General features: G+C 37.1%; 56 protein-coding genes (1 of these 56 running past the window's edge). 36 read left to right on the forward strand and 20 right to left on the reverse strand.

Annotated features, from left to right (window positions below; all coding sequences use genetic code 11):
• Window positions 1–25: 25 nt before the first annotated feature.
• Window positions 26–2,197 carry a prolyl oligopeptidase family protein gene (locus KO505_RS01495; RefSeq protein WP_216053673.1) on the reverse strand — a complete coding sequence of 724 codons (2,172 nt, stop codon included), beginning with the start codon at window positions 2,195–2,197 and terminating at the stop codon, window positions 26–28.
• A gap of 284 nt (window positions 2,198–2,481) precedes the next feature.
• Here KO505_RS01495 and KO505_RS01500 point away from each other — a divergent pair, with 284 nt between their 5' ends.
• Window positions 2,482–3,423, forward strand: a complete 942-nt coding sequence (locus tag KO505_RS01500) for a slipin family protein (protein ID WP_216053674.1) — start codon at window positions 2,482–2,484, stop codon at window positions 3,421–3,423.
• Between the two features lie 12 nt (window positions 3,424–3,435).
• Window positions 3,436–3,885: an NfeD family protein gene (locus tag KO505_RS01505; protein ID WP_216053675.1), complete on the forward strand. Its 450-nt coding sequence runs from the start codon at window positions 3,436–3,438 to the stop codon at window positions 3,883–3,885.
• Between the two features lie 93 nt (window positions 3,886–3,978).
• Here KO505_RS01505 and KO505_RS01510 read toward each other — a convergent pair whose 3' ends face one another.
• Genes KO505_RS01510 through KO505_RS01520 form a run of 3 tightly spaced genes read right to left on the reverse strand, consistent with a single transcriptional unit; the run spans window position 3,979 to window position 6,096 of the window.
• Complete coding sequence (locus tag KO505_RS01510; RefSeq protein ID WP_216053676.1) at window positions 3,979–4,824, reverse strand: mechanosensitive ion channel family protein; 846 nt, start codon at window positions 4,822–4,824, stop codon at window positions 3,979–3,981.
• Window positions 4,825–4,834: 10 nt separating this feature from the next.
• A complete protein-coding gene (locus tag KO505_RS01515) occupies window positions 4,835–5,623 on the reverse strand; it encodes a hypothetical protein (protein WP_216053677.1) in 789 nt (262 codons plus the stop codon).
• 14 nt (window positions 5,624–5,637) lie between these two features.
• Complete coding sequence (locus tag KO505_RS01520) at window positions 5,638–6,096, reverse strand: hypothetical protein (protein WP_216053678.1); 459 nt, start codon at window positions 6,094–6,096, stop codon at window positions 5,638–5,640.
• A gap of 196 nt (window positions 6,097–6,292) precedes the next feature.
• On the opposite strand from KO505_RS01520, the gene KO505_RS01525 reads away from it, so the two are divergent.
• Entirely contained in the window at window positions 6,293–7,357 is a 1,065-nt protein-coding gene (locus tag KO505_RS01525; protein ID WP_216053679.1) for a DUF21 domain-containing protein, read from the forward strand.
• Window positions 7,358–7,488: 131 nt separating this feature from the next.
• Here KO505_RS01525 and KO505_RS01530 read toward each other — a convergent pair whose 3' ends face one another.
• Together KO505_RS01530 and KO505_RS01535 are read right to left on the reverse strand one after the other, a co-directional pair.
• Window positions 7,489–9,225, reverse strand: a complete 1,737-nt coding sequence (locus tag KO505_RS01530) for a DUF885 family protein (RefSeq protein ID WP_216053680.1) — start codon at window positions 9,223–9,225, stop codon at window positions 7,489–7,491.
• A gap of 95 nt (window positions 9,226–9,320) precedes the next feature.
• Window positions 9,321–10,736: a hypothetical protein gene (locus KO505_RS01535; protein ID WP_216053681.1), complete on the reverse strand. Its 1,416-nt coding sequence runs from the start codon at window positions 10,734–10,736 to the stop codon at window positions 9,321–9,323.
• A gap of 210 nt (window positions 10,737–10,946) precedes the next feature.
• Between KO505_RS01535 and ndk the strand changes: the two genes are divergently transcribed.
• The 5 genes from ndk to ispG all read left to right on the forward strand — a co-directional run bounded on the left by ndk (window position 10,947) and on the right by ispG (window position 16,288).
• The gene (gene ndk, locus KO505_RS01540) at window positions 10,947–11,378 is read left to right on the forward strand and encodes a nucleoside-diphosphate kinase (RefSeq protein WP_216053682.1); all 432 of its coding nucleotides are present in this window, start codon (window positions 10,947–10,949) and stop codon (window positions 11,376–11,378) included.
• A gap of 227 nt (window positions 11,379–11,605) precedes the next feature.
• Window positions 11,606–12,748 carry a bifunctional tRNA (adenosine(37)-C2)-methyltransferase TrmG/ribosomal RNA large subunit methyltransferase RlmN gene (locus KO505_RS01545; RefSeq protein ID WP_216053683.1) on the forward strand — a complete coding sequence of 381 codons (1,143 nt, stop codon included), beginning with the start codon at window positions 11,606–11,608 and terminating at the stop codon, window positions 12,746–12,748.
• Window positions 12,749–12,786: 38 nt separating this feature from the next.
• The gene (gene pilW / locus KO505_RS01550) at window positions 12,787–14,202 is read left to right on the forward strand and encodes a type IV pilus biogenesis/stability protein PilW (protein ID WP_216053684.1); all 1,416 of its coding nucleotides are present in this window, start codon (window positions 12,787–12,789) and stop codon (window positions 14,200–14,202) included.
• A gap of 2 nt (window positions 14,203–14,204) precedes the next feature.
• Window positions 14,205–15,116: a RodZ domain-containing protein gene (locus KO505_RS01555; RefSeq protein WP_216053685.1), complete on the forward strand. Its 912-nt coding sequence runs from the start codon at window positions 14,205–14,207 to the stop codon at window positions 15,114–15,116.
• A gap of 68 nt (window positions 15,117–15,184) precedes the next feature.
• Window positions 15,185–16,288 (forward strand): flavodoxin-dependent (E)-4-hydroxy-3-methylbut-2-enyl-diphosphate synthase, encoded by a 1,104-nt coding sequence (gene ispG / locus KO505_RS01560; protein ID WP_216053686.1) that lies wholly within the window; start codon window positions 15,185–15,187, stop codon window positions 16,286–16,288.
• 45 nt (window positions 16,289–16,333) lie between these two features.
• Here the strand turns inward: ispG and KO505_RS01565 are convergent, their stop codons facing one another.
• On the reverse strand, window positions 16,334–16,936 hold the full coding sequence (locus tag KO505_RS01565) for a TetR/AcrR family transcriptional regulator (RefSeq protein ID WP_216053687.1): 603 nt from the start codon (window positions 16,934–16,936) through the stop codon (window positions 16,334–16,336).
• 101 nt (window positions 16,937–17,037) lie between these two features.
• On the opposite strand from KO505_RS01565, the gene KO505_RS01570 reads away from it, so the two are divergent.
• Complete coding sequence (locus tag KO505_RS01570; RefSeq protein WP_216053688.1) at window positions 17,038–17,865, forward strand: peroxiredoxin family protein; 828 nt, start codon at window positions 17,038–17,040, stop codon at window positions 17,863–17,865.
• On the opposite strand, the gene KO505_RS01575 is transcribed toward KO505_RS01570, so the two are convergent.
• Genes KO505_RS01575 through KO505_RS01585 form a run of 3 tightly spaced genes read right to left on the reverse strand, consistent with a single transcriptional unit; the run spans window position 17,851 to window position 19,658 of the window.
• On the reverse strand, window positions 17,851–18,672 hold the full coding sequence (locus KO505_RS01575) for a hypothetical protein (protein ID WP_216053689.1): 822 nt from the start codon (window positions 18,670–18,672) through the stop codon (window positions 17,851–17,853). The two genes, KO505_RS01570 and KO505_RS01575, sit on opposite strands and share 15 nt — an antisense overlap.
• Entirely contained in the window at window positions 18,665–19,255 is a 591-nt protein-coding gene (locus tag KO505_RS01580; protein WP_216053690.1) for an ATP-binding cassette domain-containing protein, read from the reverse strand. Before KO505_RS01580 ends, KO505_RS01575 begins: the two co-directional genes overlap by 8 nt.
• The gene (locus tag KO505_RS01585; RefSeq protein WP_216053691.1) at window positions 19,230–19,658 is read right to left on the reverse strand and encodes a methylglyoxal synthase; all 429 of its coding nucleotides are present in this window, start codon (window positions 19,656–19,658) and stop codon (window positions 19,230–19,232) included. Before KO505_RS01585 ends, KO505_RS01580 begins: the two co-directional genes overlap by 26 nt.
• 159 nt (window positions 19,659–19,817) lie before the next feature.
• Between KO505_RS01585 and KO505_RS01590 the strand changes: the two genes are divergently transcribed.
• The 6 genes from KO505_RS01590 (at window position 19,818) to KO505_RS01615 (ending at window position 26,424) form a co-directional block, all read left to right on the forward strand.
• Window positions 19,818–20,825, forward strand: coding sequence for a Fe(3+) ABC transporter substrate-binding protein (locus KO505_RS01590; RefSeq protein ID WP_216053692.1), 1,008 nt, complete (start codon window positions 19,818–19,820; stop codon window positions 20,823–20,825).
• A 135-nt stretch (window positions 20,826–20,960) separates the two neighbouring features.
• Window positions 20,961–22,589 carry an iron ABC transporter permease gene (locus tag KO505_RS01595; protein ID WP_216053889.1) on the forward strand — a complete coding sequence of 543 codons (1,629 nt, stop codon included), beginning with the start codon at window positions 20,961–20,963 and terminating at the stop codon, window positions 22,587–22,589.
• Between the two features lie 30 nt (window positions 22,590–22,619).
• Window positions 22,620–23,651, forward strand: coding sequence for an ABC transporter ATP-binding protein (locus KO505_RS01600; RefSeq protein ID WP_216053693.1), 1,032 nt, complete (start codon window positions 22,620–22,622; stop codon window positions 23,649–23,651).
• 202 nt (window positions 23,652–23,853) lie between these two features.
• Window positions 23,854–24,192, forward strand: a complete 339-nt coding sequence (gene glnK, locus KO505_RS01605; protein ID WP_216053694.1) for a P-II family nitrogen regulator — start codon at window positions 23,854–23,856, stop codon at window positions 24,190–24,192.
• 10 nt (window positions 24,193–24,202) lie between these two features.
• Complete coding sequence (locus KO505_RS01610) at window positions 24,203–25,471, forward strand: ammonium transporter (RefSeq protein ID WP_216053695.1); 1,269 nt, start codon at window positions 24,203–24,205, stop codon at window positions 25,469–25,471.
• 116 nt (window positions 25,472–25,587) lie between these two features.
• Window positions 25,588–26,424, forward strand: a complete 837-nt coding sequence (locus tag KO505_RS01615; RefSeq protein WP_216053696.1) for a Rossmann-like fold-containing protein — start codon at window positions 25,588–25,590, stop codon at window positions 26,422–26,424.
• A gap of 739 nt (window positions 26,425–27,163) precedes the next feature.
• Here KO505_RS01615 and KO505_RS01620 read toward each other — a convergent pair.
• A complete protein-coding gene (locus KO505_RS01620) occupies window positions 27,164–28,267 on the reverse strand; it encodes a WYL domain-containing protein (RefSeq protein WP_216053697.1) in 1,104 nt (367 codons plus the stop codon).
• Between the two features lie 85 nt (window positions 28,268–28,352).
• Here KO505_RS01620 and KO505_RS01625 point away from each other — a divergent pair, with 85 nt between their 5' ends.
• Window positions 28,353–28,649: a hypothetical protein gene (locus KO505_RS01625; protein ID WP_216053698.1), complete on the forward strand. Its 297-nt coding sequence runs from the start codon at window positions 28,353–28,355 to the stop codon at window positions 28,647–28,649.
• Window positions 28,649–29,104, forward strand: coding sequence for a hypothetical protein (locus tag KO505_RS01630; RefSeq protein ID WP_216053699.1), 456 nt, complete (start codon window positions 28,649–28,651; stop codon window positions 29,102–29,104). Before KO505_RS01625 ends, KO505_RS01630 begins: the two co-directional genes overlap by 1 nt.
• A 3-nt stretch (window positions 29,105–29,107) precedes the next feature.
• Here KO505_RS01630 and KO505_RS01635 read toward each other — a convergent pair whose 3' ends face one another.
• Both KO505_RS01635 and KO505_RS01640 read right to left on the reverse strand, forming a co-directional pair.
• On the reverse strand, window positions 29,108–29,491 hold the full coding sequence (locus KO505_RS01635; RefSeq protein WP_216053700.1) for a hypothetical protein: 384 nt from the start codon (window positions 29,489–29,491) through the stop codon (window positions 29,108–29,110).
• A gap of 46 nt (window positions 29,492–29,537) precedes the next feature.
• Window positions 29,538–29,894 (reverse strand): hypothetical protein, encoded by a 357-nt coding sequence (locus tag KO505_RS01640; RefSeq protein WP_216053701.1) that lies wholly within the window; start codon window positions 29,892–29,894, stop codon window positions 29,538–29,540.
• Between the two features lie 101 nt (window positions 29,895–29,995).
• On the opposite strand from KO505_RS01640, the gene KO505_RS01645 reads away from it, so the two are divergent.
• The 8 genes from KO505_RS01645 to KO505_RS01680 all read left to right on the forward strand — a co-directional run bounded on the left by KO505_RS01645 (window position 29,996) and on the right by KO505_RS01680 (window position 39,788).
• On the forward strand, window positions 29,996–30,214 hold the full coding sequence (locus KO505_RS01645; protein WP_216053702.1) for a hypothetical protein: 219 nt from the start codon (window positions 29,996–29,998) through the stop codon (window positions 30,212–30,214).
• Between the two features lie 136 nt (window positions 30,215–30,350).
• Window positions 30,351–32,324, forward strand: coding sequence for a DUF2779 domain-containing protein (locus tag KO505_RS01650; RefSeq protein WP_216053703.1), 1,974 nt, complete (start codon window positions 30,351–30,353; stop codon window positions 32,322–32,324).
• A 91-nt stretch (window positions 32,325–32,415) separates the two neighbouring features.
• The gene (locus tag KO505_RS01655) at window positions 32,416–33,462 is read left to right on the forward strand and encodes a hypothetical protein (RefSeq protein ID WP_216053704.1); all 1,047 of its coding nucleotides are present in this window, start codon (window positions 32,416–32,418) and stop codon (window positions 33,460–33,462) included.
• Window positions 33,463–33,749: 287 nt separating this feature from the next.
• Entirely contained in the window at window positions 33,750–35,282 is a 1,533-nt protein-coding gene (locus tag KO505_RS01660) for a hypothetical protein (RefSeq protein ID WP_216053705.1), read from the forward strand.
• Between the two features lie 849 nt (window positions 35,283–36,131).
• A complete protein-coding gene (locus KO505_RS01665) occupies window positions 36,132–36,509 on the forward strand; it encodes a YacL family protein (protein WP_216053706.1) in 378 nt (125 codons plus the stop codon).
• A gap of 15 nt (window positions 36,510–36,524) precedes the next feature.
• Window positions 36,525–38,312 carry an ATP-binding protein gene (locus tag KO505_RS01670; RefSeq protein ID WP_216053707.1) on the forward strand — a complete coding sequence of 596 codons (1,788 nt, stop codon included), beginning with the start codon at window positions 36,525–36,527 and terminating at the stop codon, window positions 38,310–38,312.
• Window positions 38,313–38,355: 43 nt separating this feature from the next.
• Window positions 38,356–39,126, forward strand: a complete 771-nt coding sequence (locus KO505_RS01675; protein ID WP_216053708.1) for a PAS domain-containing protein — start codon at window positions 38,356–38,358, stop codon at window positions 39,124–39,126.
• Window positions 39,127–39,134: 8 nt separating this feature from the next.
• Window positions 39,135–39,788 carry a response regulator transcription factor gene (locus tag KO505_RS01680; protein WP_216053709.1) on the forward strand — a complete coding sequence of 218 codons (654 nt, stop codon included), beginning with the start codon at window positions 39,135–39,137 and terminating at the stop codon, window positions 39,786–39,788.
• Window positions 39,789–39,883: 95 nt separating this feature from the next.
• On the opposite strand, the gene KO505_RS01685 is transcribed toward KO505_RS01680, so the two are convergent.
• From KO505_RS01685 to KO505_RS01705, 5 genes are all read right to left on the reverse strand, one after another.
• Complete coding sequence (locus KO505_RS01685; protein WP_216053710.1) at window positions 39,884–40,444, reverse strand: hypothetical protein; 561 nt, start codon at window positions 40,442–40,444, stop codon at window positions 39,884–39,886.
• 1 nt (window position 40,445) lies between these two features.
• Window positions 40,446–40,913, reverse strand: coding sequence for a hypothetical protein (locus tag KO505_RS01690; RefSeq protein ID WP_216053711.1), 468 nt, complete (start codon window positions 40,911–40,913; stop codon window positions 40,446–40,448).
• A 76-nt stretch (window positions 40,914–40,989) separates the two neighbouring features.
• Window positions 40,990–42,615 carry a methyl-accepting chemotaxis protein gene (locus KO505_RS01695; RefSeq protein WP_216053712.1) on the reverse strand — a complete coding sequence of 542 codons (1,626 nt, stop codon included), beginning with the start codon at window positions 42,613–42,615 and terminating at the stop codon, window positions 40,990–40,992.
• Window positions 42,616–42,775: 160 nt separating this feature from the next.
• Complete coding sequence (locus KO505_RS01700; RefSeq protein ID WP_216053713.1) at window positions 42,776–43,261, reverse strand: peptidylprolyl isomerase; 486 nt, start codon at window positions 43,259–43,261, stop codon at window positions 42,776–42,778.
• A 12-nt stretch (window positions 43,262–43,273) separates the two neighbouring features.
• Window positions 43,274–44,110: a folate-binding protein YgfZ gene (locus KO505_RS01705; protein WP_216053714.1), complete on the reverse strand. Its 837-nt coding sequence runs from the start codon at window positions 44,108–44,110 to the stop codon at window positions 43,274–43,276.
• A 158-nt stretch (window positions 44,111–44,268) separates the two neighbouring features.
• Between KO505_RS01705 and KO505_RS01710 the strand changes: the two genes are divergently transcribed.
• On the forward strand, window positions 44,269–44,577 hold the full coding sequence (locus tag KO505_RS01710; RefSeq protein WP_216053715.1) for a succinate dehydrogenase assembly factor 2: 309 nt from the start codon (window positions 44,269–44,271) through the stop codon (window positions 44,575–44,577).
• 76 nt (window positions 44,578–44,653) lie between these two features.
• On the opposite strand, the gene msrA is transcribed toward KO505_RS01710, so the two are convergent.
• Window positions 44,654–45,946, reverse strand: coding sequence for a peptide-methionine (S)-S-oxide reductase MsrA (gene msrA, locus KO505_RS01715; RefSeq protein ID WP_216053716.1), 1,293 nt, complete (start codon window positions 45,944–45,946; stop codon window positions 44,654–44,656).
• A gap of 186 nt (window positions 45,947–46,132) precedes the next feature.
• Here msrA and KO505_RS01720 point away from each other — a divergent pair, with 186 nt between their 5' ends.
• The 3 genes from KO505_RS01720 to KO505_RS01730 all read left to right on the forward strand — a co-directional run bounded on the left by KO505_RS01720 (window position 46,133) and on the right by KO505_RS01730 (window position 47,783).
• Entirely contained in the window at window positions 46,133–46,303 is a 171-nt protein-coding gene (locus tag KO505_RS01720) for an oxidoreductase-like domain-containing protein (protein WP_216053717.1), read from the forward strand.
• A gap of 27 nt (window positions 46,304–46,330) precedes the next feature.
• Window positions 46,331–46,915, forward strand: a complete 585-nt coding sequence (locus KO505_RS01725; RefSeq protein WP_252731586.1) for a trimeric intracellular cation channel family protein — start codon at window positions 46,331–46,333, stop codon at window positions 46,913–46,915.
• Between the two features lie 82 nt (window positions 46,916–46,997).
• The gene (locus KO505_RS01730) at window positions 46,998–47,783 is read left to right on the forward strand and encodes an ABC transporter substrate-binding protein (protein WP_216053719.1); all 786 of its coding nucleotides are present in this window, start codon (window positions 46,998–47,000) and stop codon (window positions 47,781–47,783) included.
• Between the two features lie 3 nt (window positions 47,784–47,786).
• Here the strand turns inward: KO505_RS01730 and KO505_RS01735 are convergent, their stop codons facing one another.
• Window positions 47,787–48,968 (reverse strand): GNAT family N-acetyltransferase, encoded by a 1,182-nt coding sequence (locus tag KO505_RS01735; protein ID WP_216053720.1) that lies wholly within the window; start codon window positions 48,966–48,968, stop codon window positions 47,787–47,789.
• A gap of 163 nt (window positions 48,969–49,131) precedes the next feature.
• Here KO505_RS01735 and KO505_RS01740 point away from each other — a divergent pair, with 163 nt between their 5' ends.
• The 7 genes from KO505_RS01740 to KO505_RS01770 all read left to right on the forward strand — a co-directional run.
• Complete coding sequence (locus KO505_RS01740; protein ID WP_216053721.1) at window positions 49,132–49,974, forward strand: hypothetical protein; 843 nt, start codon at window positions 49,132–49,134, stop codon at window positions 49,972–49,974.
• The gene (locus KO505_RS01745; RefSeq protein ID WP_216053722.1) at window positions 49,937–50,446 is read left to right on the forward strand and encodes a regulatory protein RecX; all 510 of its coding nucleotides are present in this window, start codon (window positions 49,937–49,939) and stop codon (window positions 50,444–50,446) included. The genes KO505_RS01740 and KO505_RS01745 overlap by 38 nt, the downstream gene beginning before the upstream one ends.
• Before the next feature lie 44 nt (window positions 50,447–50,490).
• Entirely contained in the window at window positions 50,491–53,115 is a 2,625-nt protein-coding gene (gene alaS / locus KO505_RS01750; RefSeq protein WP_216053723.1) for an alanine--tRNA ligase, read from the forward strand.
• Between the two features lie 118 nt (window positions 53,116–53,233).
• A complete protein-coding gene (locus KO505_RS01755; protein WP_216053724.1) occupies window positions 53,234–54,562 on the forward strand; it encodes a serine protease in 1,329 nt (442 codons plus the stop codon).
• Window positions 54,553–55,536, forward strand: a complete 984-nt coding sequence (locus KO505_RS01760; RefSeq protein WP_216053725.1) for an FHA domain-containing protein — start codon at window positions 54,553–54,555, stop codon at window positions 55,534–55,536. The genes KO505_RS01755 and KO505_RS01760 overlap by 10 nt, the downstream gene beginning before the upstream one ends.
• Entirely contained in the window at window positions 55,523–56,254 is a 732-nt protein-coding gene (locus KO505_RS01765; RefSeq protein WP_216053726.1) for a tRNA-uridine aminocarboxypropyltransferase, read from the forward strand. The genes KO505_RS01760 and KO505_RS01765 overlap by 14 nt, the downstream gene beginning before the upstream one ends.
• Before the next feature lie 186 nt (window positions 56,255–56,440).
• Window positions 56,441–57,671: the 5' portion of a M13 family metallopeptidase gene (locus KO505_RS01770; protein WP_216053727.1), read on the forward strand. It continues 836 nt past the right edge of the window; the window shows 1,231 of its 2,067 coding nt (coding positions 1–1,231); it begins with the start codon at window positions 56,441–56,443; its stop codon lies beyond the right edge, outside the window.

Below are 57,671 nucleotides of genomic sequence, written 5' to 3' on the forward strand. Positions count from 1 at the left end.
ACGTATTTTAGGACGAGACAGTGGGTTAAATATCTTTAACGCCCATGTTATATAGAGTAAAGCCATATATGTCGGCATATTGCTCTATTGTTTTGCTAATTGGCGTTCCTGCACCGTGACCTGCATCTGTTTCTATGCGGATCAGTGTTGGGTTTGAACCAGCTTGTTTCGCTTGTAACTCGGCGGCAAATTTAAATGAATGTGCTGGTACCACACGATCATCATGATCACCAGTGGTGACTAAGGTAGCTGGGTATTCCACGCCTGCTTTAACATTGTGGACAGGAGAGTAACCTAGTAGATAATTAAACATCTCTTTGTTATCTTCAGATGTACCATAATCGTAAGCCCAACCAGCACCAGATGTGAAGGTGTGGTATCTCAACATATCTAATACACCAACAGCCGGTAAAGCAACTTTGAACAGCTCAGGGCGTTGAGTCATCACAGCACCCACTAATAAACCACCATTAGACCCACCCATAACAGCCAGCTTTTCAGAAGAGGTTACTTTTTCTTTAATCAAGTATTCTGCGGCACCAATAAAGTCATCAAATACGTTTTGTTTTTTTAGCTGTGTACCTGCGTCATGCCATTTTTTACCATACTCACCGCCACCACGAAGGTTAGCAACAGCGTACACACCACCAAGTTCTAACCAAGCTGCACGAGTCGAGCTAAATTGAGGTTGTAAACTCACATTAAAACCACCGTAACCATAAAGAATGGTAGGGTTACTTCCGTCTAGCTTAATGCCTTTTTTGTGAGTAATGATCATAGGTACTTTGGTACCGTCTTTTGAGGTGTAGAATATTTGTTTAGACTCAAAATCATCGCTGTTGAATTTCACTTTTGATTTTAAGTGAACGCTCGATTCGCCAGAGCTAACATCTAAAGTTAAAATAGTGCTAGGGGTTTTTTGATTACTAAACGAGTAATAAACCTTATCTTGACTCTTCTTACCCCAGAAACCGCCAGCGGTGCCTACTTCTGGCAGCTCAATGTCTCGTACTTTGTTACCCGCTAAATCAAACTGTTGAACAAATGACGTTGCATGTCTCATGTATTTAGCAAATAAATAACCACCACCGGTAGATACAGATAAAACGTTCTCTGTTTCTGGTATCACATCCACCCAATTAGTCGGCGCTGGATTGGCGGCATCCATTTTAACAACACGTTTATTGGGTGCATCCATATTGGTGACTAATAATAATTCATCACCTTTACTGTCTAATAAATATGTATCTGAATTGGTATCGGTAACAACTGGGATTAATTTGGAATCAGCTTTGGTTAAATCTTTAATAAATAGTCGGTTGCCTGAAGTCGAAACGGCAGCTGAGACGATAAGATACTTTCCATCTTCAGTAGCGTTACCACCAACATAACGATGTTTCTCAGCTTCTGTACCACCAAAAATTAGGGTGTCTTGTGATTGAGGCGTGCCTAATTTATGGTAATAAAGTTTGTGTTGATCTGTTTTAGCAGACAACTCGCTGCCTTTAGGTTTGTCGTAACTAGAATAGTAAAACCCTTCATTACCAACCCAAGATAATCCACTGAATTTTATATCTATCAGTTCGTTTTCGACTTCTTTTTTTGTTTTCGTGTCGATGATCTTTGCTTTACGCCAATCACTTCCACCTTCAGAAATTAAATAAACAGCTAAAGAGCCATCTTTCGTGAACTCAATGCTTGAAAGAGATACGGTACCATCGTCGCTAAACGTATTAGGATCTAAGAATACTTCAGCTTCTTCACCCTCTTTTTGACGATATAATACATATTGATTTTGCAGACCGTCATTTTTATAGAAATAGCTATAGTCACCTTCGATAAACGGCATTCCAACTTTTTCGTAATCTAGTAATGCCGATAAACGTTGTTCAATTTTTTCACGATAAGGAATATTACTTAAATACGCTTGGGTAGTTTTGTTTTGTGCTTTAACCCAATCAGCCGTTTCTGCACTCATATCGTCTTCTAACCAACGGTATGGATCCGGTACTTTAGTACCAAAATATTCGTCGACAACATCACCTTTTTTAGTGACTGGGTACATAACTTTATCCATTTTTACTTCTGCTAATTGACTATTTTGTGCGGTACTTGAGGTGCTAGATTGTTGACCACAACCTGCTAAAAATAAGCCTGAAATGACAGCCAAACTTAAAGAGAGTTTTTTATTATTCATTTATTCTTTATCCAGTTAAATTGGTTCCAACCTTACGTTATTTAAATGTAAGGTCAATGTCTAGGGATAAAGGCAAATTAGGCGATAGGTTTCATGTAATTAGGGTCAACTATTAGCTACTTTTTGAAAATGTATTGCAAAGTACGTGACCAAAACTCTAAGTGTTTTAAACTGCTTTTATTGATTTGTACTTTATCTATCCAAAAACGAAATCGGTTTACATTCTCTTGTTTGTTTGCATTAATGAAGCGGTTGTTATTATCCAAGTCTTAAGGAATATAAAAATGGAAATATTACTGTCTACCGTACTTACGTTTGAGTTTGCGGTACTGTTATTAGTTGTTGTATTAGTCAAATCATCAATCAAGTTTGTACCGCAAAATCGAGCCTTCTTGGTTGAACGATTTGGTAAGTTTAATAAAACCATTGAAGCGGGATTAAACTTCATTGTGCCATTTATTGATAAAATTGGTTATGACCGCTCATTAAAAGAACAGGCCATTGATGTGCCAAGCCAGTCAGCCATCACTAAAGATAATATATCTTTAACCGTAGATGGTGTTTTATATTTTAGAGTACTTGACCCATATAAAGCGTCTTATGGTGTCGATGATTATATATTTGCCGTTGTGCAGTTGTCACAAACAACGATGCGTAGTGAAATTGGTAAAATGGAATTGGACAAGACCTTTGAAGAACGTGACAGTTTGAATGCTAATATCGTAGCCGCGATTAACGATGCTGCTGCACCTTGGGGCGTGCAGGTATTACGTTATGAAATAAAAGACATAGTGCCACCTTCTTCTGTAATGGAAGCAATGGAACGTCAAATGAAAGCCGAACGTGAAAAGCGTGCGCAAGTGTTAGAGTCTGAAGGCGATCGACAAGCGGCAATTAACGTAGCTGAAGGTCAAAAACAATCGCAAGTATTGGCAGCTGAAGGTGAAAAAGCAGAACAAATTTTAAGTGCGGAAGGTGAAGCTCAAGCTATTTTACAAGTTGCTAAAGCACAAGCGGAAGCCTTAGAGCTCATAGGTAATATTGCTAAAACGGAACAAGGCCAAAGCGCAATTCAATTAGACCTAGCGACAAAAGCGATTGCCGCTAAACAAGCTATAGCCAAAGAGTCTACCGTTGTTCTATTACCAGATGGTACATCAGAGGCGTCCAGTGTGGTTGCTCAAGCAATGACAATCATCAATACATTAAATACAAAACAAAGTTAATTGGGAGTCATTATGTGGTTATTTTCTGATGTGAGTCAGTCGTTAATGGCCGTAGGGTTATTGATGGCAGTGATTGATGTTTTAGTATTTGGTTTCGCTACTTTCTTTTTAACCTTAATTGGTTTGGCTATGTTGGTTTCTGGTGCCTTGATATATTTTGGTATTATTTCAGATAGTACTGCCACAGTGTTGATTTCAGTGGCCATATTAACCGCAATATTTAGTTTGTTATTATGGAAACCATTAAAACAATTACAATCACAAAGTGAGCATAAAAAAGTTACTTCAGACTTAGATGGTTATCAATTTACTCTAGAGCAGGACATAGATAATGGCGTTGTGGGTAAACATCATTATTCAGGTATTGATTGGAAAGTAGAGTCTGATCAACCCATATCAAAAGGAACTAAGGTCGAAGTTCTGGAGTTTAAAGTAGGGGTCTTGTTAGTTAAAGCCTGTTAACTCAGAATGAATTAAATGAAGATAAATAAGACCTAATCACAATGTGGATTAGGTCTTTTTTTAACTCAATTAAAGGTCAAGCCAATCAATTCTTTACCTATTGTTGTCGGTATCTATTTGTATTGGGAACGTTTTGGTTTCACTTCCAGCGTATAAACTGACATGTGGGAACGGAATCTCAATACCTTGTTCATCAAAGGTTTTCTTAATTTGTTGGTACATGGAGTTTTTGAGTTGTAAGAAATTTTCCCTTTTAGCCCAAACAGAAAATTGAATATCTACAGATGAGTCGCCGAATCCAGTTAAGATAAATAGAGGGGCTGGTTCGTCTAAACAAATCACGTTTTTAGCGGCAATGTCTAATAACACTTCCCTTACCCGTTCAATGTCTTCTTTATAAGCGATTCCTACTTTTAAATCGGCGCGCCTTATCGGAAATTTAGTTAGCGTGGTGACTGGTGTTTTGATCATGCTTTCGTTTGGAATACGAACAAATAGATTATCGTATGTACGTAGTTTGACTGACAATAAATCTATAGAGATCACTTCTCCGGTAATATCACTTACTTTGATAACATCCGATATTGAAAACGGTCTTTCTACCATCAAAAATAAACCACTTATTAAGTTAGATGCGGATGTTTGGGAGGCAAAACCTATTGCCACAGTAAACAGTCCTGCTGCTCCTAATAATATGCTTAAATCAAATCCTGCGTGTTTTAATGCAGATAAGGTAAACAAGGTTAAAATGGTGTAAAACACCGTTCTTTTTAACAAAAACTGGCCATGAGTCGTCATTTTATTTTCAACCACTTTGGCAACAATGCCACTGGTTAAACGACTCACAATATAACCAATGATCAGTAATAACAGTGCTTGTATTAAAGAGTATAAAAACGAGGTTTTTATTAACTCTATCAATTCAATAATGGATTCCATAAATATATTCTTATCCGAGTAAGTTGCTGATGTTGCGTATTAGTTTATTCGTTTCTGAGACAATACGAGGTGGGCTAATCAACTCATAGGATTGCACTTCTTTTGGGACTTTTTCATTAATGTGCATTTCAACATTGCGAGAGTGACTTTCGGTTTTAACCGTAATCCCGGATGTCCAGAATTGATTGTGGTCGTCGCAATATAAGTTTAATAAATTAACTGGCACATTAAGACGTTCTATCACCAAAGGTTTGTCTTGGTGATTAATTACAGTGATAGGGGTAATCGCTCGGTGAGAACGTTTTTCTAAGTGGGCAAGTTGTATTCTGGCCGATGTATACTTTGCATAACATAATTGACCATCAATGGTCGACGCGCCAAACCAAGAGTCAGAAGGTCGCCAGAAGGGTAAATCAATGAACTGCTGATTATTTGAAAGCGTTTTAGCGCTAAACCAAATAGGCGTGCTAATGAATAATTGTGTTTTTTCACCGGTTAATAAGGTTAACGGGGTGGCCGGACGCGTGACTACAGAACGGTCTGCCAACTTAGGTGAAATTCTAATTTTACCCTCAGAGTTATTTTCTAAATATCGACCAAACATCTTTTCGGAATTATCAGTGCTTTGTTCTATATCTACTAACTCAATGGGCAGATCAATTTCATCACTGGTTTCATAGTTCCAACAATTCCATTCATTAACCGAACGTTTGATTGTGATCGCTCGTTCTCCAATTTGCCAACGTTTGATTTGTTGATCGTCGAATGTAAAGTCGCCCCACCATTGATTGTTAGACATATGTTAATCTGATCCTAAAAGCTTAATTTAAAAAATAAGTCGCCAAAACCCCAAACAAAAGTACCGGTTATCAACAAAGAAACTTCCAGAATACCTAATTGTAATCGTACTTTATTTCTAAGTTGTTCCATTTTTTGTTCGTAATCTTCTTCAATCGACTCTATTTCTTTTTCAACGTATTCTTGCGGAGCATTAATTTTTCGTAATTTAAGTTTGGCGCGGGATAACGCTATTCTTCTTTGTACATCAAACCGTTTTGTTAATATGCGTTCTTCAATTATGCCACCCATTCCAGACCAGATCCCTAACATGACGACAACACAACCACTGCGGGTTAACCACTCAATATCACAATAATTGATGAGGGTTAAATATACGCCTAAGGCGAGAAATAAGATGCTGGCGAACCAAATGATCAAAGGTTGAAATTTACGTATTGTTCCAGTGTTGATAGTTACGGTTATGTCGTTCAATGTGATCTTCTTTCGATGGATAAAAAAGTAATGATATTGGCAACATAATACATGCCTTTTCACTCATAAAGTAAGTGAATTTGTTTGTTGTATTATTACCACAGCATAATTTGTTGAAACGACAAAAATATATTTAATGAAATTATAGGAAAATAGACTATATTCCCCGCTTAACTTCCTAACTAGGACATTACTCATGTCAACAGACATAATCATTTGGTGCGCTATTGCACTTTGTATATCACAATCGGCTATATTTTCAGGCTTGAACTTAGCGCTATTTTCAATCAGCCGGTTACACCTCGAAGTTGAAGTTAAAAAGGGCAACAAAGATGCAAAGAAGATCCTTAAGTTACGTGATGACTCAAATTTCTTATTAGCCACCATTTTATGGGGCAATGTTTGTATTAATGTGTTGTTAACTTTACTGTCAGACTCTGTGTTGGCTGGCGTAAGTGCCTTTTTATTCTCGACAATCGCGATAACCATAATTGGTGAAATAACCCCACAGGCTTATTTTTCACGTAATGCTTTAAAAATGGGCAGTATTTTGTCACCAATCGTACGTTTTTATCAGTTTCTATTTTATATAGTGGCGAAACCTACAGGCTTGGTACTTGATGCTTGGTTGGGTAAAGAAGGTATTACTTACTTTGAGGAAAGTGAATTACGTAACATAATTCGTTCTCATATCACTGCCGAAGAAGCCGACTTAAACCATGTTGAAGGCATTGGCGCGCTTAACTTTTTCTCAATGGATGAAATTAAAGTTATTGAAGAGGGGGAATTAATCGACCCTAAATCAATTCTAGCATTGCCAACTAAATTAGATTTACCCATTATCCCTGAAATGACCAATACAGCGGATGACCCGTTTTTAGTGTTATTAAATCAAACCGATTATAACTGGGTGATCTTAACCAACGAAGACGGTTGGCCATTGTTAGTGTTAGATGCTGATGGTTTTTCAAGAGCGGCATTATTTCAACCAAATGAGTTTGACCCTTATCATTATTGCCACCGTCCAGTGGTATTAACGGACGAATCCACATCGTTAAATGAAGCCATATTGGAAATGAAAGTGAATACTTCCACGGATAAGAATTTTGATGGCGTTATTGAGCATGATGTACTTTTAGTATGGGGTGAGCAGAAACGTATTATTACCGGTGCCGATATATTTGGTCGGTTATTAAAAGGCATGTTACCGCCAACAGAAACAATGAGTATAAATAACAAAGCCAGCGATACTAAGTCGTAATATCATAGGTTCGTTTGACTCTAAGTTAAATAAAAGTTGGAACAAAAAAAGCAACGTCATAACTGAGTTATGTTCGTTGCTTTTTATTATCTGGTGGTTAATTGTACTGCCTTGTTTGGGGCATGATTAGGTTAACTTTTTTGTTTAGCTATCCAGTCTTTAGTCAACTCTTCCAGTAACGCTAATGGTAGGCTGCCATTCTTTAATATTTGATCGTGGAAAGCCCTAACATCAAATTGCTCACCAAGTTCTTTTTCTGCTAACTGTCTTAGCTCTATCATTTTTATCTCACCAATCTTGTAAGACAAAGCTTGTGCTGGCCAGCTGATATAACGGTCAATTTGCCCTATAACATCAGGCATACTTAACGCGGTGTTCTCGGCTAAATAATCAATAGCTTGTTGGCGAGTCCAACCTTTAGCATGAATACCCGTATCAACCACTAAGCGACAGGCACGCCAAGTTTCATAAGTTAAACGGCCAAAGTCGCTGTATGGGTCTTGGTAAAAGCCCATTTCTTTGCCTAATTTCTCAGAATATAAACCCCATCCTTCGGTGAAGGCTGAATGAGATAATATTTTTCTAAATTCCGCCATATCCACTTCTCTAGCAATAGAACCTTGTAAGTGATGCCCTGGTTCTGCTTCATGGAACGTTAGCGCTTCTAGTGTATATAGCGGTTCTGCAGCAAGATTTTTGGTGGCTAAAAAGTAAGTGCCAGACGTTGTTCCTGTTCCATCTGAACCAACATAATACGCACCGCTTGCGCTGGATTTAATATCAAATGGCGTTCTTGGTAATAAAGAAAACCATTTAGGTAATTGAGCAGCCATCTTACGGCTGATATAGCTGGCTTTTTCTAACAGGTCACGTTCAGTCGTCGCGTAGAATTGAGGATCTGTTCTTAAAAACTCAATAAAGGCTTTGAAGTCACCTTTAAAGCCAACTTGCTTGATGATCTGCTGCATTTCTTGGCGTATGCGTTTCACTTCTTCTAAACCAATTTGATGAATTTCATCTGCCGTCATATCAGTGGTTGTAAAGTAGTTAATTAAGTACTCATAGAATTCTGCGCCGCCGTCAACACTGCTAATACCTGCTGTTTTTCTGCAATTGCTCATATAGTCTTGAGTGAAAAAGGAATAAAACTTTTTATATTCAGGGATAACAACGTCAGTAATCAGTTGTTTTGCTTTAGTTTGGTAAGTCAGTTTGTCTTGTTCATTAAAATTAGCTGGGATATTGGCAAGAGGTGCCCAAAAGTTACTGTCTTCAATATTATCGACGATATGTTTGCTTATTGACTTGTGATAGTTCTTAAAGGTTTCGCAATATTGGGTATACCCTTTCTCGATAGCGACAGTTAAATCATCTATATGCTGCTGATTATAACGAGGGAAATCCGCCAAACTAATTAAGTAGTTGTCATAGTCTTTGGTGGTTAAAAACGACATGTTCCCCGGCGCACCAGCAAAATAACTGTGGTATCCCGCGTAATAATTCATTGGGAAATAATGGTCTATATTCTGGTAGCTTTTAGCTTCTGTCTCACGTTCGTATTTAAATAAACGATAAGTTACTTGGTCAGCGTCACTCAATTTACTTAAGTCTATTTCGGCTAAGCGGTTTAACAAGGTTTGGTTATATTCAGCTCTTCTTGTTCTACCGGCTTCGGACATATCTGGCAGTTTGCCATTCATTCTGAATGTATCAGGGTCATTTCGGAAAAACACTTGTTCTTTTGTGGCATGTTGCCAATGTTCATCTAATAACTGTTGGAATAGAGTGGTTGTGCTGGCGACTGAATTGTCGGTACAGGCGTTGATAAACAACATGGTTGATATCAATAAAATGGATTTTAGCTTCATTGGAAACTCCTAAGTTTTGATACCAAGTAGTTTAATGAATTTAAGGGGAAACACCAGAGCGCAACTAGATTAGAAGCGCTCGTTAAATACGTGGTTTAATTTGACTTTATTTTATTATCTCGACGCCAAAACTTCTGATGATCGATATCTCTTTCCCAAGGTTCTGCCGGGTTCCAATAAAAGCCAGTTGGAAATTGTTTTTTATAATACGGCGCGGCAAAGTCAGATTTTTTACGAGCGATGTCGTTAGACACTATATATTCTTCACTTGCGGCTACTTGCGTATGATCGTCAAATTTTACTTGGCGTCGTGTTAATTGTTTCACGATAGCACTTGTTGGTTTTGGCGGGTTCAAACTGGAAATCACAGCTCGTTCTGGCAAGCCAGTCTCTTTAGAAATAAAGAAAATTCCGCAACCAAGTGGATATTGGCCAACCATATTTAAAAACACTTCACCGTAAGGTGCGTATACAACATTTTTATCAATACCACTTTTTAAAATGTCATAGGCTTTAAAACTTAATTTAAAATCATGTTGGGGTTTGGTTGATAACATAAATGAAGAGTAAATCATGGGAATACGCAACAAATTACCAATAGGGCTTTGTGATTTTGGATAATCATTCACGATGGTTTGGGTCAACTCAAACTTTTCCATTTCAAGTTCAAATTGTGTTTCGTCCATTTTTTCTTGTTGAGGTTTGCCAAAACCATAATGTAAATAATCGTTGGTGGCTGAATGAATAATATTGATTAAACTCTTACGGGCTTCCTCATCAAGCATCCTATAACGGTTACCTTTATAAATACGTTCAGCTTCAACAGAATAACTGCCAATGTTATGGATTAGTACAGCTATAATTATTGGGTTTAAAACTTCGTTAATATAATCACTTAACATCTCTTGTGGATATTCTAACTGCTCTGGGTGAGACTCACCTGGAACAAGCGGCGGAACCCGTTGTGTAATGTAATCTTCTTCAATGAGTTGCTGGCTAGTGAGTTGTTTTAACAACGAAATGGCTAAAGCCGCAATATAAATAGGTTTGTTTTTCTCATTGGTTGGGCAGCGACTGCTATCGGCAGGAAGGGGAGCACGTAACATCATAGTGGCAATAAACTGACTAGCATCACGTTCACTGATCATCATTTTTGCAATAGAATTTGCTATATCTGTTAACAAAGCTTGACGCTTTTCAAACCCTTCTAATACATCAGGCTCTACGTGATCAATTTCCGATTGCGCTCTTTGTTTGATTTTCTCTAATTCTTTAATGTAAGCATCGGTACTGTCTTGCCCTTTTATTTTTGGAAAAGAGCCATGCTTTTTTTTGTAACCATGAATTGTAGATAATTGATGTTTAATCTCAATAACACGTTGAGATTCTTTTGCGTAAACGCCGTATAAAGACTCATATTGTTCATAAAACAATACAGCATCATCTAGAACAACTTGGTATTTTGCTTTTAAGGTTTTGAGTAATTCAGTTACTAACTGTGGCTGAGCCATTAAATTAAGTCCATCGTGTATAAATTTTTGTATGTGTTGTCTAGAAACAAACAGAGAATTCCAGTTTAGGCAGGGAGCAAGGATAGCGCAATTAACATAACTTTGTTAATAGTGGTTATTCCCATATTTATTTTAAAATAATTAACGTATAATTCGCGCCCTAAATTTTAGAACCCTATAATTTTTAAACATTAAACCTTGGAGTTTAACATGGCTTTAGAACGTACTTTTTCAATCATCAAACCTGACGCAGTTGCTAAAAATGTAATTGGCGCTATCTACAACCGTTTTGAATCTGCAGGCTTACGCATTGTAGCTTCTAAAATGGTTCACCTTTCAAAAGAACAAGCTGAAGGTTTTTATGCAGAACACAGCGAACGTCCTTTCTTTGGTGCTTTAGTTTCTTTCATGACTTCTGGTCCAGTAATGGTTCAAGTTTTAGAAGGCGAAAACGCAGTATTAAAAAATCGTGAAATCATGGGCGCGACTAACCCTGCTGAAGCTTTAGCTGGTACTTTACGTGCTGATTACGCTGCTTCTATCGATGAAAATGCTTGTCACGGTTCTGATGCTCCTGAATCAGCAGCTCGTGAAATTGCTTATTTCTTCACAGCTGAAGAAGTTTGCCCACGTACTCGTTAATATAAACTTAACTAAATGTTGACCTGCATAACAGGGTGAACATTTATCGTTTATTTATAGATGACGTAAAAAGGACTTAGGTAATCTGAGTCCTTTTTGTTTTTCTAATCGCTTTGAGATATCGGCATTAGAGTTATTAGAAAAACAAAGTACGCGTGTAATAACGCATCCATTTCTTTAAGGGCAATCTTAAAGAGAACCAAGATATAAGTTACAAAGAGGCTTTTATGACTGTTGAAACATCTACTCCTGTTACCCCCAAAATCAACCTTTTAGATTTTGACCGCAAAGGGTTGCGTAAATTTTTTGCTGATGAATTTGGCGAAAAAGGTTTTCGAGCCGACCAAGCTGTTAAATGGATTTATCAAATGGGGAAAACCGATTTTGATGAGATGACCAACTTCTCAAAAGTCCTTAGAACCAAATTAAAAGAAAAATGTGTCATAAAAGCGCCAGAGATCAGCGTTCGTCAAGAGTCGACCGACGGGACCATCAAATATGCCTTATTACTTGAAGATGGCCAAGAAGTTGAAGCGGTTTGGATCCCAGAAGGGAATCGCGCCACCTTGTGTGTTTCTTCTCAAGTTGGTTGCGCATTAGAATGCCCATTTTGTTCAACGGGTGCTCAAGGTTTTAATCGCAACTTAAAAGTGGGCGAAATCATTGGCCAAGTTTGGCGTGTAGTACAAGACATTGGTTGGGATGGTTTATCAACCAACAGAGCCGTAACCAACGTCGTTATGATGGGCATGGGTGAACCATTATTAAATGTTAATAACGTTGTTCCAGCAATGGAACTAATGATGGATGACTTTGCGTTTGGTTTGTCTAAACGCCGCGTTACGCTAAGTACTTCTGGTGTTGTTCCAGCATTGGATTTATTAAAAGAAAAAATTGATGTTGCATTAGCGATTTCATTACATGCGCCTAATGATGAATTACGTGACATCTTAGTACCTGTGAATAAAAAATATAACATCGAATCATTTTTAGCAGCTTGTCGCCGTTACATTGATGGTTCTACAGCAAATCAAGATATTACCATTGAATACGTGATGTTAGACGGCATCAATGATTCCATGGATCATGCGCGAGAGCTGGCTCAAACATTACGTGGCACACCATCTAAAATTAACCTTATCCCATGGAACCCGTTCCCAGGGGCTCCGTATGGAAAATCATCAAACTCAAGAGTGGATAGGTTTGCCAAAGTCATGCAAGAAGAAGGGTATACTTGTATTGTTCGCCGAACTCGTGGCGATGATATTGATGCTGCGTGTGGGCAATTAGCTGGTGATGTTGTTGATCGTACAAAACGGATGTTAAAAAAACAGGTGAAAGGTGACTCAATTTCGGTCAAGATAGTTTAAATTTATTTAACTACTTTACCAAATTATTGAGATCGACTATGCGCTTTAGGATGTTGCGAACCGCCATTTATTGCTTGGGATTAGCATTATTAACAGGTTGTGTCACCGAACAATCTTACGTGGATTCAAACCAAAAAGTTCGTGCGTTGGCATTTGATAAAGAAGATGCGGCTAAATCCAGATTATTATTAGGCTTAGGGTATTTACGTAATAATAACTACCCTCAAGCTAAATTTAATCTAGATAAAGCGTTGGAATATGCACCTAACCGGGCGGACGTGCATTACAGCTTAGCTTACTATTATCAAGCGGTTGGTGAGGTTGAACGAGCCGAACAGTCTTATCAAAGTTCATTAAAGATAGAGCCCAATAACCCAGATACATTAAACAATTATGGTGTGTTTTTATGTGAATTGGGTGATCATCAACAAGCGACGATTCAATTCAAACGAGCGATCGCGACACCAAGTTATACTCAAGTTGCCGAAAGTTACGAAAACATGGCTTTGTGTGTTTTAAAGTCTGATGATTTTGATTCAGCAGTTAGTTATCTAACAACCTCTTATCAACATAACCCCAATCGTTCTGAAACCTTAATTAACCTGATCTCATTACAATATGCATTAGGCAATATGCCTGTCGCGTTTGATTTATATGAACATCATTTATCTCATTTTGATGATACATCTTCCAGTTTATTGCTTGGGGTATTATTAGAAAGCTCAGCCGGGCGTTATGATATTGCCGAACAGTTCCGTAAACGTTTAACCACTGAGTTTCCTTTAAGTCGTGAGAACTTATTATTAAACGCGGACTTATTAAGTGAATCTGTTTTTGAACAACGTAAACATAGATATTTGCAACTACAAAGACGAAATAACACAATCGGTGGGGTAATCGTTGCTAAAAGTAAAAAGTCATCAAGTCTAAAACCTAATACAAATGCTAGTGTTATGAATGTTAACAAGAAAAGCGAGCAAGAGTCGTCTCCAGCCTTAGTTGTTAACCCTAACAGCGTGCATTCCGTTGTGGGAATAGGCAAAGATTTATCGTTACCAGAGGAAACAATCATTTCACAACAAGGTGAAAACTCAGGAATTGAAATTATTGAACGTGTTCCAATCTTAGATATAAATGTCGATAATGTTGAAATTCCGCGGTATACAGTTCAGTATGGTGAAAATTTGTATCGAGTTTCTATTAAATTTAACGTTCAAATTTCAGCTTTGATGAAGTGGAATAAGTTAAAGAAACAGCAGATTAATGTTGGTGACAAGTTGTATGTTCGTAATCCGGATGTGTTTTATACCGTTAAAGAAACGAATAATCTGTCAACAATTGCAGATAAATTGAATGTTCCTTTGGATAAATTAATGCAGTGGAATAACGTGAAACAAGACGGTGTTGTCACCGCGGGAACTAAAATTTTAAAAGTGGAAGTGGAGCAGCTTTAGTAATGACTGAGCAAACGAACCAAGAACAAAAAGAAAAACAAAGTCCTGGACAAATTCTAGTTTCGGCTCGACAAGCTTTAAATATTGATTTGGCTGATTTAGCAGACCAAATCAAAGTGCCTCTACATGTACTAGAGGCTATTGAAAAAGATCGAATTCCTAAAAATTTACCTGAGACTTTTGTACGTGGATATATCCGTTCTTACGCTAAAAAAGTAAACGTAGCAGAAGAACTAGTACTACCTCAAGTTGAAACCATTGGTGTGGTTTATGATGAGCCTGATAAAGATATGCAGTCTTTTTCACGCCGAAATAAACGTAAAGCCGTAGAAAAAAGGTTATCGCTTATTTCTTGGGTATTTGGAGTTGTATTAATCATAGCTCTAATTATTTGGTGGATGCAGGATAATCAATATAGTGATTTTGCCCCGGTTGCTGGCTCCGATGATCATATTGTTGTTGCCGCACATGAAGTAAAAACAGAACTTGAAGCCACGGCCGTTGTTACCGATCAAGGTGAAGATGAAAGCAATTTAAATCAAACTATTCCCCCTGCAGAATTAGCTAAAGTAGCTGAGCAGAATGAACAACCCGCTATTCAACAACCGGTTGTCTTAACGGCATCACAAAAAGCAGCCGTGGCAGATAATGGTGAAATTGATGAAGAAGGTTTTATCAAAGTTGAAATGAAGTTTGAAAATGAATGCTGGGTTGAAGTTCACGATGTTAGTGGTGACCGAATTGCGATTGGTAATAAACCTGCGGGGTATTTGATGTCGTTAAATGCGCAAGGCCCATTAAATGTATTACTTGGAAACCCAGACGGCGTTTCAATTTGGGTAAATGGCAAACCGTTTAGTATTGCTGATTTACCTAAAAATAGAGTAGCCCGATTCGAGATAGAAGCTTTATAATAGCGTCATTAAGTTTTTAAAGATTAAAGGCTGATTATTCGGCCTTTTTTAATTGTAGAGAGAAATAGATGTTTGGTGAAAACCCGATAACCCGCCGTAAATCACGACAGATAATGGTTGGTAATGTACCAGTAGGTGGCGATGCGCCTATTTCAGTACAATCAATGACCAATACCAATACATTAGATGTAGAGGCAACCGTCAATCAAATTAAAGCACTGCAAAATGCAGGTGCTGATATAGTAAGAGTGTCTGTGCCGACTATGGATGCGGCTGAAGCATTTAAACAAATCAAACAGTTAGTTGATATTCCTTTGGTTGCGGATATTCATTTTGACTATCGAATCGCCTTAAAAGTGGCAGAGTATGGTGCGGACTGTTTGCGCATAAACCCGGGTAATATTGGTAGTGAAGAAAGGATCAAAGCGGTTATTGATGCTGCCAAAGAAAAAAATATCCCAATACGTATTGGCGTAAATGGTGGCTCGTTAGAAAAAGACATTCAAGAAAAGTATCATGAACCTTGTCCAGAGGCCCTGTTAGAGTCAGCAATGCGTCATGTTAATATTCTGCAGCGATATGACTTCCACAATTTTAAAGTCAGTGTAAAGGCGTCTGATGTACATTTAGCCGTTGGCGCTTACCGTTTATTAGCAAAAGAAATAGAACAACCTATTCATCTTGGTATTACAGAAGCTGGCGGTTTCCGTTCTGGCGCTGTTAAGTCCGCTGTGGGTTTAGGCATGTTATTGTCTGAAGGTATCGGTGATACTTTACGAATTTCACTTGCCGCCGATCCTGTAGAAGAAGTGAAAGTGGGTTTTGACATATTAAAATCCCTTAGTATTCGTTCTCGTGGAATTAACTTTATTGCTTGTCCAAGTTGTTCAAGGCAAGAGTTTGATGTTGTACAAACCATGAACCAGTTAGAAGAACGTTTAGAAGATGTTATTGAACCTATCACCGTATCCGTTATTGGCTGTGTTGTGAATGGACCTGGAGAGGCCTTAGTATCCGATTTAGGTTTAGCTGGGGCAAATAAACGCAGTGGTTTTTATATTAATGGCCAACGTCAGAAAAAACGCATTGATAACGACAGTGCAGCAGACCAAATGGAAGCTGAGATCCGTGAATATTTGGCCAATAAAATTGATGTTGCTCAAATAGACTAGTTCAGTTAAATCAATATCAAGAAAACCCTTAACCTTATAGCAATGTTAAGGGTTTTCTTTTTCTATTGTTTTTATTAATCCAACAAACATACTAATCGCATTTTTTAACGCTTGAGGTTGAGTTTGATTACGAGATTGCACTCGTAGGCCTTGAAAGAAGGTCATGAAAAAATCAGTCAACGCAGTGCAACTTACGTCTGACTTCAGTAAGTCATTTTCGATGTAATGATCAAATATCGGCAAAAAGGATTGTTGCACTTTGGCAAAACGTTTAGTGGCTTCATCGTGTAACAATGGGTCACTGCCAGCTAACTCCAAAATACTGTTGGTTAGAAAACAGCCATTGGCTAAGTGTTCGTTAGCGTCATTTAAGAATATTTGGGATAACAAGCTCTCTATGTTTTCAGATAAAGAATTCGCTAAGTCTATCGTTTTCATATGTTGACTAAGATCTTTCTCAATATAAAAATCAATAGCTCGCAAAAACAAAGTCTCTTTATTACCAAAAGCATGATAAATACTGGTCTTAGTTAAGCCTGTAATCGCAGAAAGTTGGTCTACTTTTGTTGATGAATAACCGTGTTTCCAAAAATGGTCAGCAACAATCTTTAACACTTCATCTTCATCAAATTGTCTTTTTTTACCCATGCTCGTTTCTATACATAATAACGTCTTGATATAAATTGTACTCATTGGTACATTAATGTCAATTGTACTAGTGAGTACAAGTTAAAAGTAGGCAACATTATATGAATTTTTCGGCTCTGTTTGTTTCTGTTTTGGGGTTAATTATATCACTGACTGGTATTGCAATGTATTTTTCCAAGTTAATGAAAAACAAAGTACCGGTTTTCCCAATTGGGTTAATCGTATCCTTATTATTGGGAATAACCTCAGCAAGTGTGGCTATTTATATAGCTATACCGGGCTCTGTTTTGAGTGTTATACCTGTTGTTTTGTTATCGAGTATTTCGATATTTATGGGCTGTTTTTTCTTGTGGGTTTTGTCGCAGAGAAAGACACCGGTTGGTAATATAAAAGTGCGTGTTGGTGACTCTTTAATTCCTTTTAGCATTAAGGCCGCAAATGGTCATAATTTCTCAACAAACGAATTAATGGGTAAACGAGTTTTACTAAAGTTCTATCGTGGTTCATGGTGCCCATACTGCAGTAAAGAGTTAACTATGTTTGATGAAATGAAGCCTGAGTTTGATAAGTATGGGGTTCAAATTGTCGCGCTTTCTGGTGACACAGTTGAACAATCTATATTTCATGCTAAAAGAGATAAGTTAAGCCATTTATTATTATCTGACCCAGAGCTAAATGTTGTGAAACAGTATGGCGTTGAGCATCACAAAGCATTTGGTGCAGATTCAGATAATATTATGACTTTGTTAGGTTTGCCTTTCCCTAAGCCACACCAACTTAAGTTTAAATCTATGTCAATTCCTACGTCCATTTTGGTTGACGAACATGGTGTAATTCAGTGGATAGATCAATCCGACGATTATCGACTTAGAGCCAATAAAGACCGTATTATGAAAGCAATGGCACAGCATTTATCAATGGTTGATTAACTGCAACGCTGCAATAGATATATTGAGTGTTAATACAGTAATAAAAATAACACACCAGTTGACTGTCGCGACAGCCTTAATCGTTTTCATATATTTGGGGCTTATCGTAGTTAAAAACATGGAATACTGGTTTAGATTTACTTTATGAGCACGCCATACTTGTGCTATCAGGTAGACATTCAGCAACAACCACAAACTAGCAATGGACAATATGACATCTGCTTTTTCTACATTAAACAAAAAAGTGCTAAATATAAGACTGCCTAAGATTAATAAAATGATAGAAGTTAGATTGCCGTTTAAAAATAGATGAACAATGATTTTTGTATTCGGCCAAGTTATGTTCAGCTCGGTTTTGGTGGCCAGTTTATATTTTAAATAGACAATAAAAATACATGCGTTATAAAGGTAAATCGCTGCGGTTAATAGTAGGTTAGAAACGGAAACGTCAGCTTTGATATAACCCGCCCAAATAAACAAATGCAATAAAAAACTAGATTGGAAAAAGGAAACTAACAGGTTTTTGTTAAAGTCTTTGCCGAATAAATACTTAAAAAACACCAATTCATTTTTTTGCCAAACGGACATAAATAAGTATCCCTCAAATACCCCGATAAGCGTGATGATCAGCCAACCTAAAATGTGAGAAAAGAAATGCTCAGTACCTTGGTAGATTAAATATCCAGGTAGTGGAGCTAACAATAAGAGTACAGGACTGAACAAAACTAAGCAGAAAAAAATGATGCGATATAACTGGTTTTGTTGTTTATGTATTGACTGTTTTTGACTGAATACTTGGTTAAACATTAATGGATTCGTCAAATTCTAATATATTTTCATGATCAACAAAGATGAGTATTCGGCTATCCGCTTCAATTATATTTTTAACGGTAACGTGACTGTCTTGATCTAAACTTGCAAAGGGTTCGTCAAGGATAAGAACGCCTGATTTTTGCGATAAGGCCCAAATAACAGAAAACTTCTTTTTAGTTCCGGTTGAGAGATTAACAAACTTTTTATACTCAAACTCTTTGAGATTTAACTGCTCAATGAGTTGGTGGTAATAATTTAGGTTAAAACTGCTATAACGCTCAAACAGCGAAGTGATTTCAGCAATAGTCAAAAATTCAGGTGGAATAATACTGTCGGAACTAAGTGAAACCAATTCTGATAAAGGCACTGCTGAATGTATTTGGCCTTCATCTGGCAACTCAAGTCCAGCTAACATCCTTAATAACGTGGACTTACCACTGCCATTAGCACCTGTGACTTTTGTAATACGAGCAGAAAACCTATGGTTGAATAGTTTAATAACCTCTTGCTGACCATAACGCTTAACTAAAGACGTGCATTCCAACATTGAGTTAAATACTTCTGTCAGCGTATTCACTAAAGTCAGTTGTGTGAACTTGAGGTTCTTCAAACAGAGGGCTTTCAATAACAAAGTCGGCGGTGGCTAAATTACAAGCAACAACACAGTTATACATTGTAGATAAGCGCAATAAGGCTTTAATATCCACATCGTGTGGTTGGGGGGTCATCGGATCGGTAAAGAAAAATAGGATGTCTAATTTCCCTTCGCAAATCATAGCGCCAAGTTGTTGATCACCCCCTAAAGGGCCGCTCTTTAATGGCGTTATATTTAACTCAGGGGACGCATTTTTGATTAACTTACCCGTGGTGCCTGTACCAAATAAATTGTGTTGGGAAAGCTTGGCTTGGTGTTTTTTAGCCCACTCTATAATCTCTGGCTTTTTTTTGTCGTGTGCGACAAGTGCAATATTTTTAACCACTAAATTGTCTCTAATTTTATTATTATGTCTAATGAGATGTAAAAATGACTGTTTTTTGGTTTTAAATCAAATTTAATTCTGTACTTTCTGACAGCCATTGTTAAAATTGTTGAGAATAATTCTCACTTGCAACTAGTCGCATATTGGATCTTAATACTCATGAAAAAATTTGTACTCGCACTTTTAACTTTAAGCACATTTAATGTTTTAGCCGCCGCAGACGAAACGGTTAACATCTATTCATTTAGACAGTCATTTTTAATAGACCCAATTTTAGAAAAGTTTACAGCTGAAACAGGCATTAAAACCAAAGTGGTATTTGCCAAGAAAGGGCTAATAGAACGAATTAAACGTGAAGGGAAATATAGCCCTGCAGATGTTGTGCTAACGTCTAACTTTAGTAAATTACTGCAATTACAAGATGAAGGATTAACATCTGAAATCGTCAGTGAAGAAATTGATAAAAATGTACCAGCACATTTCCGTGATGATAATGGGCAGTGGATAGCCCTCACGAAACGTGTTCGCAATATTTATGCATCAAAAGACAGAGTGGCTGACGCAAAAGCGTTAACGTACGAAGCGCTAGCGGCTCCTGAATTTAAAGGAAAAGTATGTACTCGTAGTGGTAAACATCCTTATAACTTAGGTTTAATTGCTTCTATGATTGCGCACAAAGGTGAAGCCGAAGCGCAAACTTGGTTACAAGGTGTGAAAGCTAACTTAGCTCGTAAACCTCAAGGTAACGACAGAGGCCAAGTTAAAGCCATTAAAGAAGGTTTATGTGATGTCTCTTTAGGTAACAGTTATTACTATGGCAAGATGTTAGACAATGCAGAGCAAAAACCATGGGCTGATGCGGTTAACATTGTTTACCCAAATCAAAATGACCGTGGCGCACATATTAATGTATCTGGTGCTGTAATTACCAAATACGCGCCTAATAAAGCCAATGCACTTAAGCTACTTACGTTTTTATCGTCAGAGAAAGCTCAACAGACTTATGCATCATTAAATATGGAATACCCAGTTAACCCACAAGTGAAACCTTCAGCAACGGTTCTAAGTTGGGGTGACTTTAAAGAAGATCCATTGTCATTGACTAAAGTGGCTGAATATAGAGAAGCTGCGTTAAAGTTAGTTGATAAAGTTAAATTTGATCTGTAAATAGTGTTCACAAACTAAAAAAATAGATTATTTGAATTATTAATGAATGAAACTGGGCCAACAGCGGTTATAAAAAAAACAACGGCTGTTGGTGACTCTTCCTTAAACACCGATCATCTGGTAAAAAAATGGGCTATGCGTTGGCCTAGTTTTAAACACATCAAAATATCAAGCTTGTTGCTTGCCTTATGCATGGCATTGCCATTATTAACCCTGCTTTTTGAAGCGTTAAGTACCCATGGTGATAGCTTTACTCATATTAAAGAAACTGTCTTAACCGACTATGTTATTAACACAGTATTGTTAATGGCTTCTGTTGGCTTTTTGGTATTACTCATTGGCATTCCATTAGCATGGTTAATTGCCAATTGTGAGTTTTGGGGGAAACGTTTTTTTAATTGGGCGCTGGTTTTACCGTTAGCAATGCCAGCTTATTTGGTGGCGTATACCTACACCGATTTGTTGGACTATGCAGGCCCGATTCAAATAACCTTACGTGATTGGTTTGGTTGGACAAGTATTAATGATTATTGGTTTTTTGATATCAGAAGCTTATCCGGTGCCGCCATTATGTTGTCCTTGGTTTTGTATCCATATGTTTATCTGATGGTCAGAGCCAGCTTTCTTGAACAAAATGCCACCTTAACTCATGCGGCAAGGGTGTTAGGTAAATCGCCTTTTAAGTGCTTTATGCAAGTCTCTTTGCCGTTGGCCAGAACCGCAATTATTGCAAGTTGTGCGTTGGCGATGATGGAAAGCATGGCTGACTTCGCCACCGTAAATTATTTTGCTGTCAGCACATTAACCACTGCGGTTTATGATACTTGGTTAGGTCATTATGACTTAGCCAGTGCCGCTAAACTGTCGGCAATCATGGTGATGGGTATTTTTGTTTTGTTGTTTTTAGAACAACTGCAAAAGGGCAGACAAAAAAATAGTAATGATGCCAAGGTCAGCCAACAAACCCTTAGTTATAAACTCAGCACCAAACAAACGGTTCTGGCGGTGAGTTTTTGTAGCTTGATTTTGTTTCTTGCCTTTATTGTTCCTGTGGTCATCTTATTACAATATGCGATTCATTATTTTGAGCAGTCTTGGACTACAGAGGTCTTTGATTTTGCACTAAACAGTGCGGGCATTGCGTTGATAACTGCGTTATTAGCCTTAGTATTATCATTAATATTAAATTACACATATCGAGTTAAACCTACCAAAGCCCAATCGTTTTCGTTAAAAGTTGCAAGTTCTGGTTATGCGATACCAGGCACAGTAATGGCAATTGGCGTTTTAATTCCATTAACATTTTTGGACACTCAGATTAACGATATGGCTGTATGGATGGGACTGTCTGCGCCGGGATTGTTATTAAGCGGTACTGTTATCGCGATTATATTTGCGCACTTGGTTCGATTTATTGCGATTGCCAATAAAACATTAGAATCCAGTTATGAAAAAATTAGTCCGTCATTGGACATGGTATCTAAAACCATGGGCACCAATGGCGTTAACTTATTAAGAAAAGTCCATATACCGCTGATTCGAAAAAGCGCCTTAGTGGCCGCGCTATTAATATTTGTTGAAAGTATGAAAGAATTACCTGCGGCATTATTGTTAAGACCATTTGATTTTCAAACTCTCCCCACTTATGTATATCAGTTCGCCAGTGATGAACAACTAGAACTAGCAGCACTTGGCGCTATTTTGATAGTATTGGTGGGCCTTATCCCTTTATTAGTATTAAATCGTTCTATTGATGCTAAATAGAATTTTTGTTTGCCTTATGGAAGTATTACTGTGCCAGTGTTAAGCCTGTCTAAATTAAATGTGAGTTATCAAACCAATCAGATCATTAAAGACCTTGAGTTACAGGTAAACGCAGGTGAGATAGTTGCGTTGTTTGGTCCATCGGGAGGCGGTAAGAGTACCGTATTAAAAGCGATTGCTGGATTATTAGAAAACGTATCTGGTGACGTATTAATTGGCGGGAAACAAGTACTAGGTGATAGTGTAAATATACCTTCCGAAGAAAGAAAGATTGGCCTTATCTTTCAAGATTATGCTTTATTTCCTCATTTGACTGTGGCTAAAAATGTGGCTTTTGGTTTAGATAAATTATCAAAAGCTGAACAGCAGCAAAAAGTAAAATCGTTATTGTCCCTTATAAAAATGTCTGAATACGCAGACCGATATCCACATGAACTGTCTGGTGGTCAACAACAACGTATTGCTATTGTAAGAGCATTGGCCTGTGAACCGGATTTATTGTTGTTTGATGAAGCCTTTTCAAACATAGATCCACAATTTCGCTTTGAGTTAATCGGTGATATACGCGCCTTGTTAAAACAGCATAATATTGCTGCTTTGTTTGTGACGCATAACCAAGATGAAGCCTTTGCATTTTGTGACCGTATTGCGGTGTTACATCATGGTAAAATTGAACAAATAGATGTGGCAGAACGTTTGTTTAATACTCCAAGTACACGGTTTGTTGCGGAGTTTTTAGGGCAAGGTCTGTGGCTATCTTGTAAGGTTATTTCTGCTAACAGTCTCAGCTCTGAACTGGGTGAAATACCATATGCAGGACAACAAGACTTAACAACTCTAATTGATAAAACGGTGGATGTGTACATTAGACCGCATCAATTAAAATTAACGTTAGCGGATAATTCTGCCCTTGTTGTTGAACAAGAGCGTTTTGCTGGCGAATTTTATGAGTCGCAAGTTAATTGGTCAGATCAAAACATCACCGTAAAAAGTACCACGGCATTTATAAATAAATCGGTAAAGATAGAGGTGAATACCTCTGTTTGGTCGGTATTTTCATAATTTAACTCCCCTTAATTTCCCTTGATGCGTGCACATTAATTGTGCACCACAAATGCACATGTAAACAAACCAATCTGGTGCAATTGATTTTATAACACGCCCCTAAAATCAGAAACAATCATATATAACAGTAACTTACATTACTGGCATTGATCTTCCTTTAGTAAGCTCGATAAGAAAAACAATATACTAAGGAATAACAATGAAATTGGTAACAGCCATAATCAAGCCATTTAAACTTGATGATGTACGTGAAGCCATCAGTGAAGTAGGTGTTGAAGGCCTAACAGTAACTGAAGTTAAAGGTTTTGGTCGTCAGAAAGGTCACACAGAACTATATCGTGGTGCGGAATATCAAGTTGATTTCCTACCAAAAGTAAAACTAGAAATAGCAACATCAGATGAGAACGCGGAACGTTTAGTTGAAGTGATCGCTGAAGCAGCTAATACAGGTAAAATCGGTGACGGTAAAATATTTGTATTAGATCTAGCGCAAGCGGTACGTATCCGTACTGGTGAAACTGACGGCGAAGCGATATAGGGGAATTACAATGGAACAAAATATATTTCATCTTCAATATGCAATGGACACTTTCTACTTCTTAGTTTGTGGTGCATTGGTTATGTGGATGGCGGCTGGTTTCGCCATGTTAGAAGCGGGTTTAGTTCGCTCTAAAAACACAACAGAAATTCTGACTAAAAACGTAGCCTTGTTTGCAATCTCATGTGTTATGTATTTAGTGGTTGGTTATTCAATCATGTATGACGGCAGCCTTTTCTTATCAGGAATTGAAGCTGTTGACGAAGCTGCAGTATTAGCAGATTTCGCTGCACGTGAAGACGGATTTGTTGGTGGCTCTATCTACTCAGGTGCTTCTGACTTCTTCTTCCAAGTTGTATTTGTAGCAACAGCAATGTCAATCGTATCTGGTGCGGTTGCTGAGCGTATGAAACTTTGGGCATTCTTAGCATTTGCAGTAGTGATGACTGGTTTCATCTACCCAATGGAAGGTGCTTGGACTTGGGGCGGTGCTTCTGTATTCGGTCTATATACATTAGGCGACTTAGGTTTCTCTGACTTTGCTGGTTCTGGTATCGTTCACATGGCAGGTGCTTCAGCAGCATTGGCTGGTGTTTTATTACTAGGTGCTCGTAAAGGTAAATATACTAAAGACGGTAAAGTAAACGCAATTCCTGGTGCAAACATGCCAATGGCAACATTAGGTACGTTCATCTTATGGATGGGTTGGTTTGGCTTTAACGGTGGCTCTGTATTAAAACTTGGTGATATCGCCAACGCTAACTCAGTTGCAATGGTATTTTTAAATACTAACGCAGCAGCAGCTGGTGGTTCAATTGCCGCTTTAGCACTAAGTGCATTATTATTCAAAAAAGCAGACTTAACGATGGCGCTTAACGGTGCACTAGCTGGTCTAGTTGCTATTACAGCAGAACCTTCAACACCAACTGCTCTAGAAGCAACTTTATTTGGTGCTCTAGGTGGTATATTAGTAGTTGGTTCTATCTTAGCGTTAGATAAATTAAAAATTGATGATCCTGTGGGCGCTATCTCAGTTCACGGTGTAGTTGGTTTATTAGGTTTATTATTAGTACCATTAACAAACGACGGAGCTTCGTTCTCTGGTCAGTTAATTGGTGCAGCAACAATATTCGTTTGGGTATTTGTAACAAGCTTCATTGTTTGGTCAATTCTTAAAGCGGTTATTGGTATTCGAGTTACTGAAGAGCAAGAATACGAAGGTGTTGACCGTTCTGAGTGTGGTGTAGAAGCTTACCCAGAGTTCGTTAGCAACAACTAATATTAAGTAATTAATATTTGAATGAAAACCGCCTTAAAGGCGGTTTTTTTGTGTCTGTAGATTAGGGTACTAAACAGGCATAATAGAGTTTATATAATAGCTCTGAGTTTAAAAACATGATTATAAAACCGCAATGGTCGATATTAACGGTGGGAGATGGTGACTTATCTTTCTCCCGATCGTTATTCAGTCATAACAAGCCTAAAAAATTAACCGCTACGGTGTTGGACTCAGAAGTCGAGTTAACCGATAAGTACGGTAATGATAATTTAGTTTTTTTACAGAATAATAACTGTGAAGTGATCACTGAATTTGACGTCACCCGTTCTGAGTCCATTGACCAATTGTCACCGTGTTATGACGTAGTGATATTCCAGTTTCCCCTTGTCCCTAATTTCTCAAGCCAGCAACAATTTATACAACAAACCCAGTTTGATGATATTAAGTTGAGTGTAAATACATTAAACCGTCGTTTGTTAAGGTTGTTTTTAAAACATAGTTTTAACTCTTTATTATCAGAATCGGGGGCTCAGTTAGCTTATATCAGCTCCAAAGACGTTAAACCTTATATAGAGTGGGATATTGAGTATTCATTAACCCAAAGCTTTAAAACGCAGATTAGCGATATCCATTTTGTTGGCAGCACGCCATTTGATATTAAACAATTCCCAGGTTACAAAATTAGAAATGTAGACCGTGATAAACATGTAAAAGATACCGAATCTTTAACCTACGTTTGGACGACAATGGATAATAGGCAAGCAGCGTTAGAACGAATTCCGTCATTAACGCCGCCACCGGAATTGTTTGGTGAAAATGGTTGCGATATTTGTCATGCTGGGCCTTTTATAACTGAGACTGAAAGACATAATCATTTAGTCGGTAAAAAACACAAACGTATGACGGAATATGATGAACAATGGCGGAATTATTTAACATCGAGACGTTGTTAATATGTTAAGTGTTTTGTTGCGAGATGGTAAAATTTTTTTAGTTTGACCAGCTAGCAAGTGCAAGTGGCTAATTTACAGGCATAAAAAAAGTAGCCAAAGCTACTTTTTTTATATTCTCTTTGGCATCCTACCAAACAAATCCAATTTGTATGTTCATCCTTCTTGGTCCTTGCTGTCCAATCCTTAGACGATCCACTCCTTCTACTCCCAATCCTTTATAAAGCTTCCTGCCTTCGTTATAGTCCTTTTTGCTTCCTAGCCTTCCTCTCCCTAAATTTGGTTCGACGTAATACTCGTCATCCATTTCGCATCTTGCGATCCATGTCCTTGTTGTCCTAGTTTCCTTGTCAAAAAAGCTCCTGCTTTCCTAATTAAATCCCTTTTCGCATCCAGCGATTCCAATCCATGTTTGCTAAATCATTTAGCAGTCTCGTCGTTAAGATGAAACTATAGTACGTAATTAAAAAATTGGAAAAAGGCTAAAAAGACATAAACCTAAGAAGTTTTAAGTTGTAATATTGGATGTTTTTATAAAAACTTGTTTAAAAACAGTTCGTTAGTCTATTTATTAATTTGAGGTAAGTAGAAAAGGCAGTGTTTGCCCTATTGAATGTGAGATATATCTCACAAGTAATCGAGATATGCTCTATCAAATCTCTGCATATGGTATTTGCCATCCCAAATCAGAATCTCAGCCAAGCGAAATTAGAGCTGTCTTTGCTCATTTGAAATAATATTCCTATAGCTTTCTAGCCATAACATATGGGCTAATAGAAATTACTTTTTCAGCATTTTTATTATCTTGATATGCCAGATTTAAACTAGAAGTTCTTCTTTGCATTTCTTTTTTAAGAAATTCAGGTTCGATCACTATCATTGAATCGGAAAACCCGCTTAAATAGTTTGCGACAAAAAATGGATCTGGTTCTTTGCGGTTAAAATGGTGTGGAAAACTTAATTCTAGTTCCATCAGCCAGCAGTCATCAGTTGCAAGTTTCTTAAATTTTGCTGTATTGGCTAGAGATGTAGATTCAAAGTGGTTTTTTACCCACGTGTGACATATGGCAGAGAATTTCTCTCTTGATTCATACTCGGCTTTTTTGACCTCAAGAAATGGTTCATTTGATTTTTTTACTTCGCATAATTTTCTTATCTCAAAGTACCTAGTCGTGTTGGTGTTATGCTCATATGCCAGTACTTTTAATTGCTGATTTAAAAGTACGATCCTCTGTGGCGATAGAATCAACTTAGTAGAGTCATAATTGTCGTGAATTGAACGGTACTTTGCAGAAAAGCTTGCTTCGCTGAATGTACAATCAAATACAAATTGCCAAGTTTGTAGTTCGTTTTTGGACGCGAAATCGTGATCCAACTGGCTATGCATGTCATAACCCATAGGGTTAAAGTCTATTTTACTTAAATATTTTGTTAGCTCTAAGTCTTCAAGTACTTCTTCCGCTTTATCAAATTCTGTCTTAAGACTTTTGTATATATGAGGGGGGATCAGTTCTGGTAGATATTCTTTAATAAACGCAAATGCAAACGCTCTTTCTTCTGACATTTCAAACTGTTCAACAGCATCATCTTTATCTTTTTGTGATGCCCAGTAGTAAAAATATGCATTTCCCTTTTTTACTCTGGTAAGTCCCTCACCTTCATCGTCTAGCATCGAAGTTATAATTCGATAAGCATTTTTCTTAAACGAATCAAAGGAATCTTGGCTGTCCTTCCTAAAGCTTAAAAGTCTATTTTCAATTAAGTCTTTTAATTTAATTGCATTATATTCACCGACATCAATGCTTCGTACAATTGCATTCTTAAATTCTGAATTCGGGGTTCTCATATACCACTCTCTGCATAAGTTAGGACACTTTATGTCCTAACTTAATTGTAAATTACAGTTGCTGTCAATCAAAGGAGTAACTTTCATGTTATCTGAACAATTGTTAAACGTAATGAGAATGTTTGCTGAACCATCCATATATAAAGATTTTTCTACTAGCTCAGAGATTTCAAATGTTATTAATCAACTGTCACTCAACCGACTGACCTCAAATAGAGAAAAGTATGTTATTTCTTGTCTAAATATAGCTGTTTTAGATGCGCTTAAGTCGAGTTTAAGTAAGGTCAATGACCAAGAGGTTACACATGAACTTGCTTTACTTTTTAACGAATTGGAACAATTCCAGCTCATATTATTATCGACAGAAGCGGGGCGACACTAATGACTAATAATTTACCAACGGTTGAGCAAATGCTTGAAAATAGACCTACGTTAAGTTCTTTGGTTGCCAAAATGCCAACACAAAATAATCAGCGTTTTGATAAAATAGACATGCTTACTTACGCAGGCTTAACCGCAGGTGCATTGTTGGTTGGTGTTATGTACGGAAACCAACTTATGCAATTGGATATTTTGGCTCTTTTAATTTTTGTCTCGATGCTAACGTTGCATATAATCTGGTATAAGGCTGAAGAAAAAAGGGATTTTGAACTACAAAAGCAATGGATAAATAGGCAAATAATATCATCAGAACTAAAAACACGATATCGGGAAGATATCGACTTTCAAAAAGAAAGTATCATATGGCTGATTATAAGGTTTTGTTTATATTTGTTATTCTTTGCTTTAATTATTGCTTTCATCAAATTGATATTTGATGAAAAGCCAAAGCGTTAAAGTCTAAAGTATTTCCCAACGATGAGTTGAAAAATTCCGGCAGGCTTTGCCTGCCCCAACACCCATATTTTGACCTGACGGACTTATAACCTGAAAAGTAAACTCTCTGCAAGTTTGATATAAAACAGCTTGGCTTAGATCTTCCAAGTAATCTAGTGCTTTCACATTGAATACATAGCAAGTTTCAATGTTCGTCCATTTATATTCTTGGTATGGGTCTCCTGAGCGGAAAACTCTAATGAGTTGTTCAAAATCCCAATATCCAAAAGCCTCATATTGATCAACTTTACCATCTTGATTGTCGTCAATAGCACCATTGTTAGGACCTCTGTCGTATTGTTTAACTTTGTAATATAAAGTCAGAGGTAACCCGCAAGTTCTATTCACAGTTGAGCAACCGAAAAGGCTTATGGCTAGCAGTAGCATTATATACTTAAGCATTTGGCGCTTCCTCATACATAAATACTTTCAGTCCGTTGACATTGCAAAAGGTGTAAAACTGATTGATCAAGCATTGATAAATTTGAGAAAAGCTACCAACGGCCTCTAATGATTCGATTAGGTTATTCTGAAAGCTTGAAATGTCATGTATCTCAGCATTCACCTTTAAAAAGAGATACGTGGAGTTGTTACTAACAGGCTGAGTTTGAATATCAGTAATAGCAAGTCTGTGACTTAGGTTACTAGAAAACAAAACTCCAGTTTGCGAAAGCAACTGATAGGCTGATACTCTTTTATCTGGGTTTATACTTATTAGAAAGTAATCATCTAATATTTGATTTCGGTTCATTGCCTTGCCTATTCATTATTAATTTAGATAAGCCTACAGCTTTGATGAGACAAATAATGTCCTAATAAACTGTTAGTTTATTCATTTTTAGGGGGGGGAGTATGACGAACTTAGAATTTTGCTTAATATGGGCGGGGGACCGTGTAATTCATAGCCGTGTCGAATATGAATTCCACCTCAATCAAATCGAACTCTCACTGTTAAATGTGCAACATGACGATAATTACAGTTTTATGCATTGGTCTGCTGCATGCGAAGCTTACGAAATTAAAAATAACTTACCTTCTAATATTAAGGTTGTTTATCTTAGATTCGCATAATAAGTGCAAACTAGTATTTATGTTTAGCCTAATTGCCATAGCTTAGTAGATAAATTAAATTCGAATTCAATCAGGACTTAATCTGTTTTAATGCAGGTGTAGGGTTATGGAAAGCGTTAAATTAAGGAAGTGAATTATGAACCCGCCTAGATATTTATCGAAGTCACGATTTAAGTTGGCAACAGAATGCCCAACAAAACTATTTTATACGGGGAAAAAAGAGTATCCCGATAATAAATTAAACGATCCATTTTTGTCTTCGTTAGCTGATGGGGGCTTTCAAGTGGGAGAATTGGCAAAATGTTATTTCCCTGGTGGACACGAGATTACATCACTTGATTATGAAACATCCATTCAGCAAACCAATGAGTTATTGAAACAAGAAAAGGTTGTTATTTTTGAACCTGCTATTCGATTTGGTAATTTATTTGTTCGTGTTGATATATTGGTTAAACAAGGCAATGAATATCAACTAATTGAAGTTAAGGCCAAGTCTTATTCTGCAAAAAAAGACAAAGACTTCTTAAATAAATCAGGAAAGCTAGATTCTAAGTGGAAGCCTTATATCTTTGATGTAGCGTTCCAAAAATATGTATTAAAACAGGCAATACCTAGTGCGATTGTCAGCAGTTATTTAATGATTGTAGATAAAGATATGCCTTGCCCGGTTAATGGATTGAACCAAAAATTCAAGCTAACTCGTGATGAAAAAAATAGGCGAGGGGTGGCCGTTTCTAATTCTTTAACTGAATCAGATTTATCGGTTAAAATTCTTAAAAAAGTAAATACCGATAAAGCCGTTCAAATAGCATATGAAACAGAACTACGAACAGGAATGCCTGCTGAAGGGTTTGTTGCCAATATCGAGATATTAGCTGAGAGATATGCCAACGATGATAAGGTGCTGCCTGTTATCGGCTCGAAATGTAAAAGTTGCGAATTTAAGAGTTCTACCGAAGAAGAAAAAAATGGTTACAAGAGCGGTTTTAAAGAATGTTGGAAAGAGCAACTTCATTGGAGAGAATCCGATTTTAATGAGCCTACAGTATTAGAAATTTCCAACTTTAGAGGATCAGACAGGTGCATTGAAAGTGGTAAAGTTAAGCTTAAAGAATTAACGCCTGAAGACATCAACTATGAAGACTCGCCTACACCAGCTTTAACTCTAAAAGAAAGACAGTGGTTGCAAATAGAAAAAGTACAAGATAATGATTCAAGCGTTTATTTCGATGAAGACAGCATGAGAAATGTAATGGCAACATGGACCTACCCGCTGCACTTTATAGACTTTGAAACTTGTGCGGTGGCTATTCCATTTTATAAAGGAATGTCTCCATACGAAGGAATTGCGTTCCAGTTTTCACATCATATTTTATATGCTGATGGTCAAGTTGAACATGCTGGACAGTTTTTAAGTTCAAAAGTTGGTGAGTTCCCGAACTTCAATTTCGTACGAGAATTGAAAGCTCAATTAGAAAAAGACAGTGGCACTATCTTTAGATACTCCAACCATGAGAATGCTTATCTAAACATGGTGTATCAACAATTGAAGTCATCACTTGAGCTAGATAAAGACGAGCTTTGTGATTTCATCAAGACAATAACCAAGTCTTCCAATAACAGCAAAGACAATTGGCTGGGCGATAGAAGCATGGTTGACCAGTGGGAGCTTGTTAAGAAATATTATTATGATCCTGCCACTGGTGGCTCAAATTCTATAAAGGCTGTACTACCTGCTATTTTAAATAGCTCTCAATTCCTTCAAGAAAAGTACGCAAAAACGATTTATGGGACTGAGGAGTTACCGAGCTTTAACTTTGAAAACAAAGTTTGGATTGAATTTGATGACGTTGGAAAAGTAAAAGACCCGTATAAATCATTACCCAAAATGTTTGCGGAAGCTTCCGAGCATGACATTGAGCTACTATCTGAGTCTGATGAATTAAATAACGGAGGTCTAGCATTAACGGCATATGCACGACTTCAGTTCACCGAAATGTCAGATTATGAAAGAAAAGAGCTTGAACACGGACTCTTGATGTATTGTGAGCTAGATACATTAGCAATGGTAATGATTCAAGAAGCTTGGCAAGCAATGATTAATGGATAATTAAATCTAATAGGACATTATATGTCCTGTTATTGGGGCAATATTCAGGCAAATAGATTAATTAGCCAACATAAGTTGGCAGGAATAAATAATGAAAGAAATTAAATCATTGAATAAAGAAGTACTTAACCTGTTAATAAACTATTTTGAAACTGAAGTTCCTTTACTGGAAAGAAGATACAGTTGGAAGATCCCTAAGATTGATGGCTTTGTACACTCTATGGAGAAAGGTTTTTCAGCAAATGTGAAGCTAAAGTATTTTTTAAATTCATTATGGAAACAAGAAAATAAATCAGATTTTGAAGTTGCTAAAATTATTATCAAAGACTGGGGCGGGGTAAAAGGCAATAAGGACGAAACCATAAAAAAATATATCAACAGAGTTAGAAGTGGTAATTTTGAAATGCCATTTAAGGGGCTAGCAAGTTATACCAAGCTTTATTCAATTGTTGAACCAAAGCGTTTCGCGATATTTGATGCGCGTGTAGTTGTTACTCTAAATGCTCTACAGTGCAATGCAAATATTAGTTCTGGTATCGTTTTTAATTATTTGGAAGGTAGAAATAACGTTACTGGAAATAAAGAAACAAAAAAAGGTTTTTCGCAGCAAAAAGAACATTCGGTAGCAAGTTTAGTCAAAAGAGGCTGGGAGAGAATAGCAAAAGAGGATACATATCAGGTTTATTTGGATTACTTATTTGCGTGTATTAAGCATAATCCCGACTGGAAGTTATACGAACTTGAGATGGTTTTATTTGCCAACGCAGAAGAAGTAGCGAAAAAAGCAATAGAAAACATACAGGGGAACGAGAAAACTATATGCAATCTTGAACAAGCTAAAGCTAAAGAAAAAGTTAGCGCTAAGAAGCGCACTCACCATCAGGCTCTGTTTGAACATGTGACTAAACAAAATCTGTTATCAGAGAAATTTAGTTACTCAAAAGTATTATCTATTGCACAATTAATTTTAGATGGAATCTCAAAATCAGGACAACATTACGCAGCACTGAAATTCATACAAAATTACTGTATAGCTCTTGATGAGAGTATCTCAAATCAGCTAAAGGCAGTTTCTGATCCTAGGCAAATATCAGCTCTAGAAGCATTAAAAAATAATTGTGAATTTAAGTTGGCGTAGGCATAAATTACTCAAGATTACCTACATACTTTCACACGAAGTTTTAATATTTTTTTTCTAGGATAAGCTCCTACGTAAAATTAGGAGCTGATCATGAACTAAGTGATTAACCTCAATAATATTTCTAGATATCTTCCCCAAAAAAACAATTTATTGATAAGTCCAACTGAACTTAATCAACTTCAAGTTAGTAATTTCAAATTGAGACGTTATATGTCCTATAAGTAAGGTAACTTACAGTGCTACTCAAGAAAACTTTAAGATAGTAATCATTTAAGGAAATAAAGATGGTAAAAAGCAAAATGAAATTAGCACTTTCACTAGCGTTGGGTTTAGTTCTAAGTGGTTGTGGAGGCAGTTCTTTTGACGATGAGAATGTATCGGCAGCGTCATCGGAAAAAATATTAACTGTTACAGGTAAAGCCATAGACGGCTATATTGTCGGCGGAACGGTATTTTTGGATATTAACGGCAATGGTAACGCTGAACCAAATGAACCGCAAAAAGAAACCGAAGTAGGTGGTGATTACACCTTAAATATCTCTGAAGAAGATGCTGAGTGTTTAGCATATTCTGCAATCATTGTAGATGTGCCTGTAGGTGCATGGGATGAAGGCTCTGAGGATGAAAATGTTGCAGCTCATGAAGTAACTGACCCTTATCAAATTGTATTGCAACCTACTTTTAAAGCAATCACAGAGGAAGACTTCACTAATGGTTTAGTTAGAAATATATCTCCTTTAACTACCGTTGTATGGGAAGCGATAGAACGAAGTTATCCACCATTTGCTGAAAATAAAGGTAACAACCCTAATGACAGCGAAACTAATGCTAAACATTGCCACTACTTGAAAAAACATGATGAAGCGGTTCAAGAGTTAAAACAAGAGATTGAAGACGCTGTTGTTGGCTTAGTCCAGTTTTATAATTTGTCTGCAGATCAAATGTATGCAGATTTCATAGCTGATAAAGACTCTGATGCATTTCATGTCGCACAAGACATTATGAAAGGGCTAAAGGCAGCTTATAAACGTAAAACGGATTTAAGAGAACAATATTCCGATTATCAAAATGCTGAAATTCGAGTATTTGTACATAGAAACCCAGAGCTAGACGAATATTTTCAAGTTGATAACGGCTGGTATCGTGACGAAATAGTATTTCTAGGTACTGAAGATTTGGTCGAATTTAGCAAGCTACAAGATACTGACAAGCTGGATGAAGTAGATTTTATCAGCAGTAAGTTTCACGAGTTAGGTCAAGAGTGGAATGAGCAAGATAAAAGTGGGTGGTTAAGTGTTAGAAAGGACGCTTACAGAGAAATGAATGGTACGTATCGCTGTGCTAAAAACGAAAGAGTAAGCTTCGATGTTAATGGTATTCATTATGAACTAGGTAATAGCTCAGACTCAGCCACGCTGGCTAACTCATTTGAAGAATGCAACTTTGATGATTTTAGTTCTCCTTATGAGAAAAACTATCACCTTAGATATACAGAAGGTGAGGCGTCATACAGTGCAGCGTTTTATTTTAGAGCTGAGCAAGCTCGCTTTACAGAACTAGCTGACTGGAAAGAGTTTACTGATAACCCCGAATTCAACGCACAAGACATGATAGATACCCTTATTTTAACGCCTTATAAATGGGAAGATGAAGTGACTATTGATACCGCATATTGGCGTAAACGCAAAGAGGAACCCGGTGTTCAAATAGATATCGATAATGATAACAACTGGCAGAGAGCTACTAAGCAAGATGATGGCACAACATTATATGAATGCAGTTCGGATGGTGAAAACTGGACAGAATGTACTGACTAACGTGTAAGTATACTCAGTTGAAAATGTCAGTAACGACCCTATGACTAGTTATTGACATTTTATTTATTAACTCGCCTTAGAAAACTACTGGTATCTATTTTATTACCCATAAAATTTTGTAACTCATTTATGTCCCGAAATACCTTAGCAATTCTAAAATTTGACAAGCCTCTTTGTTCAAGGAGCAGACGTTGAAAGACTAAAGAGGTATTGTATATATTTAATTAACGTATGTTTCAATAAGTACACTAAAATACAAAAATCATTGACGATATTGATTTTGAGTTCTTTAGTAAATCCGACAGGAGTTAATTCATAAAAAAGAGCACAATTTCACTAGGTATTAAGGGTATTGAGCCGCTATTACTAACCTTCTTAAAAGACGAACCCACTTTTAACTCTATAGAAGACTCATTCACCCATGTGGTTAAAACTAGCGTATTAAAAGAAAATCAGGTTGCAACATCTGTAATCAATATTCAAGGTAACTATTTGACTTCCAAAGGTACTTTAGAGTTAGACAATGAAGCTAGCTATAAATAACGGAAAATTGGTTAAAAAATCTAATCCATAGTTAATTTATTCATTTTTATTAAACTGACTTTAAATTTATTGGGGAGTAGATTTATGGCTTTCTACTTATCGTTTTACCCTAGTTTTTTCTGCTTCATTACAATTTATAAACTTTGATTTTGATATTCCACTAAACCGTATTATAAGCGACGACTTTCCCTGCATATCGTAAATTCTACATGGCGCTTTTGCTAGATTCACATATACTCCTCTATTCAAGAATGTGTTGAAAAAGCGCATAAAAATCAATTTGCTAAATATAACTGAGGACTCGGTATGGATTACGAATTTATCTTTGATACAAATACTAAAGTTCATAGTGTAGCCGTCGCTGGTGAACAATTTGCCGTGGGGCGTTTTTTAAATACTGAGTTTGTTCTGGATGACAACTCAGTTGAACAATTAAATGATTTAATTGAATTGTTAGAGACATCAATAGAAGGCGTTGTTGAATTTACAGAATGGTCCATTGAGATTGACCGTGACGATTTAACCATTAGCCATAGTAGTCAGCTTGAAACAAAATCTGAAAAGGAAAAAACAGCGCAATTAGAGCAAGATCTGTCTGATCTTGAATGGGATTTTCAATGTGAATGTGGCAAAGCCGATTTACTCGAATTGTTGGTGGCTTGGGTCGACTTTAGATACGAATAAGAAAGGGGTGATTGATTGCTAAAAAACATATTACACGGTTCATTAATTCTAACGTTTCTAATTTTTGTTAGCAGTCTTGTTGCTGGCCAGTTTATTCATCAGGATGTTATTAATGTAAATACCTATCAAACCATCAACTTAATGAAGGGATTGATCTGTATTTCGGTGTTTTTGTATTGGTTATTTATACGATTCAGCCGAGTTGCACAGTCGCTCTTTAATTTGTTTAAAGCCTGGCAAACAGGCGTAGTGTTTTTATTGCAGGGGATTGATGGTTTATTGATTTTTTTTATCCCGGATCAAAGTTATCGGGTTGTCATCGTTTGTTTTAATTTAGTTGCTACAAGCTTCCTCTATATTCATTTGTATTTTACATTTTTGTCTAAACGTTTATCCGATCTCGTTGTAATTAGCCTTTTGGCGGCTGGTTTCTTTTTATTTATAGGTTATGCCTATCAATGGAATGGACATGGTTGGAATACATCGGTTTTATTTAACGACGTTCAACCCATTTTGTTAATTCTAAGTGCGGTGAGTTGCTCTTTATTATTAGCCATTGCATTGATGAGGATCCAGTACAAATTAAAACAGTATTCTGAATTTGAATTAATGCCTTTGTTAATTTTATTCAGTGGTTTTTTGACGTTAATTGCAGGCGACAACCTGGTTATTTGGTCGTCAGCTGTCTTATTACATATGTTCTTTGTCGGTACGGTAATTAGTTTAATAGTTAAAGTGGATAAACATTTTGCAGCAGATTGGATGTTGTTATCTACTGGGTTAAATACATCAACCAATGCGTACTTCTATTATGACCAAACAGGTGAAATTCATTTTGTTAATCAAGCTTTTAAAAAGTTATTTGGGATAAAGGAAGACACTCCCCTCAATCAGATAAAACACCCATTACATTCCCATCCTTTATTTGAAACAATTTCTAATTCATTGTCACAACAAGGTTATTGGTCTGGCGAAACCGTGATCGTTGGCGATAATGGCAACGTCATCTCGGTGCATGTTGATTTTAACGTTATCGTTATTAACGATGTTAGTTATTACCAAGCTTGGTTTTTAGATTTAGCCGAAAAAATTGCACTACGAACAAATGAACACGCCATCCAAGAGAAGCTTGAACGTTTGTCATTTAATTTAATGGATAAACAAGAAGAGGAAAGGAGATACTTTGCTAAAGAGCTGCATGACGAAATTGGACAGGGCTTAACACTATTAAAAATTCAGCAACAGTTACCTGAACCAGATAAAGAATTAATTAAGTCGGTTTTGTCTGAACTGATCGACAAGGTGCGGAACTTATCACTCAATTTAAGGCCATCAATTCTGGATGACATGGGGTTGTCAGCGGCATTGGAATGGTTAACCGATAGGCAACGTAAGTTTAGCCAATTGGCCATTGTTAGTGACATCTCTTCCAACTTACCTAGATTTAATGACAAGTTTGAGATATCGGTATTTCGCATTGCTCAAGAAGCTTTTACTAATATACATAAATATTCGCATGCGGATCTGGTTAATATCCACTGTTCTATCCAAGATGATTATTTACAACTGACGATTGAAGATAACGGTATCGGGTTTGATGTTGGTTCTAAATTAAACAGTGCCATTAAAGGTCAAAGTTTAGGTTTATTGAGTATTCAAGAACGAGCCTTCTTAATTAATGGCCTGATAGAAATATCATCAACTCCTGAGAATGGAACACTAATCGAGCTAAGGGTACCTGTGTTTGATAATGCGCTAGATGAAACTCCTTTTGAAACTGAGGGTGGAAATGGTTTACTCTAAATGGTTGTTATTATGTTGTTTATGTTTGGGATTTTGCGTTCAAGTGAGCGCAAGTGTTGAGCAGGGCTTTAGTCAAATATATAAGTCGATTGAATCAACTAATGGACAAACGTATTTGCTGACAAATAATGGTACTTGGTTAATAGATCAAAATACATTAACACGCGTGGATAGTACCGAAAAAATACAACTTGATACTCAAGATTATCAACAGCTCATCGCTAATATACATGCTGAGCCAAAAAGTTTGTTACAAAAGTTGGTAGGGGTAAGTTATATATTTGTGGCGGTCATTTTTGTGATTGTTTATCTGTATTATCAATCTTCATTAAACAAACGACGACGTTCATATTACGAAAGAATTAAAGTTCAACAACAAATTTTAAACATTGCATCGTTAGCGACAGGTGACGAAGTATTAGATTGTGATATCGTTAATAATACGATTAACCGAATTAACAAAAATGCCACCGTTGGGTTATCAGATGAAATCTATTTTCAATCTGAATCTTTTATACGTTCGTTACATCCCGATGATAAAAGCATATTTTTGGGACACTTTAAGTCATTAATTCATGGTGGTAAAAATAACTATCAAATTGAATATCGAATTTCTGACTCAGCTAATGGGTGGATATGGTTGGTCGAGCGTGGTTGTGTGATCGAACGAGACGATAATGGCAGAGCGAAACGATTGGTATCGAGTATGAGAGATATCAGTTCCATAAAACAAGAACATGAGAATCTAATTCGCTTAATTAGTGAGTTGGAACGCCGGTTAAAAACAGCAGAAGCTGCGCTGGCTAATAGTTAAGGCTAATTATGAATAAGTACAGTATTTTATTTGCAGATGATCATACCTTGTTACGCCAAGGTTTAATCAGTTTGACCCAAAATTTCCCATTTATTGATAAAGAGAAAATATACCAAGCTGCAAATGGGCGCGAGGCTGTTAATTTTGTAAAAAAAACACAGCCTCAATTAATTGTGATGGATGTGTCAATGCCTGAAATGAATGGGCTAGAAGCGGTCGATGCGATTAAAAACCAATTTCCAGAAATTAAAGTTTTGATGTTGTCTCATTACAATAATGAACCTTATGTGATCAGAGCATTAAAAGCGGGTGCCGACGGCTATATGTTAAAAGATGCAGCGGTAGATGAGTTGCAGGATGGCTTAAAAGATATCTTAAATGGCAATATGTATATCAGCCCAGATATCGATCAAAACATTGTGACTAAGATTAAAAATGGCGAAGAAGGGGCCGTGGATGCGCTTGATATACTCACCTCACGTCAACGGAATATTTTACAGTTGATAGCGGAAGGGCATTCCACCAAAGATATCGCTGAAAAACTGTTTTTAAGTGTAAAAACGATAGAGGCACACCGTGCTAACATTATGGATAGATTAGATATTAGAGATGTACCAGGATTGGTCAGATTTGCAATTCGTGTTGGGTTAATAGAAGCATAAACATCAATACAATAACTTGACGACAAAATAAGAGGGGAATTTGTTTAACCCCTCTTCATTCATCCAGTTACCACGATACTTTTATCTTTGTTTGATTACATGCTACCAAACGAACTGAACAGCAGAACAAAATTCCCAATCACAGCGGCAAACCCCATTAATACAAAACCATTTGGTAGCGAATTGTTTTGATCAATGTGCAGTTGAATTAAGCCATTTATATTTCCGATTTTGGCATTACGGATAACATTTTGTTTCAATGGCTCAAAGATAAACTTTGATACTAAGTAACCGTATATAAAGCTAATCAAGCTAATGCCGGTGGCCGGAAATAACTCCGGTAAGGTTTCCATGTTTGACAGTAATGCTAACTGAGCAAGTAAGGTACCTAAAATTCCCGCAATGATTGCGGTATTTGATAAATGGTCAAAGAATGAAACCGCCAAAAAGAACTCTTTTTGTGATGTGACCGGCTGTGAAATATATTTGAATGCACTAAATGCAAAAGTTCCATAACTTAAAAACATTACGCCAAATACCAAACCAAAGATCAACAACAGACTATAGAGGTCGATTAGAAAACTAGCGTAATCATTTAACATCAACACAGCTGCAAAAGTTAATATGAAAAATAAGTAACCAATTAATTTATTCATCTTACTTTCCTTGTGTACTCGCAGTCGCTTCGGCATCGGCTTTTAAACGATTGAGCAATATGCTATGTTTAATAGGTTGAATGATGATAAAAGAAAAAATTAAGCCATAGATGATATTCAATAAAGTCATCGCAATCGCAGGCCCCAACATTGTTAACTCACTAATATTTATTAAGATAACAATCGACGAGATAAAAAAAGCGCAGATACTAGAATAAAATGTCAGTCTGGAAATATAGTTAAAAAAGTTTAACGCGGGTAATAAATCTTTAGACGGTATCTTGTCCTTTCCGGCTAACTTAAAGTAGTAAATACTTTGTTTACCATAACCTACAATCATTCCCGCTAAGGTGATACCAAATAATAACACTAACGCCGGTATGTCGAGGTACATTCCAACACCGCCTTGTGCATCCGCAACAACCGCTATTGATGCGACGCAAATAATTAATCCAATCAGTTTAAACATATAATCTCCATAGAGTGCTTAAAAATAATAACTTAATCGAGCGTAAAGTAACACCAACTCTTTATGAGGATTAGCATCAACTATAAAACTGAATGCTTTCTTTTATTGCCCGCTTTTGTTCTTCACTAATGGAAGTAAATTTAAGGCCTGCAAGGTGTTGTCCATCTTGTTGGCGACGCCATGCAATTTCAGCAGGGATCACAATTGGACTTTGCTGTTTGTAATGTTTCAGTTCACTTTTTGGGATCTTGATTTCAATATGGGCTTGTTTGGTATCCGGTAATACCTGAGTAGTCATGATACCAAGGCCGGTTTCACTAATGTCTTTTGATAAACCTTCAACACGTCCAAAGTCACCCACGATCGAAATAAGATTGTGCCCTTTGATTCGTGCGCTGCTGCGTTTGCATTGGGTTATGGTTTGGTTGTTCAACGGTTGCGACGTTTTGCTTATTTTTAACCCAGACAATTGATTATGTAAACTTGAGGTCAGCTCGTTTAATGTTGATGATATATTGGTTGAGTTACTAATCTTAATGCCATTTTCAGTTAAGGTTTTAAACAGAGAATCAAGTTGCTGACTTAAATCATCAAAACTCTTCATTTGCTCAACAGAGGCGGTTTCTATGTTTTGATTTAACTCAGAAGTATCTAATACGTCTTTTTGCATTACGGACACAACATTAGCGGTTTCAGTAATTTGTGTTTGGCTTGAATCTATTTGTTGTACAAGGTTGTTCATTGAACCTTGAGCGACTTCAACTTTATTAGATAACTCAGTTAGTATGTTGGTGATCTGCTCAGCAGACGTTTGTGAACGCACTGCGAGTTGTCTTACTTCGTCGGCTACCACCGCAAAACCTCGGCCCTGTTCGCCAGCTCTCGCGGCTTCAATCGCTGCGTTAAGGGCTAAAAGGTTGGTTTGTGAGGCAATGTCTTTTATGTTTGTGAGCAGTGAATTTATGGTTTTACTAAATTCGACGATTTCTTCAACTTGCCCAGACGTTGATGAGATATCTACCGACATTTGATTTAGTTGCTCAATTGATTGCTCTAATGATTGGTAGCTCAGTTGTGCTTGTTGTTCAACGGCGACAGACTTTTGATTGGCATCGGCTGCAATGTTTTGCACTTCTAATGCTACCTGTTTTACGTTGCTGGTGGCATGGGTTATCTCGTCTTCTTTGGCTTTTTCAGCCTCACTCATTTCTTCTATTTCCTTTGAAATGGCAGCGATTTGATATGCAGATTGCCCCATATGAACAGTAGAACGTTCAACATTAATTAAAATAGAATTTAGCTTTTCTAACATTAGATTAAAATGTTGCTCAAGCTCACCAATCTCATCTTTGGAATGCACAACAACCGTTTGGGTTAAGTCACCTTCTTCAACGGCTTCTAAAGAGTGGATAAGGCTGATAATGGGCCCCACAAAAATTTTGGCGATAAAGGCAATGATAAAAAATTGTACGGTAAATTGCAGTAATGTATCCCAAATAGAATTTACCAAAAATGTTTCGTAGTGCTGATTTAATGCGGTTAATAAGGTTTGATCATTGGTATTTGATTTAACGGTATCAATAAATAAGGTTAGTTCATTGGCAGCAATCCAACGATTGTAAAAAGTGGTGAACATAGCAATGGCCATGAAACCAATCTGTAGTTTCCAACGTAAACTTAATCGTAACCAAAATGACTTCATTGACTATTTTCTACCATAATAAAATGCTCGACAAAACTCTGTATCATTTTATCGACAAAGATTGAAATAAATGAAGAGGATAGTCGTTTTATATTGATTTTATTAAATTTGGGGCAAAAAAAATGCCAGTCAAAACTGGCATCCTTTTTAAAATACGTTATTAGTGTGAATGACCACAACCGCCAGCGCTATGTACATGACCGTGAGAAAGTTCTTCTTCCGTGGCGGCACGTACGTCAAGAATTTCAACGTCAAATTTAAGATCGATACCAGCAAGAGGATGGTTGCCATCTACAGTAACGTAATCGTCGGTTTTGTCGATAACGATTACTGTTTGTTCGCCATTATCCGTGCCCGCTCTAAGTTGCATACCTACTTCAACTTCAAATTCTGTAAACATTTTAGATTCAATTTTTTGTACTAAACCATCAATACGTTGACCATAGGCATTATCCGCAGGGATTGATACTTCAAATGTGTCACCAGCCGCTTTGTCGTTTAACGCGTTTTCTAAGTCTTCTAATAAATACTTAGTACCGTGAAGGAACTCTAATGGCTCACCTTCATACGAACTGTCAATTAAATTACCTTCACCATCTAGTACTGAATAGTGCATTTTTACTACTGTTTTGTCTGCGATTTTCATGGGTAAACCTTGTTAGCTTTGTTCTAAAGAATATGGCAATGCCATTAATGATAAGGAGTGTGACGTTGTTTGACTTACAAATATTGGATCAGCTAAATCAGTGTCATTAGACAATACAAGTTGTAAATAGGTATTGTTGTTGGCGTGACAAAAATTAATGATTTTGCCTGCCGAACGTTTATTACCGTTTAATTCTCGGTAAACATCATCACCTATGTTTACCGATTCGATGTTATCAGAGCTAGCAATAAATAAAGCGCGTTTGTTTTTACCTAAATAGCGCATACGAGCAACCATTTCTTGTCCCATATAACAGCCTTTATTAAAGGAAATATAATCTAATGCCTGCAAATTGATCATTTGCGGAACATATTCCCCAGACGTGGCGCTATATAGATGAGCTCGTCCTGATAAGATTTCTGTTTTCCACCAAGTTTCAGAACTGGCTGTGGCCGTTATCTCTTGCTGGGATAGATGAATATAGTGGTTTTCAGCTAATGGGATATTAATATCCGCATTTATTACTTGATCTGAGCCATATATAAACCAATTGTCAGTTTCATCTGTGATATCAACCTTGGCAAAAACACCGTATTTATTTAGCTCGGCTAATGAAATCTCAGCGCTTTGTTTGGTTAACACTAAAAGTATGTCGGACTCATGTTGGACTGCGATGAACGTAGACCATGCTTTGCCTTTTGCATTACAGTGGCAACCAGGCATGATCTTTTTGTCTGCCAGTTTTGTGACATCACAACTCACTTGACCTTGCATAAATGAAACTGCATCAACACCAGTAAGTTTGATCACCGAAAAATCAGTTAATTGGGTAATATTTTGAGTCGACATTTAATAAAACTTAAAATTTAATAAATTAGAACAGTTAATAATGGGGATAAATCGCTAAAGCTCAAGTAGTTTCCGATATTATCGCTAATCTTTTTACAGAAGTTTGTTATTATTGGCGAGTTAACTATTTATTAGACCCATAATGGCTCAGAGACAAAATGACAGATAAAAAACCAAAAGCAGAAGTAGTTTATGTTGATGTGAGTGGCAATAAGTTCATCTTAGATTCAAAACCTAAATTAAAATGGGCTTGTCGACGTGGTATGTTGGAATTAGATGTATTGTTAGAACCTTTTGTTGATGATGCTTACGATGCGCTTTCAACACATCAAAAAGCAATTTTTCAGCGTTTATTAGCTTGTGAAGACCCAGATTTGTTTGCCTGGTTTATGGGGCACCAAAAGTGCGAAGATGAGGAATTAAATAGTTTAGTTCAGATTATTTTAAATCGTGTCAAAGCGGATTAAATAAAAGGCGGATTAGATTCCGCCTTTTTTTATAAACGTGTCCCGTTCTTACTTGGTTTAATGAGAACGAATTACCTTAAGAACGCGCTTTAAACTCTAAAACAGTTGCGTTGATACAATATCTAGGTTGTCCGTTTGGACCGTCATTAAATTTATGACCTAAATGAATATCTGATTTTTTTGCCCGGATCTCCAAACGTTTCATGCCAAAACGATTGTCTTGTTTGTAATAGACCGAGTCATCAATGGCTTTGGTAAAAGACAACCAACCTGTACCTGAGTCAAATCGATCACGGGTATCAAATAAGGCTGCGCCAGAAACCTTGTCGATAAATAAACCATCAGGGGTATTTTTAAAGATCTCGTATTGTTTGCAAAAACGAGAGTCTGTACCTTCCGTAAACGCCACATTAAATGCTTCACTGTTGCCTAACTTGAAATAACCCAACGCTTTATAAAACTGAGTTGCATTAACATATCCTTGTATCCCAAATTTCTCTACGCCATTTTCCATAAATAATATGGTTGGTGTTGCCCAAGTTGGTGAGGTGATTGTTAACCCATCAAGTTGTGATGCGCGGCGAAAATGCATTGGAATACTGCCTTGGTAATCATTGCTCACATCCGATTTAAACTTGTCGCAATAAGGACAAAACTCTGAATCTATTACCACTATATGTTGCCCGGTTAGAATAGGACTATTGTCTTTTTTTTCTACCTTATCAGCAGGAGAGAACACCACACCAGTTGAATGATCTGGGCAATAACCGTTAGGGTTTTTAACTAAATAATCTTGGTGGTATTCCTCAGCAGGATAAAAAGTGTCGATTAACTTTATCTGAGTGGTTATTTGTCCTAACCCAGCCTCAGTTAATAACGTTTGATATTGTGCCGCAACGTTTTCAGCTAACGTAATTTGAGCTTGATCTGCTACTAAAATAATTGAACGGTATTGTGTACCAATATCATTACCTTGTTGGTTTAATTGTGTTGGGTCGTGTTGTTCAAAAAAGTCTTGTAGTAATACTGTAAGCGATACTTGATCCGGATTGTATGAAACTTGTATAACCTCTGCGTGATTATTTGAATTAAATCTATTTTTACGTTGTGTAATGGTTTTATAATCAGCATTCACGCCAACGCCATCAGCGTAACCCGATATAACGTCAACCACACCAGGTAATTGAGAGAAACGTTTTTCTGCTCCCCAAAAACAGCCTAAACCAAATACCACAGTTTCAATATGTGTAGTCTTTAACTCTGAATCCATCAACAGCTTTGATGTTGTTTTGGTCTCGTTACTGCAACTAGCAAAACTAAACGCCATTAAGCTAATGGCGATAATGTGTAATATTGCTCGTAAATTCATTTTGACTCCAAACTAAATGCAGTTGATATGTGTAATAGGACAGGTCGAAACCATTTTTAATTGCACGGATATTGAAAATAACGGTTTTCTGAACGAGAAAAGCAAAGACCGCAAATACGATAAAACGCTATAATCCTCCATCAGCTTCTTATATATTCTCTTTATTACCATCTTGAGACATCAATTATGGAAAAACCAGATAAACCAACCCCGAATGAATGTTGTGGCGGTGGCAGTTGTTGTCCTTGTGTTTGGGACGATTATTTTGAAAAACTAAAACTCTGGCAAGAATATATAAAAGATAATGAGTTATACGAGAAACAGACAAAACAAGATCAACAACATATTAAAGATTAGGGGTTAGTTTTCATGGACATGGTTTATATGATGGATCTGATTGGATGCGGTGTCTTTGCGATCTCAGGTGCCATTATGGCGTATAAACGTAAAATGGATGGGGTTGGTGTGTTAGTACTTGCTGCGGTTACTGCTATTGGCGGAGGTACGGTTCGAGATTTATTATTGGACGCCCCTGTGTTTTGGTTAACGCAACCTAATTATATATACGTGATCATTACTGCCTCAATCCTTGCCATTATTTGGTTAAATTATTCAGAAAAAATACCAGAAAAAGCACTCGAAATTGCCGATGCCATTGGATTGGCATTATTTGTTGTTATGGGCACAAGTAAAGCCTTGAGTTACGGGGTGTCAGACGTGACTGCTATTATTTTAGGGATGATGACTGGCTGTTTTGGCGGCATGATCCGAGATGTGTTAGCCAATGAAGTACCTATGATATTACAAAAAGAGTTATACGCTATGTGTTGTATTGTGGGGGCTAGTTTATATGTCCTTATTATTCCTTTCCATCATGACTTAGCAATTGGTTCTGCATTTTCGGCGGTGTTATTGCTGCGTTTAGCTGCGATTAAATGGAAGTGGCAAATGTACGTGTTCAAATATTAATAATCGTTGTACTGCTATTTGGGGTTACTCAGAACCAAGACTACACTTCTTATGTCACTAAAAGATAATAAAGAAGGTTCCATTGAAATATTATTTGGTTATATTCTTATTCATTTCATTTACAGCGCTAGCTGAAAATTTAAGAGTGTTAACCGTTATGGAGCCTCCTTCTAGCTACATTTCAGAACAAGGTGTGCCAACAGGTTACGCTGTTGATATATTTAATCTTTTAGTAAAAAACACTGATTTTGAAAACGACTACACGATTGAATTTGTGCCTGAAGCTCGGGTGTTGAATATTGCGGATCAGAAGTCGAATATCGTCTTTTTTGCGTTTTCTCGTACGGCTTTAAGAGAAGATAAATATCACTGGATAGGCGCGGTTGCGACCAAAAAATGGCAAGCCTATGCATTAAAACACTCTAATATTCACATTGACTCCATTGAACAGCTAAAACAATTTCCAATGATTGGTGTTGTCCGTGGTGACGTAAGAGAAGAGTGGTTAATCGATCAGGGATTTGTCAATTTAGTTTCAGTTACCCAGCATGAACAAAATGTAAAATTGTTATTAATGGGGCGACTCCCGATTATTGCGTTTGAAAACCAAGGGTTGACGTTTATTACTCGTAAATTAAATGAAGATGCTTCTGTGATAAAACCCATTTTCACTCTAAACAAAGCCAACAACTATATTGCGATGTCAAAAAAGCAGACGGATATGAAAATGGTTAAGGAACTAAAGGCTCGTTATTTAGCAATCAAAAAAAATGGGGCTTTACATGCCTTGTCTGTTAAGTGGCAAAGTGAATTAGAAAATACCTATAAAATCCAATCTGAAATTGACGGTGATCTGTTAAGTTTTTAACCGTTAAGTATGATCTAATGACTTAAACGGAAGCCTAGCGTCACAAGCAGTCATGTAAGCTTTGTTATGATGCTTTTCTTGTTTACAAAAATGTTCAATCGCGTCATGAAATGGTTCTAATTCTATTTGATGATAAGAATAGGTTGTAATTGGTTTAAACCCTCTCGAAATCTTATGTTCACCCTGAGTGCCAGGGTTAAAACACTTTATTTTATGCTGAATGCAAAATTGAATACCTTGGTAATAACAAGCCTCAAAATGCAATGCCTCATTATCTTCTATACAACCCCAATAACGCCCATACAGTGTATCATCAGATCGTATATAAAGTGCCGCCGCTATGATGTTATTTTCACGAAAACAAAATAGGATTTGAACCTTATATGCCATGGTAGCGCAGATCTGCTGAAAAAATTTCAGATTTAAATAACCCGTTTGTCTGCGTTTGTAATAAGTAGATTGGTAACAGTGATAAAAAGTCTCTAATTCATCAGTTGATACGTTTTTACCATTGCGCCATTCTGTGGTGATACCACTATCGTGTATTTTTTTACGCTCTTTATTTATATTTTTACGCTTTCTCGCCATCATTAAAGATAAATATTGTTCAAAACTAGTTAATAAAGTTCCGTCTTCGTTTTGATTAAACCAATGAAATTGGTGACCTTCACGTTCAATCCATTGCTCATTGTGCGCTAAACGATTGGCAGGGAAAATATAATGACTACCACTGACGTTAAATTTATTTACCGCGTTGTTTTTCACCTTTTGAAACGCCTCTAACTCTGAAATTGACGAGTTTGTTAGCCATTTGTTGCACGGTATAGGTGAGAACGGAATGCCGGCTAATAATTTAGGGTAATAATTTAATCCATTACGTTGATAAGCCTCGGCCCAGGCCCAATCAAATACATATTCACCATAGGAGTGTGTTTTTAGATAACTGATAAATAAGCCAAACTTGGCAGGGACTTGAGTTTGTTCAGTTGAGGTTTGCTCCTCTGTGTATAAATAATAATGGGGTATCCAACCAGAATCACCGCCAATACACTGAGTTTGTTCTAACGCAAGTAAAAAATCTAGACTCGTGAAAGGGTTATCAGAACATGAAAAAATCAACTCGAGTAATTCAGGTTTTATTTCAGTTAGAGAGTGAATTAGTTGCCAGTTATTATTATTAGTCACAAGTTATCTTAATTAGTTGTTCAAATAGTTGTTGAAATTGTGGTTTGCAACGATGGAATTCCATAGTTAATAAGGTATGATTGCTCACTTCGTTACAGAATACCATTACCAAATAAACATCATTTTGAATTGATAGTTGAATTACGGAATTAAAGAAGAGTTTATGCAACTTGTAGTAACAAAATCAAATACTCTAAATGCCTTATCTTGGATTAAACAAGGATGGCGTTTATTTACCTTACAACCAGGTCCATTTATGGCAATGAGTGCCATCATTATCTGCGTTAGCTTATTAGCCAACCTAAATGCAATATTAGGTATCGTAGTGGTGTTTATGATGCCATTTTTATCCGCCGGATATTATCAATGTGCATCAAGAGCGGAACAGGGGGAGAAAATAACTCCTGCAGATATATTTTATTACCTTTCTCATATACGCAGTCATCGTGTTTTTATTCGTTTAGCTTTTGTAAGTATCGTATTAAGTATCCCCATGACCCAAGTAGCCGTTGGTGTGCAAGAAAGTTTATTAGCTGGCGAGATGTTCGACTTTGGCAGCGTGATCTTGTTATTGGCTTTGTTATGGTTGAACTTTATGCTGTTGGCCTTTGCATTACCTGCGGCTTGGATAGCGCCAGAGACCGATGTAATGACGTTGGTAAAACAAAGTTTTAAAGCATGTTGGATAAACGTTATGCCATTAACGTTGTATGGTTTGATCATCTTTGTTTTAGCCTTGATTAGCATGCCTGTTATTTTGGTGGGCTGGTTGATTATGTATTCTGTAAGCGTGTTGTCTTTTTATCAGATGTTTTTATCTATTTATCAACCTGAACACACAGTGACAACAGATAATCTGGTTAATGATGACGAGGCAGTTATTAAAGACGTAAACGCTGATGAAGATGTTGCGTCACAAGATGGAATAGAGAAAGACCATAACTCGGATAATCAATCAGTAACAGACGATGAATCAGTTTCAAAAAACAATCCCCCTAATAACTGATCCTGCTAAGTTAAGAGCGAGAGCTTTGTATTGGATAGCGAAACGAGATTATTCAATACATGACTTTAAAGTTAAGTTAGAAAAGGTTTGTGAATTACCGGAATTGATTGACGCGTTAATAACAGATTTTATTAACCGAGATTGGTTAAACGAACAAAGGTACATGGAAATGTTTGTTCGTACCAAAGTGGCGATGGGACTGGGCAACCAAAGAATCCAGCAAGAATTAAAACAGCACGGTTTAAAAACAGACGAGATTGTCTTATATATTGAATCGTTAGAAATTGATTGGTTTGAACAGGCCAAATCCACTTATCAGCGTAAATTTGCTGAAAAGCCTATGGATGTAAAACAATTAGGCAGAGACAAATTTTATAAAGAAAAAGCGAAACGTTATCGCTATATGTCGTATCGGGGATTTAACCCCGATGAAATAAAATACTCGATGGATAGCCAGTCGGACGATTGGTAAATCCAGAGTATTGTAAATAGATATTAGAACCTAGGTATTATTGTATGTATAACACGACGGCCGGTTTACGACAGGCATTTTTTGATTTTTTTGCAGACAAACAACACCAAGTTGTTGCTTCTAGTTCATTGGTTCCGGGCAATGACCCAACGTTGTTATTTACCAATGCCGGCATGGTGCAGTTTAAAGATGTATTTTTAGGTGCAGAATCTCGACCTTACACACGTGCGACATCTGCACAACGTTGTGTTCGAGCTGGTGGTAAACACAATGACTTAGAAAATGTAGGTTATACAGCACGTCATCATACGTTTTTTGAAATGTTAGGAAACTTTAGTTTTGGTGATTATTTTAAACAAGAAGCCATGAGTTTTGCGTGGGAATTTTTGACCCAAGTGTTAAAACTACCAGCAGACAAGTTATTGGTTACTGTTTATGAAACCGACGATGAAGCATTTGACTATTGGAATAACGTTATAGGCGTACCAGCAGAAAAGATCATTCGTATTGGTGACAAGTCTCCAGACAAAAAATATGAATCAGACAACTTCTGGTCAATGGGCGACACGGGTCCGTGTGGGCCATGTTCTGAAATTTTTTATGATCATGGTGAACATATTTGGGGTGGTCCTCCAGGATCGCCTGAAGAAGACGGTGACCGTTTTATTGAAATTTGGAATCTTGTTTTCATGCAATTTAACCGTTCTGCTGATGGCACAATGGATAAATTACCAAAACCTTCAGTTGATACTGGTATGGGTATTGAACGTATTGCTGCGATTATGCAGGGCGTTCATTCAAACTACGAAATCGATATATTTCAAAACCTAATCAAAGCAACGGCTGAATTATTAAACGTGACGGATTTGGAAAATAAATCACTTCGCGTTATTGCCGATCATATTCGTTCATGTTCGTTTTTAATTGTTGATGGTGTCATGCCGTCAAACGAAGGACGTGGTTACGTATTAAGACGTATAATTCGTCGTGCTATTCGTCACGGTAACAAACTAGGCGCAACGGATTTATTCTTCCACTCATTAGTAAAAACATTAGTGCAAGAAATGGGCGCAGCATACCCAGAATTAACCCAAAAACAAGCTGTTGTTGAGAAGATGTTACGCATTGAAGAAGTTCAATTTGCTAAAACATTAGAACGCGGATTAGCGTTGTTAGAGTCGTCGTTAGCTGAGTTACAAGGTACTGAAATTCCAGGTGAACTCGTATTTAAGTTATATGATACCTACGGTTTTCCAGCGGACTTAACGGCTGATATCGCTCGTGAAAAAGAATTAACGATTGATGAAGATGCATTTGCAACAGAGATGGCGGCTCAGCGTAAGAAGTCTCAAGCTGCATCTAACTTTGGTGCTGATTATGATGAACAAGTAAAGACTGAACATAGCTCTGATTTTAAAGGTTATGACAATCTAGAATATTCTGCGACCGTAATTGAGTTATTTAAAAATGGCGAATCAGTCGACGAGTTAAGTGACGGTGACGAAGGTATTGTGATCTTAGACAATACACCATTTTATGCGGAGTCGGGTGGTCAATCCGGTGACCACGGTGTGCTTGATAATGAAGTGGCAGAATTTACGGTTACAGACACTCAAAAAGTGGGTAATGCTATTGGCCATTACGGTAAGATCATTGGTTCGTTAACGGTTAATTCTCGTGTGAATGCTATGGTTGATACCGCACGCCGTGATGCGATTAAACAAAACCATTCAGCGACTCACTTATTACATGCTGCGTTACGCACAGTATTAGGTGAGCATGTAGGGCAAAAAGGTTCTTTGGTTGAAGCCGATAAGTTCCGTTTTGACTTCTCTCATTACGAGGGGGTAACAGCAGAGCAATTACAACAAGCTGAACGTTTAGTGAATGAGCAAATTCAACAAAACCATGATTTAACCACGCAACTAATGCAAATTGATGCAGCGAAAGAAAAAGGCGCAATGGCATTGTTTGGTGAAAAGTACGACGATGAAGTGCGTGTGGTTAGTATGGGGGCGTTTTCTATTGAGCTTTGTGGTGGAACACATGTATCGCGTACTGGCGATATAGGATTATGTAAAATTGTTTCAGAAGCTGGTATTGCAGCTGGTGTTCGTCGTATTGAAGCCGTGACCGGCATGGCGGCATTAGCGCATTTACATGCGACGGAAAATACCATTAATACCGCCGCAAGTTTATTAAAAGGCGAAGCCAGTTCATTAGTTGAAAAGGTTGAGCAATCGTTAGCGAGAAACAAATCTTTAGAAAAAGAACTGCGCCAGTTAAAAGAAAAAATTGCCAGTGAACAAGGCAGTAATTTAACTGAAAAAGTCACAGACATTGCCGGTGTTAAATGTTTAATCGCTAATCTTGAAGCGGTCGACCCTAAATCATTACGCGGTATGGTGGATGAACTAAAAAATAAACTAGGTTCGGTTGTTATCATGCTTGCTGCCGTCAATGACGGTAAGGTTAGTTTGATTGCTGGTGTGACTAAAGACTTAATTGGCAAAGTAAAATCGGGCGACTTAGTTAACCACGTTGCATCACAAGTTGGTGGTAAAGGTGGTGGTCGTCCAGACATGGCTCAAGCTGGCGGCACACAACCAGAAAATGTAGACACTGCATTAGCGTCAGTAACTGCATTTTTAACTGAAAAACTATCTTAATGGTTCACCTTATGGATAACAGTTAATACGTATTTAATGCCGCTCTTAAGTAAGAGCGGCATTTTTATTTTCATCGTTTAAAACTGTGAATGGGTATCACCCAATGGAGTTTGTTTAATTGAATAATACAAAAAAAATAAGTGTTACAAACTTACGAATTGGCTTATGTAGCTTAATGGTAATGGTATGTTTATTAATACCCAAAGCCGTAGTAGCACAGGATGCTAATGAGTTATTTACCACCTTTAGCCCAGCGTTAGTTCAGATTAAGTCTATTAATCTAGAGTCAGGACAGAAATCCTCAATAGGCACTGGATTTTTCATCTCAGCAAGTGGTGATTTAGTCACTAACTATCACGTCATTTCTAGTTATGTGCAGTCACCAGAACAATACAAGTTAGAATATGTCGATGATCAAGAGCGCACGAGTAGTGTGTCTGTGGTTGCGGTAGATGTGATTAATGATCTTGCCTTGTTATCAAGTAATGCAAACAGCGATGTATTTTTTAAATTGTCAGAGCAAGAGCCAGAAAAAGGATCGGATTTATTTGCGTTAGGTAACCCGCATGATCTTGGAATGATCGTCGTTCCTGGTACATATAATGGTGTGCAATTAAAAAGCTTTTACCAACGTATTCACTTCACTGGGTCAATAAACCCAGGTATGTCTGGTGGGCCAACGGTTAATCAAGCTGGCAATGTGGTTGGTATTAATGTGGCTACTGCAGGTAATCAAATTGGATTCTTAGTGCCGGTTGAACGCTTATGGTTGTTAATAAAAAAACAGAAAAAACTCGATAACCTTGTGAATCAAGATGAGTCGGGAGTAGTAGAAACAGCCCCTGATTTAATTGCCGACATCCGCGACCAATTAATAGAAAACCAAACCGATTTATACCAAGAATTATTAAAAGGTGAATGGCCATCAAGCACTTTAGGTGGTGCAACAGTGCCTAAAGAAATGTCTAAATTTATGCCTTGTTGGGGTGATTCAAACCAAGACCAAGAGAAGAAACAATACAACCAAGCAACGTCAAACTGTCGTTTGGATGAAAGCATTTATATTAGTGACTCACTACGTACAGGCTTCGCTCAAATCGGCTTTAATTGGATTGAAAGTGACAAGCTGAACAATATGCAATTAAGTCATTTGTATACATTAAACCTAAACAGTCGTTACGGAAGAAACAATGCCGGCAGCGATGATGTAACGGATTTTCATTGTAATGAAAGCATTATGAATAATGCGGTCGGAGATGTGGTAAAAGGCATGACATGTATTCGAGCGTATCGTAAATATGAAGGTTTATTTGATGTACGTTTTCATTCTTTGTTGCTCGAAAAGGATAACCAAACCCTTATTGGTAAATACTTTTTGCAAGGGGTAACCCAGCAAACGGCTCATGCTTTTTATGCTAAGTTTATGGAGAATGTTCAATGGAATTAATTATTGAATTGATCACCCGTAATAACAAAGTGCAAAGTTTTCATAAGTTGTCTGGCGAAACGATCAGGATTGGGCGAGCTTACGACAATGATCTTGTACTACAAGAAGAACATACAAGTCCGTATCACGCCAAAATAGAATATTCAGAAGAAGGTGAGCTCACCTTAATTGATAATGATTCGGTTAATGGCATCCGAGACCGTAAAAACAAAGTGTTAGGCTCAAAAGTTCAACTCAAATCGGGGGATGTGGTCACCATAGGTAAACATCTGATCCGTATTTTGTTGCCGAATCATGAAATCACTCAAACGAAAAAGCTTAACGTGTTTGAAGACGTAGCAAGACATATGAATCAATGGTATTTAGCACTGTTGGCTGCATTAGTCTTCTTTTCGAGCACGATAATTAAATCATATTTATCGTCTGTGACGGAGATCATCTGGAGTAAGTTATCTGCCACCGCTTTGTTAGTGACTATCGCATTAATGTTAGTCCCTATGTTAATTGCATTGTCAGCGAGAGTATTTAAGAAAGAAGTTAAATTTTTTACTGCGGTTGTCTTTAGTTTTGCGATGTTTGTGACATGGCAGATCACCACCGCGTTTGGTCAGATACTATTATTTAACTGGGGTGACGCTGGTTTAGTAACGGTAGGTGCCGACATAGTAGAATTTGTATTAATGGTGATTTTCTTTAGTGGCTGTTTTTATCTCGCCAGTAATATGAGCTTAAAACGCATTGCGGTTATTTCTTGTTTATTGGTGGTTTCGATTGCTGCGTTGTTTCATTTTAGTGCTCAAAGCGATGGTAAAGTTCAACCATACCCAATGGCGTATGCGTTAGTTTTACCTTCGAGTATGTTGGTGAGTTCGCCAATATCCACAGAGCAATATATTGAAAATACCAATGAGCTATTTGAATCAGCACAAAACGAAGCTAACAAACGAAATAAAGAAGCGGATGACAACAAATAATACCAATTTAGAGCAGGGCGATAAGCCGGATATCAAAGATTCAGTCGGCTTTAAAAATAATTCAGTAAGGGTTTTACGCGATTATCAACGCCAGTTTTCAACTCGTGAGTTTAAAGCTCGCGGCTATCTTTTAAAACGATGTGAATCTTGTTTATTAGCAGAAAGTAAATGTGTTTGTGATTTAGTGCCGCAGTTAGAGTCGGATATCGGTGTGTGTATGCTGATGTACCATGCTGAGTATTATAAACCTTCTAACACCGGACAATTAATTTGCGCGGTGATCAAAGACAATTATGCTTTTCGTTGGCAAAGGACGGAGTTGGAGTCGACACTTGAGCAACTATTAACGAATGAACTATGGTATCCCATAATTGTTTTCCCCCACGATAATGTAGAGCCTGAACGTCAATTACAACAAGTTCCAGATTCACTGCAACTGCAAGGTAAGCGTCCTTTGTTAATCTTTTTAGATGGCACATGGCGTCAAGCGAAAAAGATGTTTGTGAAGTCGCCATATTTGTCAAATTTGCCAGTATTGCAAGTGTCTGATATCGCTAAAGGTAATTATCAATTACGTGAGGCTTATCATGAACATCATTTGAGCACGGTGGAAGTTGCCGCTGAAATATTTAAACAAGTTGGTGAGGTTAACATTGCTGAAAATTTAAACCATTTATTTGAAGTGTTTAAAGATGGTTACAAAGAATTTAAACGATAGTCGATTTAAATTGTAAGCAAGGATTGCTAGCGTTGACTTTAATGTAACAATCCGTAATCTAATTGAGTCTTTTTAACAGTGAGTCGTGCGCTTATAACAACTGTTAAAAATTATAATAATAATATTGATAATTGGTTAAAGCGGAATTTAGTCAATCAATCTACCACCAGTCATTTTGGAATAGTCATGAAAAAAATTAGTGTAATTGCAGCCAGTGTTGCTCTTAGTATTGGAGCGCTGTCGTTAACGGCATGTTCGCCAAAACAAGATTCTCAAGTTGAGCAAGCTGAAGTTAAAGCGTTAACGTCAGGCATCGCGCTTGAAAATATGGATAAAAGCTATAAAGCGACCGACAACTTTTATCGTCATACCAATGGTAAATGGTTAGATACTACAGAGATCCCAGGGGATAAATCTAACTATGGTTCGTTTACAAAACTCTATGACGATGCACAACAAAACCTAAAAACGATTATAGAGCGTGCTTCTACGGCAAAAAATAATAAGCCAGGTTCTGACGAGCAAAAATTAGGTGATTTTTATAATTCATTTATGGATGAGTCAGAAGCTGAAAAAAATGGATTTGAACCATTAAAAGGTTTAGTGGCAAAGATTAATTCAGTGGAAACACATAACGACGTTGCTTCATTAATTGGCGGCCTTTATAGCGCTGGTGTTAATGGACCTTTAGGTTGGTATGTTAACAATGATGCAAAAAAATCAGACCAATATGCTGTATATGTAGTGCAATCGGGTCTAGGTTTACCGGATCGTGATTACTACCTAAAAGATGACGAAAAATCAGTTAATAACCGTGCTGCTTACGTAAGTTATATTACTGATATGTTAACAATGGCAGGTTATGAAGATGCCAATGGAGCCGCGACTCGTATCTTAGCACTAGAAACTCAAATTGCTGAAAGACAGTGGTCACGAGTTGAAAGCCGCGATGCCAATAAACGTTATAACAAATATAGCACTGAAGAATTTGCTAAATACATGGGTGATTTCCCATGGGAAGTTTATGCAAAAACAACGGGTTTAGATAAAATTGATAGCTTAATTGCTTCACAAAACACGTATTTAAAAGCGTTTGGTGAAATATTTAATACCATAGACGTAAACACTTGGAAAGAGTACTTAACTCTGCATTTAGTGTCTGAATACAGTGGTAAATTGTCTAAACAGTTTGTTGATCGTAACTTTAGCTTTTATGGTACAGATTTACGCGGTATAGAAGAACAACAGCCACGTTGGAAAAAAGCCGTTAATGGCGTTAACTCGGTGTTAGGTGAATTATTGGGACGATTATATGTCGCGGAGCACTTTAAACCTGAAGCGAAAGAACGCATGGAGCAGTTGGTTAAAAACGTAATCAAAGGCTTCGAAGTTGGCATTCAAGACCTTGAATGGATGA

This window comes from Psychrosphaera sp. F3M07 (assembly GCF_018860345.1).
GTDB classification, from domain to species: domain Bacteria; phylum Pseudomonadota; class Gammaproteobacteria; order Enterobacterales; family Alteromonadaceae; genus Psychrosphaera; species Psychrosphaera aquimarina.

Coding starts and splice junctions, on each gene's coding strand:
- KO505_RS01495 (WP_216053673.1), bottom strand. CDS start 2,197: ATGAATAATAAAAAACTCTCTTTAAGTTTGGCTGTCATTTCAGGCTTA.
- KO505_RS01500 (WP_216053674.1), top strand. CDS start 2,482: ATGGAAATATTACTGTCTACCGTACTTACGTTTGAGTTTGCGGTACTG.
- KO505_RS01505 (WP_216053675.1), top strand. CDS start 3,436: ATGTGGTTATTTTCTGATGTGAGTCAGTCGTTAATGGCCGTAGGGTTA.
- KO505_RS01510 (WP_216053676.1), bottom strand. CDS start 4,824: ATGGAATCCATTATTGAATTGATAGAGTTAATAAAAACCTCGTTTTTA.
- KO505_RS01515 (WP_216053677.1), bottom strand. CDS start 5,623: ATGTCTAACAATCAATGGTGGGGCGACTTTACATTCGACGATCAACAA.
- KO505_RS01525 (WP_216053679.1), top strand. CDS start 6,293: ATGTCAACAGACATAATCATTTGGTGCGCTATTGCACTTTGTATATCA.
- KO505_RS01530 (WP_216053680.1), bottom strand. CDS start 9,225: ATGAAGCTAAAATCCATTTTATTGATATCAACCATGTTGTTTATCAAC.
- KO505_RS01535 (WP_216053681.1), bottom strand. CDS start 10,736: ATGGCTCAGCCACAGTTAGTAACTGAATTACTCAAAACCTTAAAAGCA.
- ndk (WP_216053682.1), top strand. CDS start 10,947: ATGGCTTTAGAACGTACTTTTTCAATCATCAAACCTGACGCAGTTGCT.
- KO505_RS01545 (WP_216053683.1), top strand. CDS start 11,606: ATGACTGTTGAAACATCTACTCCTGTTACCCCCAAAATCAACCTTTTA.
- pilW (WP_216053684.1), top strand. CDS start 12,787: ATGCGCTTTAGGATGTTGCGAACCGCCATTTATTGCTTGGGATTAGCA.
- KO505_RS01555 (WP_216053685.1), top strand. CDS start 14,205: ATGACTGAGCAAACGAACCAAGAACAAAAAGAAAAACAAAGTCCTGGA.
- ispG (WP_216053686.1), top strand. CDS start 15,185: ATGTTTGGTGAAAACCCGATAACCCGCCGTAAATCACGACAGATAATG.
- KO505_RS01565 (WP_216053687.1), bottom strand. CDS start 16,936: ATGGGTAAAAAAAGACAATTTGATGAAGATGAAGTGTTAAAGATTGTT.
- KO505_RS01570 (WP_216053688.1), top strand. CDS start 17,038: ATGAATTTTTCGGCTCTGTTTGTTTCTGTTTTGGGGTTAATTATATCA.
- KO505_RS01575 (WP_216053689.1), bottom strand. CDS start 18,672: ATGTTTAACCAAGTATTCAGTCAAAAACAGTCAATACATAAACAACAA.
- KO505_RS01590 (WP_216053692.1), top strand. CDS start 19,818: ATGAAAAAATTTGTACTCGCACTTTTAACTTTAAGCACATTTAATGTT.
- KO505_RS01595 (WP_216053889.1), top strand. CDS start 20,961: ATGCGTTGGCCTAGTTTTAAACACATCAAAATATCAAGCTTGTTGCTT.
- glnK (WP_216053694.1), top strand. CDS start 23,854: ATGAAATTGGTAACAGCCATAATCAAGCCATTTAAACTTGATGATGTA.
- KO505_RS01610 (WP_216053695.1), top strand. CDS start 24,203: ATGGAACAAAATATATTTCATCTTCAATATGCAATGGACACTTTCTAC.
- KO505_RS01615 (WP_216053696.1), top strand. CDS start 25,588: ATGATTATAAAACCGCAATGGTCGATATTAACGGTGGGAGATGGTGAC.
- KO505_RS01620 (WP_216053697.1), bottom strand. CDS start 28,267: ATGAGAACCCCGAATTCAGAATTTAAGAATGCAATTGTACGAAGCATT.
- KO505_RS01625 (WP_216053698.1), top strand. CDS start 28,353: ATGTTATCTGAACAATTGTTAAACGTAATGAGAATGTTTGCTGAACCA.
- KO505_RS01630 (WP_216053699.1), top strand. CDS start 28,649: ATGACTAATAATTTACCAACGGTTGAGCAAATGCTTGAAAATAGACCT.
- KO505_RS01640 (WP_216053701.1), bottom strand. CDS start 29,894: ATGAACCGAAATCAAATATTAGATGATTACTTTCTAATAAGTATAAAC.
- KO505_RS01645 (WP_216053702.1), top strand. CDS start 29,996: ATGACGAACTTAGAATTTTGCTTAATATGGGCGGGGGACCGTGTAATT.
- KO505_RS01650 (WP_216053703.1), top strand. CDS start 30,351: ATGAACCCGCCTAGATATTTATCGAAGTCACGATTTAAGTTGGCAACA.
- KO505_RS01655 (WP_216053704.1), top strand. CDS start 32,416: ATGAAAGAAATTAAATCATTGAATAAAGAAGTACTTAACCTGTTAATA.
- KO505_RS01660 (WP_216053705.1), top strand. CDS start 33,750: ATGGTAAAAAGCAAAATGAAATTAGCACTTTCACTAGCGTTGGGTTTA.
- KO505_RS01665 (WP_216053706.1), top strand. CDS start 36,132: ATGGATTACGAATTTATCTTTGATACAAATACTAAAGTTCATAGTGTA.
- KO505_RS01680 (WP_216053709.1), top strand. CDS start 39,135: ATGAATAAGTACAGTATTTTATTTGCAGATGATCATACCTTGTTACGC.
- KO505_RS01685 (WP_216053710.1), bottom strand. CDS start 40,444: ATGAATAAATTAATTGGTTACTTATTTTTCATATTAACTTTTGCAGCT.
- KO505_RS01690 (WP_216053711.1), bottom strand. CDS start 40,913: ATGTTTAAACTGATTGGATTAATTATTTGCGTCGCATCAATAGCGGTT.
- KO505_RS01695 (WP_216053712.1), bottom strand. CDS start 42,615: ATGAAGTCATTTTGGTTACGATTAAGTTTACGTTGGAAACTACAGATT.
- KO505_RS01700 (WP_216053713.1), bottom strand. CDS start 43,261: ATGAAAATCGCAGACAAAACAGTAGTAAAAATGCACTATTCAGTACTA.
- KO505_RS01705 (WP_216053714.1), bottom strand. CDS start 44,110: ATGTCGACTCAAAATATTACCCAATTAACTGATTTTTCGGTGATCAAA.
- KO505_RS01710 (WP_216053715.1), top strand. CDS start 44,269: ATGACAGATAAAAAACCAAAAGCAGAAGTAGTTTATGTTGATGTGAGT.
- msrA (WP_216053716.1), bottom strand. CDS start 45,946: ATGAATTTACGAGCAATATTACACATTATCGCCATTAGCTTAATGGCG.
- KO505_RS01720 (WP_216053717.1), top strand. CDS start 46,133: ATGGAAAAACCAGATAAACCAACCCCGAATGAATGTTGTGGCGGTGGC.
- KO505_RS01725 (WP_252731586.1), top strand. CDS start 46,331: ATGATGGATCTGATTGGATGCGGTGTCTTTGCGATCTCAGGTGCCATT.
- KO505_RS01740 (WP_216053721.1), top strand. CDS start 49,132: ATGCAACTTGTAGTAACAAAATCAAATACTCTAAATGCCTTATCTTGG.
- KO505_RS01745 (WP_216053722.1), top strand. CDS start 49,937: ATGAATCAGTTTCAAAAAACAATCCCCCTAATAACTGATCCTGCTAAG.
- alaS (WP_216053723.1), top strand. CDS start 50,491: ATGTATAACACGACGGCCGGTTTACGACAGGCATTTTTTGATTTTTTT.
- KO505_RS01760 (WP_216053725.1), top strand. CDS start 54,553: ATGGAATTAATTATTGAATTGATCACCCGTAATAACAAAGTGCAAAGT.
- KO505_RS01765 (WP_216053726.1), top strand. CDS start 55,523: ATGACAACAAATAATACCAATTTAGAGCAGGGCGATAAGCCGGATATC.